Below are 54,900 nucleotides of genomic sequence, written 5' to 3'. Positions count from 1 at the left end.
AATCCGCGGCGAATTTTGACACGGTGAGGCGCACCGGCCCGTAATCGAACACGTGGCCGATGATGCCGAAAGGGAGGCTTCGTGTCCCTCGCCTTCTACGCAGCGCAGAGCGCCTTCTCCGACCCCGGCGAACTCGTCGCCCACTACGCCGACCTGCCGCGGGACCCGGCCCAACTCGCCCGCATCACCCGCGACTTGCTCATCCACCGCCTGGAAGGCGAGATCTTCGGCCACACCCACCCGGTCGACCGCCTGCACAACGACGCCGAGACCCGCTACGTCGACGACATCCTGCGCCTCCTCGTCGCCCGCGACGGCGCGTCGCTGACCCGGCGACGCGAACCGGCCGACCGGTTCGTCGGGACCTGCCGGGACTTCGCACTGCTGCACACCTCGTTCCTGCGCCACGCCGGCGTCCCCGCCCGCACCCGGTGCGGCTTCGCCGACTACTTCGGGGACGGCGGCTTCCACGTCGACCACGTCGTCACCGAGTACTGGGACGCGGAACGGGGCTGGCTGCTCGCCGACCCCGAGCTCGCCGACCCCTTCGTCACCGCCCACTGGAAGGTGGACTTCGACCCGATGGACGTCCCGCGCGACCGCTTCCTCGTCGCGGGCGAGGCATGGCGGGCGATCCGCGAGCAGGGCGCGGACCCGGAGACCTTCGGGCTGCACCCGCCGGAGCAGGGCCCGTTCTGGGGCGAGCGGTTCGTCTCCGGCAACATCCGCCTCGACCTGGCCGCGCTGAACAAGGTGGAACCGCTGCTCTGGGACGTCTGGGGCGAGGCCGAGGGCGAACCGGGCCGGCCCCTGCCCGAACCGTCCCGCCTCCTCTACGACCGCGTCGCTCCCGTCGTCAGTGGCGGCCCCTCCTTCGACGCCGTACGGACGCTGTTCACCGAGGACGACGTCCTGCGCACGCCGAAGACGGTGACGTGCTACGCGCCCTTCAACGGACCGAGCCGGGTGACCCTGCGCTGACCGTCCGCGCCTCGCACCGCCGGGCCGGGGTGCGGCGTTGCCCGGACGCCCCGCCCCCTGGACAGTGGGAGACATGGATCAGGCACAGGCACGCACCTGGCTCACCGCCGCCGTCGAGGAGGCCCGCGCCGGACGCGCGGAGGGCGGCATCCCGATCGGCGCCGCCCTCTACGGCGCCGACGGCACCCTCCTCGGCCGCGGCCGCAACCGGCGCGTCCAGGACGGCGATCCCTCCATGCACGCGGAGACGGCCGCGTTCCGCGCGGCGGGACGGCAGCGCTCGTATCGCGGGACGACCATGGTCACCACGCTCTCGCCGTGCTGGTACTGCTCCGGTCTGGTGCGCCAGTTCGGCATCTCGCGGGTCGTGGTCGGCGAGGCGGTGACCTTCCACGGCGGGCACGACTGGCTGGCAGGACACGGCGTGGAGATCGTGCTGCTCGACGACCCCGGGTGCGTCACGATGATGCGCGACTTCATCGCGAAGGAACCGGCCCTGTGGAATGAGGACATCGGTGAGTGACGCCCCTGCCCCGCGTATCCCGGTCGTCGACCTGCGGCCGTGGACCTCCGGCGGCCCCGAGGACCGCGCCCGGATCGCCCGCACCGTCGACACGGCCCTGCAGACCGCCGGATTCCTGCTGGTCACCGGCCACGGCGTGGACCCGGGGCTGCGCACCCGCATCCGGGAGTCGGCCCGCGCCTTCTTCCGGCTGCCGGCGGGCACGAAACGGGCCTACGAGGCGAAGGTCGGCGGCCGCGGCTGGCTCGGCCCCGGCGCCGAGGCCAACGGCTACGCGGAGGGCACCGAGACCCCGCCGGACCTGAAGGAGTCGCTGACCTTCGCCACCCACGAGCCCTTCGAGGACCCGGTCGTCAACGCGGAGTGGTACGCGCCCAACGTGTGGCCCGCGGAGGTGCCGGAACTGAGGGGGCTGTGCGAGGAGTACCTGGAGCGGATGGCCCTCCTGGAGAAGCAGCTGCTCTCCCTGCTCGGCGAGGCCCTCGGGGTCGGGCCGGACTTCTTCTCCCGGCACATGGACCACCCGACCTACGGCTTCAACATCAACTGGTACCCGGGCACGGAGGTCGTCGGCGAGCCGCAGCCGGGTCAGTTCCGCATCGGCCCGCACACCGACTTCGGCACCGTGACCATCCTCGACCGGCAGGCCGGCAAGGGCGGCCTGCAGGTCTACACGGACGAGGGCGGCTGGGAGGACGCGCCGTACGACCCCGCGGCGTTCACCATCAACATCGGTGACCTGCTGGCCCGTTGGACCGGCGACCGCTGGCGCTCGGGGCGGCACCGGGTGCTGCCGCCGCCCGCGGACGCACCCGCCGAGGAGCTCATGTCCCTGGTCTACTTCGGCGAGTGCACCCCGGGGACCCTGGTGGAGTCCCTGCCCGCGCCGGTGGGCCGGGTGGTGCACCCGCCCGTCGACTCGCACATGTACCTGCGCGCGAAGCTGGACTCGATCACCGTGGGCTGAGCCCGTCGAGCAGCCGCTCGAAGCGGGCCCGCCAGCGCGCCTCCGTCTCGCCCGGGCCGTGGAACTCGTGGGTGAAGCGGAGGGTCGTGCCGTCCTCGCCGTCGCGTTCCAGATGGAAGCGGATCCGGCCGCCGTCACCCACCGTGTACTCGGCGACCCGGTCCACGTCCCAGGCGGTGACCTGCCCGCTTCCCAGGTCACGCAGGGTGACCGCGCCGTCGAGGCGGGGTTCGAGGCGGTCGGCGGCGGTGAACCACGCGGCGAGCCCCTCCGGGGTCGCCACCGCCGTCCAGACCTCCTCCATGGGCCGGGGGACCCGCACCAGGAACTGCAGGATGTGCGTGCTTCCGTAGGTCAGGCTGGTGCCCTGTTCGATGGAACCGGTCATGACACCAGCGTGGCCCGGGGGACGGCGTTCCGCACGTGCCCCGGGCCCGCTCGGCCGTTCGGCCTGGCTACACGCCCGCGTAGGAGTGCTTGCCCGAGACGAAGATGTTGACGCCGTAGTAGTTGAACAGCCAGCAGCCGAAGGCGATCAGGGCCAGGTAGGCGGCCTTGCGGCCCTTCCAGCCGGCGGTGGCGCGGGCGTGCAGGTAGCAGGCGTAGGCGACCCAGGTGATGAACGCCCAGGTCTCCTTCGGGTCCCAGCCCCAGTAGCGGCCCCAGGCCGACTCGGCCCAGATCGCGCCCGCGATGATCGTGAACGTCCACAGCGGGAAGACCGCGGCGTTCAGCCGGTAGGCGAACTTGTCCAGGGACGAGGACGCGGGCAGGCGCTCCAGGAACGAGGTGGCGAAGCGGCCGGGCGTGCCGCCGTTCTCCAGCTTGGTCTCGTAGGAGTCCTTGAAGAGGTAGAGCAGCGTGCCGGCCGCGCCCACGTAGAAGACCGCGCCGCACAGGATGGCGGTGGAGACGTGGATGTAGAGCCAGTACGAGTGGAGGGCGGGAACCAGCTGGTCACTGGCGGTGTACAAGACGGTGACGGCGATGCCGAGATCGAGGAGGACCGTCGTGATGAGGAACAGGCCGAGCCAGCGCACGTTCTTCTTCAGCGCCAGCAGCGTGAGGTACACCCCGACGGCGACGGTGGAGAAGGTGATGTTGAACTCGTACATGTTGCCCCACGGCGCCCGCTGCACCGAGGCCGCCCGGGCGATCACGCCGACGAGGTGGACGACGAAGGCGAGCACCGTCAGCGAGATGGCGATACGCCCGTAGAGGTCGCCCTGCTCGTCCCCGCCGTGCGCCCCGGGGCCGTCGGGCACGTCACGGGAGCCGGCCGAGGACCGTACGACGACCTTGGGCCGCTCGAGCACGGCCGTGCCGCCCGCCGTCTTCACGGTGACGGCCGGGGCGGCCCCCTTGCCCTTCGCCGTCGTGGTCAGCGCCGCCGCGGTGCGCGCGACCTTGCTGCGGCTGCCGAAGAGCCATTCGGCGATGTAGGCGAAGAAGGCCAGGGTGTAGACGGCCATCGCGGAGTAGATCAGCGTGTTGCTGATGTTCGCGAGGTGTTCGTTGGCCGCGGTGGCCAGCTCGGTTCCGGCGGCGAGAGTCACTTCGTCTCAGCCCCTTCGGCGGGTACGACTCGGGAGTCGGGGGTGGTGTCGTCTTGGTCTGGTGAGTCGTCGGGCTCGGGTGCGCCCGGCGCCTGGTCGTACAGGATTGCGGCGAGGTCGCCGAGTTCCTCGGGCACCTTGGCGGACTCGCTGCGGCCGAGGCCGGCCATCTCCACGACCGTCACGCCGTCGGCGCCCTCGACCGCCCGCACCCACACGCGGCGGCGCTGGATGAACAGGGAGCCGGCGAGGCCGAAGATGGCGACGAGCGCGCCGCCGAGCGCCCAGACGGTGCCGGGCTGCTGGACGATCTGGAAGTTCGCCCACTCCTTGGTGCCCTCGTAGGTGATCGTGCCCGCACCGTTCGGGAGCTTCATGGTCTGGCCCGGCCTCAGGTTGTCCCTGAGCTGGGCGCCCTTGGCGTCCTTGAAGCCCTTCACGTGCGACTTGTCGAGCTGGTACACGCTCTGCGGGATACCGGAGTCGACGCCCAGGTCGCCGTAGTACGGCGTGAGGTTCAGGACCGGGTTGCGCAGCGCCGGGAAGGTGGAGGCCGTCTCGCTGCCCTGGGTGTAGGTCGGCAGCAGGAAGGCCGAGATGCCCAGCTGCTGGCTGACTCCCTTGGCGTTCTTGTAACCGTCGAGGACCTTGATCACGCCGGTGGAGGTGACGTTGGAGTCGAGCGGGAGGAGGGGGACGGCGTCGCGGTAGACGACCTTGCCCCTGCCGTCGCGGACGGTGATGAGCGGGGCGTAGCCGTGGGCGGTGAGATAGACGTTGGCGTCGCCGATCTGCAACGGCTCGTTGACCTTGACGAGGTCCTTGTGGTCCTTGCCGTAGGCGCCCTTGCTGTAGGTGAGGGCGGCCTGGTAGGTCCGCGGGGTGCCCTTGTTGGGGCCGCTGGCCTCGTAGGTGCCGGTGAACTTGTCCAGGGTGAAGCTGAACGGCACCAGGTCGTCGGCGGTGAAGAGGCTGCCGGACTTGAAGTCGTCGTACTGCGTGGTGGTGTTGGAGAAGCCGTCGCCCTCGACGATCAGCTTGTTGCCCTCGGACTTGAAGAGCTGGCCCCAGGCGAAGGCGGTCAGCAGCACGATCAGCGCGATGTGGAAGGCGAGGTTGCCGATCTCGCGCAGATAGCCCTTCTCGGCGGCGACGGCGTCACCGGCGCGGTGCGCGCGGAAGCGGCGCCTCTTCAGCAGGGCGAGCGCGGCCTCGCGGACCTGCTCGGGCTCGGCCTCGGTCCGCCAGGTGGTGTACGCGGGCAGCCGGTTCAGCCGCTTGGGCGCGCCCGGCGGGCGGCCGCGCAGCTGCCCGACGAACTGGTAGGTGCGCGGGACGATGCAGCCGATGAGGGAGACGAACAGCAGGATGTAGATCGCGGAGAACCACACCGAGCTGTAGACGTGGAAGAGGCCGAGCTTGTCGTAGACCGGCGCGAGGAAGGTGTGGGCCTTGCGGAAGTCGGCGACCTTGGTCTCGTCGGTGCCGGACTGCGGGATCAGCGAGCCGGGGATCGCGCCGAGGGAGAGCAGCAGGAGCAGCAGCAGCGCGACCCGCATGGAGGTGAGCTGCCGCCAGAACCAGCGCGCCCAGCCGATCACGCCCAGGGAGGGCAGGTTCGGCAGCTCCTCCTTGGGGGCGGTGGACAGCTGCGAGCCGGCCGCGCCGAGGTCGTCGTCGGGCCGCTCGGAGCTCGCGGCGGACGCGGTCGTTGGAGTGGTGCTCATCGAGTCAGATCCCCACAGTGAAGCCGGCGGACCAGGACTGCATGTCCTGCACGAGGCGGTCCCAGGCGCCGGTGAGCAGCAGCAGACCGGTCACGATCATCATCGTGCCGCCGATCCGCATCACCCAGACGTAGTGGCGCTTGACCCAGCCGAAGGCGCCGAGCGCCTTGCGGAAGGCGACCGCGGCGAGCACGAACGGCACACCGAGGCCGAGGCAGTAGGCGACGGTCAGTATGGCACCGCGCCCCGCGCTGGACTGCTGGGAGGACAGGGCGAGCACCGAGGCGAGGGTGGGTCCGATGCACGGCGTCCAGCCGATGCCGAACAGCGCGCCGAGCACGGGTGCGCCGGCGAGTCCGGCCACGGGCCGCTTGTGGAAGCGGAACTCACGCTGGCTCATCCAGGGCATCAGGCCCATGAAGAAGACGCCCATGACGATCATGAGCGCGCCCAGCACCTTCGACAGGACGCCCTTGTTGTCCTGGAGCGTGTCGCCGAAGAAGCCGAAGAGGGCGCCGCTGGAGACGAACACGGCGGTGAACCCGAGCACGAAGAGCGAGGCGCCGGCGACCATCCGCCCGCGCCGGGCCTCGGCCAGGTCGGTGCCGGTGACGCCGGTCACGTACGACAGATAGCCGGGCACCAGCGGCAGGACGCACGGCGAGAAGAAGGAGACGAGGCCGCCGAGGAGCGCGACGGGCAGGGCGACCAGCAGGGCGCCGTTGAGCACCGTGCCGTTGTAGCCGGTGGCGGCGAGTGTGGTGACTGAGGTCACGTCACTTCTCCGCCAGGACCGGGGCGATCATCTTGCGCAGCTTCTCCTCGCTGAGCGCGGCCAGCGAGCGGGCGGCGATCCTGCCCTCCCGGTCGAGGACGAGCGTGGAGGGGACCGCCTGCGGGTTGAGGGTGCCCTTCTTGAAGCGCAGCATCAGCTTGCCCGTCGGGTCGTACAGACTCGGGAAGGTGATGCCCTCGTCCGTCTCGAAGGAGCGGGCGTTCTGGACGCTGGTGTCGCGGGTGTTGATGCCGACGAACTGCACGCCCTTGGCCTTGAGGTCCTGGTAGACCTTCTCGAGGTTGGGCGCCTCGGCACGGCAGGGGGCGCACCAGGAGCCCCACACGTTCAGGACGACGATCTTGCCCTTGTACGAGGCGACGTCGGCCGTGCTCCCGTCGACGGTCTTGCCGGACAGGTCGGGTGCGTCGGCCCGCTCGCCCTTCTTGGCGGTGGAGATGCCGTCCTTGCCCATGACGAAGTTGGTGTCACCGCCCCCGCCGGAGGTCCCTCCGGACGAGCAGGCGGACATCAGCAGCGCGGCGACCGCGGCACCGGCGGTGGTCACGACGACACGGCGGTGTGCGCGGTTCGAGCGCTGGGGGGCGCGGCTGGCGGCACTCATGTGAAAAGTTTCGCATGTCCGTTCCGGGGATCTTGCGCACCCCCCTCGCGGGGGGATTTCCGCCTCTCAGGCGGCCTGCCCGGAGGGCGAGGAGGAGGACGAGGGGGCGTTCTGGAGGAAGGTCTTCCAGCCGCCGGCCGGTGCCTGTCCGACGTCGAGCGTGCGCAGCTTGGCGAGCACCTCGGGCTTCTGTACGTCCATCCAGTCGACGAACTGCCGGAAGGAGACGAGGCGTACGTCGGCGCCCTTCTCCTTCTCCCGCGCGATGTGCTTGAAGGCCTCCTCGACGGCGTCCATGTAGATGCCGCCGTTCCAGTGCTCGAAGTGGTTGCCGACGAAGAAGGGTGCCCGGTTGGTCTCGTACGCCCGCTTGAAGCCGGATATGTAGGCGTTCGCGGACTGGGTGCGCCAGGCCGGGTAGTTGTAGGCGGGCGCGTTGGTCGAGTTGACCGACTGGTTGGCGAGCATGTTGTAGTCCATCGACAGGACCTCGAAGCTGCGCCCGGGGAACGGTATCTGCTGCAGCGGCAGGTCCCAGACGCCCTGCTTCTTCTCGGGCCAGGTCTGGCGGCCGCCGGGCGAGGAGGCGTCGTAGCGCCAGCCCAGTTCCTTGGCCGTGGGCAGCAGGTTGTTCTGGCCGAGCAGACAGGGCGTACGGCCGCCGACGAGCTCCTTGTCGTAGTCGAACGGCAGGGAGGGCAGCCGGCTCCAGCCGGTGTTGGTGCGCCACTCCTTCACGAAGGACTTGGCCTGCTGGATCTCGCTGCGCCACTGGGCGGGCGTCCAGTTGCCGACCGTGCCGTAGCCGGAGCAGAAGTGGCCGTTGAAGTGGGTGCCTATCTCGTGGCCCTCGAGCCAGGCGCGGCGGACGTTGGTGAGCGTGGCCTTGATGTGCTCGTCGGTGAGGTAGCCGATGTCGGAGGCGCCGCGCGGGTTGTTCGGCGGGTTGTAGAGGCGCTTCTTCGACTCCGGCAGCAGATACAGCCCGGACAGGAAGAAGGTCATGGCCGCGCCGTGCTCCTTGGCCAGGTCGAGGAAGCGCGGGAAGAGGCCGTTGCCCACCTCGCCGGCCCCGTCCCAGGAGAAGATCACGAACTGGGGCGGGGTCTGGCCCGGCTCCAACGGCTCGGCCTTGGCGGGCTGGTGGGGCTGCCTGCCGGTGAACGACGTCGAGCCGTCCCCGATGGGGCGCGCCGGGTGCGACGTACGGCCGGAGCCGCCCACACCGGAACCCGATGCATGGCTGGAACCGTCTGACGGCTTGAGGGCGCCACAGGCCGAGAGTGAGGCGGCTGCCGCGGCGCCCGCGCCGAGACCGAGCATTCCCCTGCGAGAGAGCGTGCGCATTCCATCCCCGATTCGTCATGTGCTCTGGTGGTCACCCAGTCAGAGGACATGACGAACGGGGAGGTTCCTCGCGAATACGTTGACCTCGTAACAAAATGTCACGAGCGTGTCATGGAACCCAAAGGGGATGAAACGCCTCTTCCTCTCAGGCGCCGAAGGCCTTCCCCTGGCCCTTCACCGGCCTGGCGCCGGCCAGCAGATGGGCCGGGACGAGGTCGCGGGCCGGCTCGCTGTAGCCCACGGAGACGAGCTTGTCGCCCTGGTAGGTGAAGCTCGTCAGCGAGGCGAGGGTGCACTGCCGCTTGCGCGGGTCGTGCCACAGCCGCCGCTTCTCGACGTACGACCGCACGATCCAGATCGGCAACTGGTGGCTGACGAGCACCGCTTCGTGCCCGCGCGCCCGGTCCTTGGCGGAGTCCAGCGCCTGCATCATCCGTACGACGATGTCGACGTACGGCTCGCCCCAGGAGGGCTTGAACGGGTTGACCAGGTGCTTCCAGTTGCCGGGCTTGCGCAGCGCGCCGTCGCCGACGCCGAAGGTCTTGCCCTGGAAGACGTTGTCGGCCTCGATCAGCCGCTCGTCGGTGGCGAGGTCGAGCCCGTGCGCCTTGGCGATCGGGGTCGCCGTCTCCTGCGCCCGCTCCAGCGGCGAGGCGCAGACGTAGGTGATGTCGCGCGGGGCGAGGTGCTCGGCGACCCGGTCGGCCATCTGCCGCCCGAGCTCGGACAGGTGGTAACCGGCGAGCCGCCCGTAGAGGACCCCGCTCGGGTTGTCGACCTCGCCGTGCCGCATGACGTGGACGACGGTGATGTCGCCGCCCGCCGTGTCGTTGCTCTCGCTCATGCTGCCGTGGCCTCCGCCGCCGCTCGGGCCGCCGCCGGGAGGGCGTCGGCGATGCGCTGCACGGCCTGTTCGTCGTGGGCCGTGGACACGAACCAGGACTCGAAGGACGAGGGCGGCAGATAGACGCCCTGCGCCAGCATCGAGTGGAAGAACGCGGTGAAGCGGAACGACTCCTGCCGCTTGGCGTCCTCGTAGTCGCGGACCTCGCGGTCCGTGAAGAAGACCGAGAACATGTTGGAGGAGTTCTGCAGCCGGTGCGCCACGCCCTCCTTGGCCAGCGCCTCGGTGACGAGCCCCTGGATCTGCTCCGAGACGGCGTCGACCGTGCGGTAGGCCGCCTCGTCGAGCAGGCGCAGCTGGGCGAGGCCGGCCGCGGTGGCGACCGGGTTCCCGGAGAGGGTGCCGGCCTGGTAGACGGGCCCGGCGGGCGCGAGGTGCGCCATGACGTCGGCACGGCCGCCGAAGGCCGCCGCCGGGAAGCCGCCGCCCATGACCTTGCCGAAGGTCATCAGGTCGGGCGTGACCCCGTCGATGCCGAACCAGCCCGCGTGGCTGGTACGGAAACCGGTCATGACCTCGTCGGAGATGAACAGGGCGCCGTTCTTCGAGCAGGCGTCCTTGAGCCCCTGGTTGAAGCCGGGCCGGGGCGGCACGACGCCCATGTTGCCGGGCGAGGCCTCGGTGATCACGCAGGCGATCTCGCCCGGGTGCCGGTGGAAGGCCTCCTGGACGGCCTCGAGGTCGTTGTAGGGAAGGACGATCGTGTCGCCCGCCTGGGCGCCGGTGACCCCGGGGGTGTCGGGCAGGGCGAACGTGGCCACACCGCTGCCCGCCGAGGCCAGCAGCGAGTCGACGTGACCGTGGTAACACCCGGCGAACTTGATCACCTTCGTCCGGCGGGTGAACCCGCGGGCCAGCCGGATGGCGCTCATGGTCGCCTCGGTCCCGCTGGAGACCAGCCGCACCTGCTCCAGCGGCTCGATCCGCCCGACCATCTCCTCGGCCAGGGCGACCTCGCCCTCGCCGGGCGTGCCGAACGAGGTGCCGCGCGCGACGGCCGCCTGGACGGCGTCGATCACGGCCGGGTGGGAGTGCCCGAGGATCATCGGGCCCCACGAGCACACCAGGTCGACGTACTCCCGGCCGTCGGCGTCCGTCAGATAGGGGCCCTTCCCGGACACCATGAACCGGGGCGTGCCGCCCACGGCCCGGAAGGCGCGCACCGGGGAGTTCACGCCGCCGGGCGTGACGGCCGCGGCCCGGTCGAACAAAGCCTGCGAGACAGGCGCTTCGTATGCATATGGCAGTTCGCTCATGACCTGCGACTTCTCCGACCTTCTGCGAATCGTCGGGCTCCGGGTTGCCAGTGACCTCCTCAGGGTAGGCCAGGGTGTGACCACGGCAGCGGGGCACCGCTGCTGACCCGGGAGACAGCCGGCCGCCGGATCGATCTGCGAAACTGAGTCCTGATACACACAGCTCAAACGGCCCTCGCGTACGTATAGGAGTACGGAAGGGTGTACGGAGGCTTGTTCAGAGGCTGCGGAGATCCTGCGGGCAGGTGTTTCGACGCACGTTTCGGCGGGCGGCCGTGGGGGAGGTCACTGACACGATGATCGGGTTGCGCGGCGGGGGCCACGCGTCCTAGAAAAGCACTCGGGTGGAGATATGCATCGCGGTGGCGGACTGGGCGAGGGGACTGATGACCTGGGTCCTCGACGTGCCCGGCGGGGAAGGCACCGACGCGAGGCGGAGGAGGCCGAGTCCCGACAGGCTCAGGGTGTACCGAGTGAGTCCGAGCGGATCGACCGGCGGATCGACCGGCGGGGCGAGACGCTCCGGGCGGGGAGCAGGAATGGTGGTCGGGTGGGGGTGACCTACAAGTACTTCGGCGCGCCGGACGGTGCGACGGCGGCCCGTGTCCCGATCTCGATGCGCCCCGAGGAACTCGGCGGCGACGAGCTCGGGATGAACGGCATGTTCACCAAGATCAAGCCGGAGACGATGGCGGCCATGGTGCTCACGGGCATCGAAGGCGTCCCCCTGCACAAGGTCCCGCCGCTCGAACTGGTCGTGCTGCACCCCGACTACGCGGTCGTCAAGCTCCCCATGACGGTCGTCGACCCGCTGCGCGGCATAGGCGAGGAGGCGGTGGGCGCGGCGGCGTTCATCTGGTCGACGGTCCCGGACCGGGGCGGCCCGCGCGACGCGTTCAACGTCTACCAACTGCTGCACGAGTGGCAGGACTTCAGCCACCGGCTGCACGAGGCGGGGCACCAGCCCTACTGCCTGGTGTGGCCGTGATCTGAGCTTTCCGCAGGTGGGCGAGACTTCCGGGTCTCGCCCTTTTCGCGTGCGCCCTTTTCGCGTGCGCCCTTTTCGTGGGCGGCCCTGTCGTGGGCGGCCTCGTCGTGTGCGGCCTCGTCGTGTGCGGCCTCGTCGTGTGCGGCGCCGGTCAGGCCGGGCCCTGCGGCGTGTTGCCCGGCACCCCCACCACCGTGAACCCGATCACCGAGCCCCCGCCCTCCCGCTGGAAGGCGAACGGGGCGCCGCCGTGGGCCGTGGCGACCTCGCGGACGATCGAGAGGCCGAGGCCCGAGCCGGGCAGGGAGCGGGCGTCGGCCGCGCGGTAGAAGCGGTCGAAGATGCGGATCAGGTCGCAGTCGGCGATGCCGGGGCCGCGGTCGAGGACCTCGACGCGGACCGTGCCGGGCCGGGCGGGACCGGAGACCGAGATCTCGATGGGGCCGGTGCCGTCGCGGTCGAACTTGGCCGCGTTCTCCACGAGGTTGGAGATCGCGCGCTGGAGCATGCCGGGGCGGCCGTCGGCCGTCGTGTCGCCGCTCGCGCGGACCCGGACCTCGTGGCCGGTGCGGCGCCGGGCGAGCCCCGCGACGTCCTCGGCGATCTCGGCCAGGTCCACCCGCTGCGGGGGCTCGGTGTCGGACTGCCCGGCGGCGAGGTCCACCAGCTCGTTGACCAGGTCGGTCAGCTCACGGGCCTCCTGGCCGAGGTCGGCGACCAGCTCCTCGCGGGCGGCGGGCGGCAGTTCGTCGATACGGCGCAGCAGCGAGATGTTCGTCCGCAGCGAGGTGAGCGGCGTGCGCAGTTCGTGGCCCGCGTCCTGCACCAGCCGGCGCTGGTCCTCCTCCGACTGCGCGAGCCGGCCCAGCATGCGGTCGAAGGCGCGGCCGAGGCGGCCCACCTCGTCGTAGCCGGTGACGGGCACCTCGATGCCGAGCCTGCGGGTGCGGGCCACGTCCTCCGCGGCCGAGGTCAGGATGATCAGCCGGCGGGTGATACGCCGGGCCAGCCACCAGCCGAACAGGCCCGCGGCGATCACCACCGCGCCCATCAGGATCAGCGTGCGCTGCTGCAGCGCCCGCAGCAGGTCCTCGGTGTCGCTGAACTCCTGAGCGACCTGCACCGCACCCCGGCCGTCGCCCAGGGAGACGGTCGCGATGCGGTAGACGTCCGCGGCGACGTAGACGTCCTTGTGCTCGACCATCTTCCCGGCGGTCCGGCCGGCCGCGATCGCGCGGTCGTCCGCGTCGACCGGCAGCCCCGGCCTGCCCCGGTCGACGACGTCTCCGGCCGGCCCCAGCACCTGCACGTCCGTCCGCGCGGGCCGCACCACGTCATGGCCGGGCGCGGAGGAGGAGAAGTCCTCGGGGGTCATCCGGTGCTGCCGCACCTCGTCGCGCACGTCCTGCACGACCTGGTCGAACACCGACTCCTGGTCGACGCGGACCAGCCGGGCGGCCGCGCTGTACGACAGCACGCCCACCAGCACCGTCACGGCCGCGGTGACGGCCGCGAACGACACCGCGAACGTGGTGCGCAGCGAGACCAGCCCGGGCCGCCGTCTGTCCAGCAGCCGCCTGAGCCGGCCCACTAGGGCGTGCCTTTCGGATCAGGTCGGCCGTAGCCGGCTGAGCATCCCGGCCGGCCCGAGCGGGCACTGGTGCGTGCAGCTGCAAGGCGGAGGAAGGCGTCGACGCGATGGGGGTCCCCCCGCTCGAGCGAAGCCGAGAGTGGGGGAGTCGGCAACTGACGACAACGCCGCAGATGTGCGCACCAGTGCCCGCGACGCCGAGCTGATCCGAAAGGCACGCCCTAGTCCTCCCGCAGCACGTAACCCACACCGCGGACCGTGTGGATCAGTGCCGGCGCCCCCGGTTCGTCGAGCTTGCGGCGCAGATAGCCGACGTAGACGGCGAGGTTCTTGGAGCCGGGGCCGAAGTCGTAGCCCCAGATGCGGTCGTAGATCGTGGAGTGGTCGAGGACGATCCCGGCGTTGCGGACCAGCAGTTCCAGCAACTCGAACTCCGTGCGGGTCAGCTCCAGCTCGCGCTCCCCGCGCCAGGCGCGCCGCGCCTGCACGTCCATCCGCAGCCCCGCGGCCTCGATCTGCCGGTCGGAGACCTGGGGCTGCTCCTTCGGCGCGTCCACCGGGACGACGTGGTCCGGGCTGGTGCGGCGCAGCAGGGCGCGCAGGCGTGCGAAGACCTCGTCGACGTCGAACGGCTTGACCACGTAGTCGTCGGCGCCCGCGTCCAGGCCCGCGATGCGGTCCGCGGTCTCGACGAGCGCGGTGAGCATCAGGATCGGCGTGCGGTCGCCCTCGGCGCGCAGCACCCGGCAGACCTGGAGCCCGTCGATGCCGGGCATCATCACGTCCAGCAGCAGCACGTCCGGCGGCGACTTGTGGGCCTGCGCCAGTGCCTCGACGCCGTCGGCGACCGCGGTGACCTGGTAGCCCTCCAGGCTCAGGGCCCGCTCCAGGGCATGACGGATGGCGCGGTCGTCTTCGGCGAGCAGCACAGTCTGGGGCACACACCCAGTCTGCCAAGGCCTCCGGCGGTTCAGCCGGGTGAGCCGGTCTACGATCAGCCTTTTTACCGCGCTCTCACCGTCACAGAGGCAACCCCGGCGCGATGCCTACCGTCTTCTCACCGAAGGTGGCCGCCGGCCGGGGGCGCCAGCGCCGCCAGCTGGTCGGCGAAGGGGACCACCGTGAACTCGTCCTTCACCGGACGGCTCGCCGACAGGCCCGTCATCAGGGCCGCCAGCTCGCCCGCGGCCCGCTCGATCCGGTCGTCCAGGCCCTCGGCGCCCCAGTCCTCCGAGGCGGCGTAGACACCGGTGGGCACGACCACGGCGCGCAGGTAGGCGAAGAGCGGGCGCAGCGCGTGCTCCAGCACCAGCGAGTGCCGGGCCGTGCCGCCGGTCGCGGCGATCAGCACCGGCTTGCCCGCCAGCGCGTCCTTGTCGAGCACGTCGAAGAAGGACTTGAACAGGCCGCTGTACGACGCGGAGAACACCGGTGTGACGACGATCAGCCCGTCGGCACCGGCCACCGCGTCGAGCGCGGCGGACAGGCTCCGGCCCGGAAAGCCGCTGGTGAAGTTGTGCGCGATCTCCACGGCGAGGTCGCGCAGTTCGACGACCTGGAGCTCGGCCGGGGCCTGCCGGCCCACCGCGGCGGCGAGCCGGTCGCCGAGGAGCCGGGTGGACGACGGGACGCTCAGCCCCGCCGAGACGACGACGAGCTTCATACGGCGGCCTCCTCCTTGGAGTCCTGAGCGTCCTTCGAGTCCTGAGCGTCCTTCGAGCCCCGGGAGTCCTGGGCCGCGGCCAGCAGGGACGCGTGGGTCGGCGCCTCGGGCACGCCGGCCGGGCGTCCGGCGGCGAACTCCTTGCGCAGCACCGGCACGACCTCCTCGCCCAGCAGGTCGAGCTGCTCCAGCACGGTCTTCAGCGGCAGCCCGGCGTGGTCCATCAGGAACAGCTGGCGCTGGTAGTCACCGGCGTACTCCCGGAAGGCCAGCGTCTTCTCGATCACCTGCTGGGGGGAGCCGACCGTCAGCGGGGTCTGCTCGGTGAAGTCCTCCAGCGAGGGCCCGTGACCGTACACCGGCGCGTTGTCGAAGTACGGGCGGAACTCGCGCACCGCGTCCTGCGAGTTCTTCCGCATGAAGGCCTGACCGCCGAGGCCCACGATCGCCTGCTCGGGCGCGCCGTGCCCGTAGTGGGCGTAGCGGGACCGGTACAGCTCGATCATGCGCTTGGTGTGGTCGGCCGGCCAGAAGATGTTGTTGTGGAAGAAGCCGTCGCCGTAGTACGCGGCCTGCTCGGCGATCTCGGGCGAGCGGATGGAGCCGTGCCAGACGAACGGCGGGACCCCGTCCAGCGGCCGCGGCGTGGACGTGAAGCCCTGCAGCGGGGTGCGGAACTTGCCCTCCCAGTTCACCACGTCCTCGCGCCACAGCCGGTGCAGCAGGGCGTAGTTCTCGATCGCGAGGTTGATGCCCTGCCGGATGTCCTTGCCGAACCAGGGGTAGACCGGGCCGGTGTTGCCGCGCCCCATCATCAGGTCCATGCGCCCGTCGGCCAGGTGCTGGAGCATCGCGAAGTCCTCGGCGATCTTCACCGGATCGTTCGTGGTGATGAGGGTCGTGGACGTGGAGAGGATCAGCCGCTCGGTCTGCGCCGCGATGTAGCCGAGCATCGTGGTGGGCGACGAGGGCACGAACGGCGGGTTGTGGTGCTCACCGGTCGCGAAGACGTCGAGCCCGACCTCCTCGGCCTTCAGCGCGATCGCGACCATGGCCTTGATGCGCTCACGCTCGGTCGGCGTACGGCCGGTCGTGGGATCCGGGGTGACGTCCCCGACGCTGAAGATCCCGAACTGCATGGTCGCTCAACCTCCACTTTGTTGACGCTTCAACTATACCCGCCAACGATGGCCCTCCCCCGCGTATTCCGCGGACTGTCAGTGCCCCGTCCTAGGCTCGGTGCATGGCCGCCCCACGCCGTGACACCCGAGGCATCGTCGACGCCGCGGAGCTCTTCGCACGCGTCCGCTTCCGCCGCCGCGAACCGGCACCGCCGCTGCGGCCGTATCTGGAGCACTACTGGCTGATCGACTGGGACCTCACCCAGCCGTACGCGTCCCATGTGGTCCCGCACCCCAGCGTGAACATCGTCTTCCAGCGGTACGACGGTCAGGGTCAGGAGCAGTTCGCCGAGGTGGCCGGGATCGGGCTCGAGCTGTTCACGCAGAAGCTGGAGGGGCGGGGCCGGGTCTGCGGGATCCAGTTCCGCCCGGGCGGCTTCCGGCCCTTCTTCCCCGACCGGCCGGTGTCGGAGTGGACCGGCCGCCGCGTCCGCCTCCCGGACGCCGGCACCGAGGACGTCCTCGCCCCCGACGCCGAGGACGCGCGCGTGGCCGCGCTGGACCGCTTCCTGCTCTCCCTCGGGCCCGCCCCCGACCCGCAGGCCGAGCTCGCCATGGCCCTGGCCGACCGCATCCGCACCGACCGCACGATCCGCCGCGTCGCCGACTTCGCCCGCGCCGAGGGGATGTCCGTACGCCTGCTCCAGCGCCTGTTCGCCGGGCATGTGGGGGTCGGCCCCAAGTGGGTCATCCTGCGCTACCGCATCCACGAGGCCCTGGAGCGCGCGGAGGGCGACCGGGACGTGGACTGGGCCGCCCTCGCGGCCGACCTCGGCTATGCCGACCAGGCCCATCTGGTACGGGACTTCACGGCGACGGTCGGGGTGCCGCCGACGGCGTACGCGACGCAGGGCGTGGGCTGAGCCCAGTTGCGGACGGGGGGCCGACCCCGCGTATGGGCGGGGGCCGGGCACGCGTATATCGGTTGACCGTGCGCGGTCCGCCGCGGATATTTATCTGCGTGACGCAGATTCTTCGTAACGCAAGAGATACTCCACCGCTCCCCGCCCGCACCCGCTGGGCCGTCCTCGCCGTCGTCCTCGCCGCCGACGTCCTCGACCTCCTCGACGCCACGATCACCAACATCGCGGCGCCCACCATCACCCGCGACCTGGGCGGCGGGGCGAGCCTCGTGCAGTGGCTCGGCGCCGCCTACGCCCTGGCGCTCGGCGTGCTGCTGGTGCCCGGCGCGCGACTCGGCGACAAGTACGGGCGCCGGCGGATGTTCCTGACCGGGCTCGCCGGGTTCGTCGCGGCCTCGCTGGCCTGCGGGCTCGCCCCGGCGCCCGCCTTCCTGGTCGCCGCCCGGCTGGCCCAGGGCGCCTTCGGGGCGCTGCTCATCCCGCAGGGCTTCGGCATCCTCGGCGCGACCTGGCCGCGGGAGGAGATCGGAAAGGCGTTCAGTCTCTTCGGGCCGGTGATGGGGCTGTCGGCCGTCGGCGGCCCGATCCTCGCCGGCTTCCTCGTCGACGCGGACCTCGCGGGCCTGGGCTGGCGCCCCATGTTCCTGATCAACCTGCTCCTCGGCGGCGCCGCCCTGCTGGCCGCCGCCCGGCTGCTGCCGCGCGACCCGGGCGACCGGTCCGTCCGCGTCGACGGGCCCGGCGCCGCGCTCCTCGGCGGCGCGACGCTCGGTCTGCTCGGCGGCCTCATCGACGGCTCGGGCGGCTGGACGGCCCGGCCGTTCGCCCTGCTCGCGCTGGGCCTCGCCCTGTTCGCCGCGTTCTCTTGGCGCCAGCACACCGCCGCCGAGCCGCTGATCCGCCCCACACTGCTGCGCAACCGCGGCTTCACCTCGGGCCTGATCCTCGGCGTCCTCGTCTTCGCCGCGGTCGCCGGCCTCCTCTACGTCCTCTCGCTCCACCTCCAGCGGGGCCTCGGCCGCTCCCCCGCGGGCACGGCACTCGGCCTGATCCCGCTCTCCGCGGGCATCGTCGTCGCGTCCGTCGCCTGCTACCGGCTGATCCACACCTACGGCCGCCGGCTGGTCGTCGCCGGGCTGCTGCTGATCCTCGCGGGCTGCGGGGCGCTGGCGCTGCTCGCCGGCCACGACGGCCCGGTCCTGCTCCCGCCGCTGCTCCTGGTCGGCCTCGGCATGGGCACCTGCTTCGGCACCGTCTACGACGTCACCATCGGCGACATCGCCGCGGAGGAGGCGGGCAGTGCGAGCGGGTCGCTCAACGCGGTGCAGCAACTCGCCAACGCGGGGGGCTCCGCCGGGGTGACGAGTGTGTACTTCCGGGCGGTCGGCGGCGGCGAGGTCCACGGACTGCTCGTGAGCCTTGCCGCCGTCGCGGGGGCGGTGCTGGTGTGCTTGCCGCTGGTGCATTTGCTGCCTGAGCGTTCGGCGGGGGTGGGGTAGGTCGCGGGCGGGTGCGGGTGCGTGGTGGCCGGTCGCGCAGTTTCCCGCGCCCCTGGGGGAGCTGCCCCGTACGAGGCTTTGCTGGTCAGGGGACCAGGACCAGGCGGCCCCTTACACCGCCCTCCTCCAGGCGGGCGTGCGCCTTGGCGGCGTCGGTCAGGGGGTAGGTGTCGGCGACCCGCAGGGTCAGGACGCCCTCGTCGACCAGGGACGCCAGCTTCGCGAGACGGGCTCCGTCGGGGGTGACGGCCACCGCGGTGGTGCGGATGCCGCGTACGGAGTCCGGGTGGCCGCCGGGGCGCACGCCCACGTAGGCGCCGCCGTCGCGCACCCACCTCAGGGCCGCCTCGCCGAGGTTCGCGGCGTCCAGCACGCCGTCGAAGGCAGCCGCCTCGGCGGTCCCGGACGCGAAGTGGGCGGCCCCCAGGGAGCGTACGAGCTCCTCGTCGTCCTCCCTGGCGAGCGCGGTCACCGACAGGCCCCTGGCGACGGCGAGTTGGATCGCGAAGCCGCCGACCGCGCCCGCCGCGCCGGTCACCAGCAGCGACTGCCCTTTCGCCAACTCCAGCAGTTCCAGCGCCTGTTCGGCGGTCAGGGCGTTCAGCGGCAGGGTCGAGGCGTGCACGGCGTCCACCGTGGCCGGCGCCGTCGCCACCGCGTCCGTTTCGACGACGACGTACTCGGCGTGCGTGCCCAGCGGCCGCACCATGCCGGGGTCGAGGGCCACCACCTCGTCGCCCACGCTCCAGGCCGTCGCCACACCCGTGGCGTCCACGGTCCCGGCGACGTCCCAGCCGAACCCGATCTGCTTGCCCGCACCCCCGAAGAACCCGCCGCGCACCCCCGCGTCCACCGGATTCAGCGCCGCCGCCGCGACCTTGATCCGCACCTGGCGCGCACCCGGCTCGGGCACCTCGGTCTCGACGATCTCCACGGTCTCGGGTCCGCCGAAGGTCTTCACCACTGCAGCACGCATGGCCGTCTCTCCTGGAATTGAGATGATTCGTAACGTTTCCTCTGTGCTGCAACAACCCTAGGAAGAGTTACTATCCAGGAGGAAGTAGTTACCTGAAGGTGCCTACCTCACCCGGAGGAGAGCCATGGCGACCATGACCGCGTCCCAGAAGCGCGAGCAGGCCCGCGTCGCGTACGACGCCTTTCTGCGCGCCTGTCCGACCAACCAGCTCCTCGACCGCCTGAGCGACAAGTGGGTCAGCCTGGTCGTCGCCGCGCTCTCCACCGGGCCCATGCGCTACAGCGACCTCAGCCGCAAGATCGCGGGAGTGAGCCCCAAGATGCTGACGCAGACGCTGCGTTCACTGGAGCGCGACGGCATCCTCACCCGCACGGTCACCCCGTCCGTACCGGTCCGCGTGGACTACGAGCTCACCGAACTCGGCGGCAGCCTCGCCCAGTTGATGACCGCGGTGAAGACCTGGGCGGAGACCCACTTCGACGAGGTGCACGCGGCCCGCGAACGCTACGACGCCGAAGCCGACGCCGCGCCGGCCAAGAACTAGACCTCGCCCGCCCGCAGCCGCGCGATCTGCTCCGCGCCGAACTCCACCGTGCGGCCCATGTGCCGGATCACCACGGCCAGTTCGGCGTCGTCCAGCTCGTCGAAGAGCGCGGACCAGCCGCCGCTCAGCCGCTCCCACATCCGCCCGAACTCCGCGATCCGCTCCGGCACGGTCGCCACCAGCACCCGCCGCCGGTCCCTCGCGTCCCGCTGCCGTACGACGTAGCCCGCCTTCTCCAGCCGGTCCACCAGCCGGGTCGCCGACCCGGTCGTCAGCCCCGTCATCGCGGCGATCCGGCCCGTCGTCACCGGCCCGCCCTCCAGCGTCAGCAGGTTCAGGCACTGCAGATCGGTGGGGTGCAGCCCGATGCGGTCGGCGACGGCCTGGTTGAACAGGGCGTACGAGGCCATGTAGCGGCGCGAGACCTCGGACAGCTCCTCGAGCAGCCGCTCCCGCGCGTTCCCGGCCATGCCTCGCTCCTCCTCGTCCGCACCGTGCGGAGATCGTACGGCGCACCCGTGGTGGTACGGCTCCCCGCCATCCCCGGAAGCAGTCGGTACTCGTCAGACGTAGTACTCGTCAGAAGTAGTACTCGTCGCCGGTGTCGAGGACGAGTACCCGCTGCCGGTCGTTCTGCCGGTTGCGGTCCACGGCGCCCCCGCTCCACACCGTGTCCGTCTCCAGCACCACCTCGGACGGCGTGCCCCGCAGCCGCACCCGCAGTTCGATCGGCCGCCCCATGTCGTCCGCGGCCAGCGCCCCCACCCGGCACAGCACCACCCGCGCCTCCGACCGGGCGCACCCCTCCGGCAGCGCCTGCCGGTCCACGAGCGGCGCCGACCAGCGCAGCCGCACCGTCGCGTCCGGCACGGCGGAGGGCCCGTGGTTGCGCGGCACGAGCCGCAGGTCCACGCGGCCGCCGGTCATCGAGACGACGCCGTGGTAGGCCAGATCGGCCTCGGGAGCGCCGCCGGCGGCAGCGGGCACCGCCCCCGCTGCCACCGCCGCGAACGCCGCCACCGACACCGGGAGAACCCTGTGCATGCCACCACTCCTCACTCCAGCGCGGACGTAGCGATGTATCCCCCGTGGAGCGCGCCGCAGGCGCCGTCCATCAGGTGACAGCACGCGTGGCAGTCTGCCGTCATGCTCATCGCCCGCTCCGCCGCCCTGTTCGTCGTCGCCGCGCTCTTCGAGATCGGCGGCGCCTGGCTGATCTGGCAGGGCGTGCGCGAACACCGCGGCTGGCTGTGGATGGCGGGGGGCGTCCTGGCCCTCGGCGCCTACGGCTTCGTCGCCACCTTCCAGCCCGACGCCCACTTCGGCCGCATCCTCGCCGCGTACGGCGGGATCTTCGTGGCCGGGTCGATCCTGTGGGGCGTGGTCGCGGACGGCTACCGCCCGGACCGCTGGGACATCGCAGGCGCGCTCGTCTGCCTGGCCGGCATGGCCGTGATCATGTGGGCGCCGCGGAGCGGCGGCTGAACCTCACTTACGCTGAACGAGGCCGACCGCACCCCGCAGACCAGGAGCACCGCATGGCAACCGCACCGTCCGCCGCCTCCCGCATCGCGATCGTCACCGGTGCGAGCAGCGGCATCGGCGCCGCCACGGCCCGGCAGCTCGCCGCGGCCGGCTACCGCGTCGTCCTCACCGCCCGCCGCAAGGACCGCATCGAGGCGGTCGCGGAGGAGATCAACGCGGCGGGCCACTCGGCCGCGGCGTACCAGCTCGACGTCACCGACCGCGCGGCGGTCGACGAGTTCGCGAGCGCGTTCAAGACGGTCGGCGTCCTGGTCAACAACGCGGGCGGCGCGCTCGGCGCCGACCCGGTGGCGACCGGCGACCCGGCCCACTGGCGCTCGATGTACGAGACGAACGTCATCGGCACCCTGAACCTCACCCAGGCGCTGCTGCCCAAGCTCGTGGCGAGCGGCGACGGCACGGTGGTCGTCGTCTCCTCCACCGCCGGGCACGGCACGTACGAGGGCGGCGGTGGCTACGTCGCCGCCAAGCACGGCGAGCACGTCCTCGCCGAGACCCTCCGCCTGGAGATCGTCGGCCGCCCGGTGCGCGTCATCGAGATCGCGCCCGGCATGGTCAAGACCGACGAGTTCGCCCTGACCCGCTTCGGCGGCGACGAGCAGAAGGCCTCGAAGGTCTACGAGGGCGTGGCCGACCCCCTGACGGCCGACGACGTGGCGGAGACGATCACCTGGACGGTCACCCGCCCCAGCCACGTCAACGTCGACCTCCTCGTCCTGCGCCCCCGCGCCCAGGCGTCCAACACCAAGGTCCACCGCGAGCCGTGACCGCCGACGACCCGGAACGCCGCCGCCTCGCCCTGGAGAAGAAGCGCGAACGGTACGTCTGGTACTACCTCGCGTACTTCCTCTTCGGCATCCACATCGTGGCCTTCGTCATGATCTACGCGGTGCTGCACGCCAAGTAGCACCGCGTCAGGTCAGCCCTTCACGCAAACAACCTGCTTCAGCTTGGCCACGACCTCGACCAGGTCCCGCTGCTGGTCGATGACCTGCTCGATGGGCTTGTACGCGCCCGGGATCTCGTCGACGACGCCGGAGTCCTTGCGGCACTCCACGCCCCGCGTCTGCTCCTCCAGGTCCTTCGTCGAGAACCGCCGCTTCGCCGCGTTGCGGCTCATGCGCCGACCCGCGCCGTGCGAGGCCGAGTTGAAGGCCTTCGCGTTGCCGAGGCCCTTCACGATGTACGAACCCGTGCCCATGGAGCCCGGGATGATGCCGTACTCGCCGGAGCCGGCCCGGATCGCGCCCTTGCGGGTCACGAGCAGGTCCATGCCCTCGTAGCGCTCCTCGGCCACGTAGTTGTGGTGCGCGCTGATCTCCGGCTCGAAGGTCGGCTTCGCCTTCTTGAACTCCTTGCGGATCACGTCCTTCAGGAGCGCCATCATCAGCGTGCGGTTGTACTTCGCGTACTCCTGCGCCCAGAACAGGTCGTTGCGGTACGCCGCCATCTGCGGGGTGTCCGCGACGAACACCGCGAGGTCACGGTCGATCAGCCCCTGGTTGTGCGGGAGCTTCTGGGCCACACCGATGTGGTGCTCGGCCAGTTCCTTGCCGATGTTGCGCGAACCGGAGTGCAGCATCAGCCAGACGGCACCCGTCGTGTCCGTGCAGACCTCCACGAAGTGATTCCCGGACCCGAGCGTCCCCATCTGCTTCGCGGCCCGCTCCGCGCGGAACTTCACCGCCTCCGCGACCCCGTCGAACCGTCCCCAGAAGTCGTCCCAGCCGGCCGTCGGGAGCGCGTGGAAGCGGCCCGGGTCGACCGGGTCGTCGTGCATGCCCCGTCCCACCGGAATCGCCTGCTCCACCTTCGACCGCAGGCGGGACAGATCGCCCGGCAGGTCGTTCGCCGTCAGTGACGTGCGGACCGCCGACATGCCGCAGCCGATGTCGACGCCCACCGCCGCGGGGCACACCGCGCCCTGCATGGCGATGACGGAGCCGACCGTCGCGCCCTTGCCGTAGTGGACGTCCGGCATGACGGCGAGGCCCCTGATCCAGGGGAGCGTCGCGACGTTGCGGAGCTGCTGGAGGGCCGACTCCTCGACCGACGCCGGGTCGGTCCACAGACGGATCGGAACCTTCGCGCCCGGCATTTCCACGTACGACATTTCGCCCTCATTCCCCCGGAAGAACAACAGAAGTAAGAAATCGCAAAACCGGCGCCAAGGTCGTTGAAACAGGTCGACGGACCGGCGTCCACGGCAGTGCGTGCGATACACATTGTCTCCAGGGGACACCCCCGCCCGGCAAGCGAATAACCAGCGGGGACACTGGAGCCACAGCCCCAGCCCCACCGTCGAGAGGAGCCAGCCCGTGCAGCGGAAGGCCTACGTATCCGGCGTCGCCGCCCTCCTCGCGGCGTTGCTGGCCGGCTGCACCGGCGGCTCGGGCGGCGGTGGTTCGACCGACGACTCCAACCCCGGCGACACCGGCACCGCGACCGCCGCGGCCCAGCCGGGCAAGTACCGCACGCTCCCGGAGCCGTGCAGCGCCCCCGGCCACAGCACCCTCGACACACTGCTGCCCGGCATCAAGGAGATCACCGACGAGCAGCAGCGCGAGAGGGCGTACGAGGGCGAGGCCACGCTCACGTACGACACCGACCGCAAGGTGGGCTGTCGCTGGAAGGTGCAGTCGTCGGACGCGACGGACCATCTCCTCGTCGACTTCGAGCGCGTCGTCTCCTACGACAACTCCGTGAGCGACGACGCCCAGGCGCAGGAGCTGTTCGCGCAGAAGCAGACGGCGGCCGACCTGCCCGCGCCGGAGGCCTCCGGCAGCGCGGCCGGCGGCTCCGGCGCGGACCCCTCCCCCGGCGCCACCGGTGCGGACGGCTCGTCCTCCTCCGGCTCGCCCTCCGACACGGCGTCCGGATCCGCCTCCCCGTCCGTCGCGCCGTCCGATCTCCAGCCCCGCGTCCTGACCGACCTCGGCGACGAGGCGTACCTGGACGACGCGCTCAGCGGCTCCGCGTCGACGGCTCAGCAGCGCACGGTGATTGTGGCGTTCCGCACGTCCAACGTCATTGTGACCATCCAGTACGAGGAGCAGCCGGCCGTCGCCGGCACGACTCCTGACAGCAAGGAAATGCAGGACAGGGCCCGGAAACTGGCGGCTCAGCTGGCCGACACCCTGGGTGGCTGACGCCCTGTCGGGCATACCGGAGGCCCGACCGCAATGCCTGTGAAGCAGAAGCACACAGTTTCCTCACCGCGTACCGTGGCCCCTCGGACCCGAACCGCCGACCGCAGGAACCACAGCGTCATGAGTGAAGGAACCATGCAGCGAGCAGCGAAGCGAGACCAGCGGAACCAGCGAGACCGTCAGCCGAGGCGCGCGGGGCGTGTCGCCGTCTGCGCCCTCGCACTGCCCGTGATGGTGTTCGCGGCCGCCTGCTCGTCGGACTCCGGCTCCGGTGACGGGGGGAGCAAGAACGCGGGCGGCGACTCGTCCGCGTCCGCGTCGGGCGCGAGCGCGTCGCCGACGGTGCAGGCGGCGGCGTACCGGAAGTTGCCGGGCTCGTGCGCGGTGCTGTCGAAGAAGACGCTGACCTCCCTGGTGCCGAAGGGTGCCAAGTCCGGCAAGGAGGGCACGTCGGACGACACCGCGACCAGGGCGAGCTGCTCCTGGAGCAGCCTGGACAACAACGGCGTGAAGGGCTCGCAGTTCCGCTGGCTCAACGTCTCGCTGCTGCGCTTCGATTCGGACAGCCAGCGCGGCGCGGGCAACCAGCTGGCGCACGCGTACTACGAGAAGCAGGTCAAGGACGCCCAGGGCGTCGAGGGCGCCAAGAAGATTACGTCGCAGCCGGTCGCCGGGACGGGCGACGAGGCGACGCTGGTGCGCTACGACCTGAAGAAGAAGGAAGGCGCCTTCAAGCAGCAGACGATCGTGACGCGCGTCGAGAACGTCGTCGTCACGCTCGACTACAACGGCGCGGGTCTGGCCGGTGAGAAGACCCCGGACGCCGGCGCCCTGACGAAGGCCGCGGAGCAGGCGGCCAAGGAGGCCGTCGCCTCGGTCGCGTCGGCGAACGGTGCCGGCGGCTCGGGTTCCGGTTCGGGGGCAGGCTCGGGTGGGGGCTCGTCGAAGCCGTCGCCGTCCGCGTCGGCCTCGAAGAAGGCGTCCGCGTCCCCGTCGAAGGCCGCGAAGTCCGCTTCGCCCTCCCCGTCCTCTTCAGCGTCGAAGAAGAGCTGACCGTCACATCTGGACGCCAACACGCAGCTCAGCACCGCTTTTTGACGGAGCCCGGCCCCCGGTGGGGACCGGGCTTCGGCCGTCCCGGCACCGCGTTCGCCGGACACTTGTGCCACTCTGTTGCGCGCAACAGCACGCAAGGGGAGGGGAGTACGAGTGGCCGCGCCACTGCAGCTGACTCGGATGCACCGGATTCTCATCGGCGTGGTCGTGACCGGCGCCGTGATCATCGCCGGCATCGGCTTCGCCGGTTCGTACGCGGCGGTCCGCGAGTTGGCCCTCAAGAAGGGCTTCGGGAACTTCTCCTACGTCTTCCCGATCGGCATCGACGCGGGCATCTGCGTCCTGCTGGCCCTGGATCTCCTGCTCACCTGGATCCGGATCCCGTTCCCGCTGCTGCGCCAGACGGCATGGCTGCTGACGGCGGCGACGATCGCCTTCAACGGTGCCGCCGCCTGGCCCGACCCGCTGGGCGTGGGCATGCACGCGGTGATCCCGATCCTGTTCGTGGTCTCCGTGGAGGCGGCCCGGCACGCGATCGGCCGGATCGCCGACATCACGGCGGACAAGCACATGGAGGGCGTGCGCCTCACCCGCTGGATACTCTCGCCCCTCCCGACGTTCCTGCTGTGGCGGCGTATGAAGCTGTGGGAGCTGCGCTCCTACGAGCAGGTGATCAAGCTGGAGCAGGAGCGGCTGGTCTACCAGGCCCGGCTGCGCTCCCGCTTCGGCCGCGCCTGGCGCCGCAAGGCCCCGGTGGAGTCCCTGATGCCGCTGCGCCTGGCCCGCTACGGCGTCCCGCTCGCGGAGACGGCCCCTTCGGGCCTGGCGGCGGCCGGGATCGAGCCCGCGGTGCTGCCGCCTGCGCCCCGCGTCACGGCCCCCGCGGTGGAGAACCGCGCCGCCGTGGCGCCGCCGGCCGCGCAGCGTCCGGAGCAGGCCGGCCCGCCGGAGGAGAGCCCCTGGCTGCACGCGCGGCACCCGCAGCAGATCCAGTACCACGGCGACTACGACCCGATGTACGAGCCGGAGCAGTTCCCCGAGCAGTACTACGAGCCCGAGCAGTACCCGGACCAGTTCCAGGAGCAGTTCCCGGAGCAGTTCCCGGAGCGCTTCGAGGCGGAGGAGGAGCCGCTGTACGAGGAGCTGCCCGGGGAGGAGACGGGGAGCTTTCCGATCCCGGTGAGCCCGGGCCGCACCCGTGAACTGGGCGAGGGCGGTGGCACCCCGGAGCCGGACGAGGAGTCGTACTACCAGGTCTTCAAGCAGTCGATCAACGGCAGCTACCCGACTCCGCGGGAGTTCAGCGACAACGCCGAGGCCACCTTCGGCGCCGCCGTCCCGGACGCCGAGGCCAAGCGCATGGTGATGCGCTTCCAGAACCGCCACACGGCGGAACTGGAAGACGATCACATCGCGTAGCCCCCGGTCCTACTCGCCGAGCAGGCGCCGCACCCGCTCCTGTCCCACCGCCAGCAGCAGGGTGGGCAGGCGCGGCCCCGTGTCCCGCCCGACCAGCAGGTGGTACAGCAGGGCGAAGAACGTCCGCTGGGCGGTCTTGATCTCCGGCGGGAGTTCCTTGGGCGTGGCGTCCGCGGCGAATCCGGCCTGGACCTTGGGCACGCCGTAGACGAGGTGGGTCAGCCCGTCGAGGGACCAGTGCTCGGCGAGCCCGTCGAGCAGCAGCCGCAGGGACTGCTGGGACGGCTCGTCGAGGGACTTCAGCAGCTCGGCGTCGGGTTCGTCGCGCACGATGGTCCGCTGGTCGGCGGGCACCTGCGTGTTGATCCAGGCCTCGGCCTTGTCGTAGCGCGGCCGGACCTCGTCGAGCGTGCCGAGCGGGTTGGCGGGGTCCAGCTCGCTGAGGATGCGCAGCGCCTGGTCCTCGTGCCCGGCGGTGATGTCCGCGACCGAGGCCAGCGTCCGGTACGGCATCGGGCGCGGGGTCTTCGGCAGCTCGCCGGCGGCCGTGCCGACCGCCCGCGCGTGCGCGGCCACGTCGGCGGGGAGCGCGGAGCCGTCGGCGACCTTGGCGTCGAGCTTGTCCCACTCGTCGTAGAGGCGCTGGATCTCCTGGTCGAAGGCGATCTTGAAGGACTGGTTGGGCCGGCGGCGGGCGTAGAGCCAGCGCAGGAGCTGGGGCTCCATGATCTTCAGCGCGTCGGCGGGCGTGGGCACGCCGCCGCGCGAGGACGACATCTTCGCCATGCCGGAGATGCCGACGAAGGCGTACATCGGGCCGATCGGCTGCTTGCCGCCGAAGATGCCGACGATCTGGCCGCCCACCTGGAAGGAGGATCCCGGGGAGGAGTGGTCGACGCCGCTGGGCTCGAAGACGACGCCCTCGTAGGCCCACCGCATCGGCCAGTCGACCTTCCAGACCAGCTTGCCGCGGTTGAACTCGTTGAGCCGGACGGTCTCGGAGAAGCCGCAGGCCGTGCAGGCGTAGGTCAGCTCGGTCGTCGCGTCGTCGTAGGAGGTGACGGTGGTCAGGTCCTTCTCGCAGTTGCCGCAGTAGGGCTTGTACGGGAAGTACCCGGCCGAGCCGGAGCCGTCGTCCTCGGCAGCGGCGCCGGAGCCCTCCGCGGCCTCCAGCTCCGCCTCGTCGACGGGCTTCTGCTGCTTCTTGGCGGGGGCCTTCTTCGTGCGGTACTGGGCGAGCACGGCGTCGATGTCCTGCCGGTGCTTCATGGCGTGCAGGACCTGCTCGCGGTAGACGCCCGAGGTGTACTGCTCGGTCTGGCTGATCCCGTCGAACTCCACGCCGAGCTCGGCCAGCGAGGCGACCATCGCGGCCTTGAAGTGCTCGGCCCAGTTCGGGTACGCCGAGCCCTTCGGAGCGGGGACGGAGGTCAGCGGCTTGCCGATGTGCTCGGCCCACGTCTCGTCGACCCCGGCGACACCGGCCGGCACCTTGCGGTAGCGGTCGTAGTCGTCCCAGGAGATGAGGTGGCGCACCTGCCGCCCGCGGCGCCGGATCTCGTCGGCGACGAGGTGCGGGGTCATGACCTCGCGCAGGTTCCCGAGGTGGATCGGTCCCGAGGGGGACAGTCCGGACGCGACGACGACCGGTTTGCCCGGGGCCCGGCGCTCCGACTCCTCGATGACCTCATCCGCGAAACGGGAGACCCAGTCGGTGGTCTCGGTGCTCTGAGCCACGATCGGCACGTCCTTCTTTCTGAACGGGGTGACGCTCCATTCTCACAGACGGGCATGCGACGGAGAAAACCGCTTTACCCCCCGTGGGATACTTGCTGGGTCTATCCATCCCCACGAGGAGAACGGCACCCCTTCCTATGGCCTCGGTCACGTCCCTCAGCGACTCCGTCCAGCAGCAGCTCGCGTCCGCCCTCTCGGCTACCCTGCCGGAGGCCGCCGGTGCGGACCCGCTGCTGCGACGCAGCGACCGGGCCGACTTCCAGGCGAACGGCATCCTCGCCCTCGCCAAGAAGGCCAAGGCCAACCCGCGGGAGCTGGCGACGCAGGTCGTCGGCAACCTCGTCACGGGTGACGTGATCGAGGACGTCGAGGTCTCCGGCCCCGGCTTCCTGAACGTCACGCTCTCGGACAAGGCGATCACCGAGAACCTCGCGGCGCGTTACGCCGACGACACCGGCCGCCTCGGCGTCCCCCTGCGGGAGAACGCGGGCGTCACGGTCGTCGACTACGCCCAGCCGAACGTGGCGAAGGAGATGCACGTCGGCCATCTGCGCTCGGCGGTCATCGGCGACGCCCTGCGCGGCATGCTCGACTTCACCGGCGAGAAGACGATCGGCCGGCACCACATCGGCGACTGGGGCACCCAGTTCGGCATGCTCATCCAGTACCTGTTCGAGAACCCCGGCGAGCTGGCCCCGGCGGCCGACGTCGACGGCGAGCAGGCGATGAGCAATCTGAACCGGGTCTACAAGGCCTCGCGTGCTGTCTTCGACGCGGACGAGGAGTTCAAGGAGCGGGCCCGCAAGCGGGTCGTCGCCCTGCAGTCCGGCGACAAGGAGACGCTCGAGCTGTGGCAGCAGTTCGTGGACGAGTCGAAGGTCTACTTCTACTCGGTCTTCGAGAAGCTCGACATGGAGATCCGCGACGAGGAGATCGTCGGCGAGTCCGCGTACAACGACATGATGGCGGAGACGGCGCGGCTGCTGGAGGAGTCGGGCGTCGCCGTCCGCTCCGAGGGCGCGCTGGTCGTCTTCTTCGACGAGATCCGCGGCAAGGACGACCAGCCGGTGCCGCTGATCGTGCAGAAGGCGGACGGCGGCTTCGGCTACGCGGCGTCCGACCTGTCCGCGATCCGCAACCGTGTCTTCGAACTGCACGCGACGACGCTGCTGTACGTCGTGGACGTGCGTCAGTCCCTGCACTTCAAGATGGTCTTCGAGACGGCCCGGCGGGCCGGCTGGCTCAACGAGGGCGTCACCGCGCACAACATGGGCTACGGCACGGTGCTGGGCGCGGACGGCAAGCCGTTCAAGACGCGTGAGGGCGAGACGGTCCGGCTGGAGGACCTGCTGGACGAGGCGGTCGAGCGGGCCACGGCGGTCGTGCGGGAGAAGGCCGAGAAGGTGGGCCTGACCGAGGAGGAGATCGTCGAGAACGGCCGGTACGTCGGCATCGGCGCCGTGAAGTACGCGGACCTGTCGACCTCGCCGAACCGTGACTACAAGTTCGACCTGGACCAGATGGTGTCGCTGAACGGCGACACGAGCGTGTACCTGCAGTACGCCTACGCCCGTATCCGATCCATCTTCGGCAAGGCCGGCGACCGCACCCCGCTGGCCCACCCGGAGCTCGAACTCGCCCCGGCGGAGCGGGCGCTGGCCCTGCACCTGGACGCGTTCGGGGAGACGGTCTTCGAGTCGGCGGCGGAGTACGCCCCGCACAAGGTGGCCTCGTACCTGTACCAACTGGCGTCGCTGTTCACGACGTTCTACGACCAGTGCCCGGTGGTGAAGCCCGCCCCCGCCCAGGACGTCGCGGAGAACCGCCTCTTCCTGTGCGACGTGGCGGCGCGGACGCTGCACCGGGGCATGGCCCTGCTGGGCATCCGGACGCCCGAGCGCCTCTGAGCGCCCGGACGCAGTGCCACGGCCCGGGTATTGAGGTCGTGGCCGCCGTCGATGTTGCCGGTGCAAGGGGCCGGCGAGGAGTGCTTCAGCTCCGTCGCGCGATGACGGCGAGCGTCGCGTACGGCATGGTGATGCTGCCGCCGCGCGCGTCGATGGCGGCCCCGGCGGCGTCCAGGATCTCGCCCAGCCCGTCGGCCGGGAGGCGGGTGAAGGCGCCCTGGGTGGGCATGACGTCCAGCCAGGCGTCGCGGGTGTAGGTGAACTCCCAGTCGTGGCGCCACTGTTCGGGTTCGGCGAAGCCGCCGGCCGCCCGGATCACGTCGGCCGCCTTGACCAGGAAGGTCTGGTAGCCGTCCACCATCGACCTGGTCAGGGCCGCGCGGAAGTCGAACGGCGAGTCGGGCATGACGCGTTCGCAGGCGTCCGCGACGGCCTCGGCGAGGTCGGCCGGGACGTCGGCCACGTTCCAGAAGGGGGCCAGCAGGCCGCCGGGCCGCAGGACCCGCACCGCCTTGGCCACGCCCGCGACGGGGTCGACCCAGTGCCAGGCCGTCCCGGCGACGACCGCGTCGAACCGCCGCTCCCCCGGCTCCCATCGCTCGAACGTCGCCACGTCCACGTCGAGGTCCGGGTCCGAGCGCCGGGCCGAGTCGGCCATACGGGCGTCGGGTTCGACCCCGAGCACCCTGCACCCGGCGGCCCGGAACTGCCGGGCGGCGATGCCGGTGCCGCAGCCGACGTCGAGGACGTCCGGACCGGGCAGGGCGTCGGCGATCCGCCGCACGAGGGCCTCGGGGTAGCGGGGCCGGGCACGGTCGTAGCGCTCGGCGTCACCGCCGAAGGACTCGGCGATGTCCCGGTACTCATGAGGCCGGTCCGGAGCGGACCGGTCCGGAGCGGACCGGTCCGGAGTGGACCGGTCCGGGGTGGACCGGTCCGGGGTGGACCGGTCCGGGGTGGACGAAGGAGTGGGCATGCGCCCACTATGAGTGGGCGGTCGCCCACCGGTCAATGGGCGCGCGCCCACTCGCCGACAGGAGAGAATGACCCGCATGCCGACCGGTACGGCCCTCCGCGACCCCCGCCAGCAGCTCTTCGAAGCCGCCGAGCGCATCCTGCTGCGCGCCGGCCCCAACGCGCTGACCAGCAGGGCGGTGACGGCGGAGGCGGGCGTCGCGAAGGGGGTGCTGCACCGGTACTTCCCGGACTTCGACGCGTTCCTGGCGGAGCTGGTGCGCGGCCGCATCCGCGCACTCGACGCCCTGGGCGCGGCCCTGAACGAATCCGCCGGCACCGGCACGGTCGCGGGCAACCTCACCGGCGCCCTGGTCGTCCTCTTCGACCCGGTCGCCACCTCGGTCGTCGGCCTCGTGATCGCCCGCGACGAGCTGCGCGCCCGCCTGCGCGCGGCCGGCTCGACGGGCATCCCCCTGATGACGGAGGCGGCGGCGGTCCTCGCGGCCTACCTCGGTGCGGAGCGCGACCTCGGCCGCATCGCCCCCGACGCGGACGTGGACGTCCTCGCCCCGACCCTGCTCGGCGCGGCACACCTGCTGTTCGCGGACCGGGAGGCGGGGCCGCCGGACACGGAGACGGTGCGCAGGACGGTGGCGGCGGTGACGGCGGGCGCTGCGTCGGCGTGACGCCGGCACGGCGAGCACGTCGCCCGCGGGCGACGTACGAGGTGCCCGTCGCCGCCGCGCCCAAGTGTGCGATGCTGCGCACGCGTTACCTCACCACCGAGGACTCCAGAAGCCCGCTGGAGCGTCTGCCAGGAGAGCCATGAGCACCACACTTCGGACGAGCCCCGGCGCCCGGCCCGCCTTCCTCGACGGCGGGCGGTGACATGGCCACGCTTCCCAACCCGCTGCCGCGCCTCGCGGAGCTCGGGCTGCACCTCCCGCCCGGCGCACTGGTGGACGGCCTGCTGTGGCTGGCGGACGGCCAGGCCGCCCCCGGCGAATGGACCGCGCTGCGGCGGAAGGCGCCCCGGGTCGGACTGCTCCCCGTCGTCGTCGAGGCAGGTTCACGTCCCGGTGGCCCGGGACTCTGGGAGCTGGAGCCCGCGAGGATGTCGTATCCCGGGGACCACGACGCGGAGGAGGTCCTGGAGGAGTTCTGGGACGCGCACACCGACGAGGAGTGGCCCGGCCTGGCGGAGGCGCCGCAGGGCGCCGGCGCGGAGCCCGAGGCCGTCGCCGCCGACGTCGTGGAGTCCCTTCTCGACGGCGCCGCCGCCGGCGGTCCGCTCAAGGACCCGCGTCTCGCCCTCGTCCCGGCCCGCCGCAGCGCCGACATCCCCGCCGCGATCGGCTGGATGGGCCCGGCGAACCACGAGAACGACACCGCGCGCCTGTCCGCGGTCCTGCGCTCCTGGGAGGACCGCTTCGGCATACGCGTGGTGGCGTTCGGCTTCGACACCCTCCTGGTGTCGGTCGCCGCGCCGCCCACCACCCTGGCCGAGGCGCAGGCCCTGGCCGCCGAGCACTACGCGTTCTGCCCGGACACCGTCGGCCAGGGCGCCGACCCGACGCTCGCCGCGTACGCCGAACGCCGGCTCCTCGGCCGGACCGCCTGGCACTTCTGGTGGGACTGAGCGGACGGCCCCCTCAGCTCAGCAGGGCGATCCCGTCCGGCGCGACGATCCCGAACTCCTCGATCAGGACCCGCCGTACCTCGGTCTCTTGCGTCAACTCCCGCTCGTGTACGGCCCCGTCGGCCGCCGTCTCGGTCAACAGGCCGCCGTGCAGCGCGAGATGCCGCTCGGCGCCGACGCGCTGGACGTACAGCCGCTGGGTGAAGGGCGAGCGCGGGTTCGTGGCGATGTGCCAGTTGATGACGTCGTAGTCGGGCTTCTCGAAGGGTTCGAGGGTGAAGGCGTACTGGTCGGCCCAGTCGCCCTTGCCCCGGTCGTAGGCCTGGAGCAGCCACAGGTCCAGCGGTCCGCGGTGCGGGACGTGGACGAGGCGGTGGCGCCGCCCCGCGTCCTGGAACTCGGCGCCGGTCCGCAGCGGCACCGGCTCAAGGAGCGCGCCGATCGCCCCGAACCCGACGTCGGCGAGATACGGCTGCGGGTCGCCCGGCGCCTCGGCCAGCAGGGCCATGTGGGTGCGCGGGCGGCTCTCGATGCGGTCGGCGCCGACGGCGACCCGCGCGGTCAGCCGGGTCACACCGAAGCCCAGGGCCTCCAGGGCCTCGGCGAACAGGGTGTTGTGCTCGTAGCAGTAGCCTCCGCGCCGGCTGTGCACGAGCTTGGCCATGAGGTCGGCGGGGTCGAGGGAGGGGGCGGTGCGGCGCAGGGCGTCCAGGTTCTCGAACGGGATGCCCCGCATGTGCGCCAGATGGACGCCCCGCAGCGTGGCCGCGCCGGGCCGCCGCTCCCCCTCCCAGCCGATCCGCCGGAGGTACGCGTCAAGGTCGAACTCCACTGTGTCGGACATGCCGCCACCGTAGGACGCGCGACGCCCCGTTCAGAGAATGCCGAGCACCCCGTGCAGCAGCGCGGCAACGGCGGCGAGAAGACCAGGGACGAGCGTGGCGAGCATGGAAGACCTCCGTGAGCGGAATGCGTGTTTTCTACCGCTCTCGATAACGCTCCATGATCGCCCGCGTTACGGTTCTGATCGCGGCCTTTCCCGATCGCTCCGCTCAGGCCTTGTTGCCGACTCCCGCATAGACGTTGATGTCGGCGTCCGTGACGTCGTTGATGTCGGCGTACCGCACCTTCTCGATGTCGTCGAGCCCCGCCAGGTACGACGCCTCGGGCTGGTCCGGGACGGGCGCGGCGTTGTCCGCGCGCCAGCGGTGGACGGGGACGACACCCGGATCCACCATCTCCAGGGAGCTCTCGGAGAAGAAGCGCTCGACCTCCGCCCGGGTGCGCAGCACGAAGGTGAACCCCCGCTCGGTGTACGTCCGCTGGACCGCGCGGATGTTCTCGGGGTTGAGGTCCTCGGTGAGGTGGCTGAGCACCAGCCGGCTGCCGGCCGGCAGCGCGTCGACGAGCTCGCGCACGATCGGGTACGCCTCCTCGTCCTCCACGAAGTGCAGGATCGCCACCAGGCAGAGCGCGATCGGCTGGTCGAAGTCGAGTGTCTTCGCGGCCTGTTCGAGGATCTGCGCCGGGCTCTTGAAGTCGGCGTCGATGTAGTCGGTGCGCCCCTCGGGGCCGCTGGTGAGCAGCGCCCGCGCGTGGGCCAGCACGACGGGGTCGTTGTCGACGTACACGACGCGTGCGTCGGGGATGGTCCGCTGGGCGATCTGGTGGACGTTCTCCGCGGTGGGCAGGCCGGTGCCGACATCGAGGAACTGCCGTATGCCGTCCTCCTGGACGAGCGTGTTCACCGCCCGGCGCAGGAAGTCGCGGTTGTGCCGTACGTCGAGGTAGCCGCGCGGGTTGGCGGCGAGTGCGGCGGCGGCCGCCGCCCGGTCGACCGGGTAGTTGTCCTTGCCGCCGAGGAAGACGTCGTAGACGCGGGCCGGGTGTGCCTTGGTGGTGTCGATCCTCCTTCTCAGCTCGGCGGGATCCTGGCTGAGGGCGTCACCGGACATGGGCGTCTCCCTGGAGAGTCGGCGGGTCATTCAACAGGCAACGAGCAGTCGCCAACAACCTAACTCCCGGCGGAACTTGATGGTGCCCGTCCCGTGATCCCGCCGCGCGGCGTCCCGGACCGGTGTCCCGGGACACGCCGTCCCCGCAGGTCAGCGGCGATCTCGGGACCTCGGCGTCCCGAATCCTCCGGGGAGGCTGGCGGGCCGGGCGGATCACCGAGCAGGCTGGTGTCCCGACCCCGAGTTCACCATCGAGAGGGCCGAGCCATGTCCGCACCCCCCACCCGCACCAGGGCCCGCGTGCTCCTCGCCGCGACGGCCGCACTCGCCGCGCTCGCGCTGACGGCGTGCCGGGACGGCGAGGGTCTGCGCGACGAGGGACCGTCGTCCCTCACCACTCCGGCCGCGCGGTCGGCCCCCGCCGCGGCCCCTTCGCCCTCGACTCCCTGAGCGGATCCGCCGCGCGCTCAGCGCAGCTTCTGGGCGGCCTCGACGGCCCAGTACGTGAGGATGTTCTGCGCGCCGGCCCGCCTGATACCGGTCAGCGTCTCCATGATCGCCCGGTCCCGGTCGATCCAGCCCTTCTCGGCGGCGGCCTCGACCATCGAGTACTCGCCGGAGATCTGGTAGGCCGCGACCGGCACGTCCACGGAGTCGGCGACCCGCGCCAGGATGTCGAGGTAGGGCCCGGCCGGCTTGACCATCACCATGTCGGCGCCCTCCTCCAGGTCGAGCGCCAGCTCCCGCAGCGACTCGCGCGCGTTCGCGGGGTCCTGCTGGTACGTCTTGCGGTCGCCCTGCAGCGACGAGGCGACGGCCTCGCGGAAGGGACCGTAGAAGGCGGAGGCGTACTTCGCGGTGTAGGCGAGGATCGCGACGTCGTCCTTCCCGATCTGGTCGAGCGCGTCCCGCACGACGCCGATCTGCCCGTCCATCATCCCGCTGGGGCCCACGACATGGGCGCCCGCGTCGGCCTGCACCTGGGCCATTTCGGCGTACCGCTCCAGGGTGGCGTCGTTGTCGACCCGCCCCTCGGCGTCGAGCACACCGCAGTGCCCGTGGTCGGTGGTCTCGTCGAGACACAGGTCGGACATGACCAGCAGGTCGTCGCCGACCTCGGCACGCACATCGCGGATGGCGACCTGGAGGATGCCGTCCGGGTCGGTGCCGGGCGTCCCGACGGCGTCCTTCTTCCCGTCCTCGGGCACCCCGAACAGCATGATCCCGGAGATCCCCGCCGCCACCGCCTCGGCGGCCGCCTTCTTCAGGCTGTCGCGGGTGTGCTGCACGACCCCGGGCATCGCCGAGATCGGCACGGGCTCGCTGACGCCCTCACGGATGAAGGCCGGCAGGATGAAATCGGCGGGGTGCAGTCGCGTCTCGGCGACCATCCGCCGCATGACGGGCGAGGTCCGCAGCCGCCGGGGACGCGTACCGGGAAAGGATCCGTACTTCGTCATACCGTCTACGCTACGCCCGCCCCAGGGGCACCTTTGCCGACGCCTCGTCGGCGCCCGGCCCGTCGGCGGACGCCGCCCGAGCACGGCGACGGGACGCGCCCTCGGGGCACGTCCCGTCACCTCACCGCTCGTTCGCTCAGGTCGTGGAGCGACGCCTCCGGGCGCCCGGACGGCGCTCGCTCGGGCGGGTCACCGGGTCGCCGGACTCCAGGGCGGCGGCGCGCCGCTTGAGGCCGAAGTCGGCCAGCGCCTCGGCCAGCTTGTGCACCGACGGCTCGGGGGCCATCACGTCGACCCGCAGCCCGTGCTCCTCGGCGGTCTTCGCCGTCGCCGGGCCGATGCACGCGATCACCGTCACGTTGTGCGGCTTGCCCGCGATACCCACCAGGTTCCGCACGGTGGACGACGAGGTGAACAGCACGGCGTCGAACCCGCCGCCCTTGATCGCCTCGCGCGTCTCCGCCGGCGGCGGCGAGGCCCGCACGGTCCGGTAGGCCGTGACGTCGTCGACCTCCCAGCCCAGCTCGATGAGCCCGGCCACCAGCGTCTCGGTGGCGATGTCGGCACGCGGCAGGAAGACCCGGTCGATCGGGTCGAAGACGGGGTCGTACGGCGGCCAGTCCTCCAGCAGGCCCGCGGCCGACTGCTCCCCGCTCGGCACCAGGTCGGGCTTCACGCCGAACGCGACGAGCGCCTTGGCGGTCTGCTCCCCGACCGCAGCAACCTTTATGCCGGCGAAGGCACGGGCGTCGAGCCCGTACTCCTCGAACTTCTCGCGCACCGCCTTGACGGCGTTGACCGAGGTGAAGGCGATCCACTCGTACCGCCCGGTGACGAGCCCCTTCACGGCCCGCTCCATCTGCTGGGGCGTGCGCGGCGGCTCGACGGCGATGGTCGGCACCTCGTGCGGCACGGCCCCGTACGACCGCAGCTGGTCGGAGAGCGACGCCGCCTGCTCCTTCGTCCGCGGCACGAGCACCTTCCAGCCGAACAGCGGCTTGGACTCGAACCAGGACAACTGGTCGCGCTGGGCGGCGGCGGAACGCTCACCGACCACGGCTATCACCGGCCGGCCGCCCTCCGGGGAGGGCAGCACCTTGGCCTGCTTCAGGGTCTGCGCGATCGTCCCGAGAGTGGCCGTCCAGGTCCGCTGGCGCGTGGTCGTACCGGCCACAGTCACCGTCATCGGCGTATCGGGCTTGCGGCCCGCCGACACCAGTTCTCCGGCGGCCGCGCCGACCGAGTCGAGCGTCGTCGACACGACCACGGTCCCGTCGGAGGCGCCCACCTCCGTCCAGCACCGGTCCGAGGCGGTACGGGCGTCCACGAACCGCACGTCCGCACCCTCGGCGTCGCGCAGCGGGACACCGGCGTACGCGGGTACGCCGACCGCGGCCGCGACACCGGGGACGACCTCGAAGGGCACGCCCGCGGCGGCGCAGGCGAGCATCTCCTCGGCGGCGTAAGTGTCCAGGCCAGGGTCCCCGGACACCGCTCGGACGACCCGCTTGCCGCCCCGCGCGGCCTCCATGACAAGATGTGCCGCATCCCGTACCGCGGGGACCCCAGCGGTTGTTGACGAGCCGTCAACAACCGCCAGCTGAGGTGTGCCCGTGCCCGGGTGGGAGTCCGAGGAAGGACCCCCGTCCGTGTGCACCTCGGCGGCGCCTTGCCTGGCGTGCTTGCGCACCACGTCGAGCACGTCGTGCTCGGCGACGAGAACGTCCGCGTTCGCCAGCGCCTCCACGGCGCGCAGAGTCAGCAGTCCCGGATCCCCGGGTCCGGCACCCAGGAAGGTGACGTGCCCGTGTTCGAGGCCGGTGGGAAGGGTGGTGGGGCTCAATGTGCTCGCTCCCCCATCAGACCGGCCGCGCCCTGGGCAAGCATCTCGGCCGCGAGTTCACGGCCGAGCGCCATTGCTTGGTCGTACGTCTCGGGCACGGGACCGGTGGTGGACAGCTGCACCGTGCGCGAGCCGTCGGTCGTGCCGACTATCCCGCGCAGGCGCATTTCCTTGACAATCTGCCCGTCGCCCACGATGTCGGCCAGCGCGCCCACGGGGGCGCTGCAACCGGCCTCCAGGGCGGCGAGCAGTGACCTCTCGGCGGTCACGGCGACCCGGGTGAGCGGGTCGTCGAGCTCTCCGAGCGCGGCGATCAGGTCCGCGTGGTCCGCGGCACACTCGATCGCCAGTGCCCCCTGGCCGGGGGCGGGCAGAACCGTGTCGACCGACAGGAAGTCGGTCACCTCGTCGCTCCGGCCGATCCGGTTGAGGCCGGCGGCGGCCAGGACGACCGCGTCCAGCCCGCCTTCCCGCACGTACCGGATCCGGGTGTCGACGTTGCCCCGTATCGGGACCGTCTCCATGTCCAGCCCATGGCTGCGCGCGTACGCGTTCAGCTGCGCCATGCGGCGCGGCGAGCCCGTGCCGATGCGCGCACCGCGCGGCAGGTCGGTGAACTTCAGCGCGTCCCGGGCGACGATCACGTCGCGCGGGTCCTCACGCAGCGGGACGGCGGCCAGCGCCAGGTCCTCGGGCTGCGCGGTGGGCAGGTCCTTGAGCGAATGAACCGCGAAGTCGACCTCGCCCCGCAGCAGCGCGTCACGCAGCGCCGTGACGAACACGCCCGTGCCGCCGATCTGTGCGAGCTGCTCGCGGGAGGTGTCGCCGTAGGTGGTGATCTCGACGAGCTCGACGGGCCGTCCTGTCACCCGGCCCACGGCGTCCGCCACCTGCCGGGACTGGGACATGGCGAGTTTGCTCCGCCTCGTTCCCAGTCTCAATGCCTTGCTGTTCATGCCGGCCCTCGGTTCTTGCTGTTCTCTGAGTCGTCGTCGGCGCGGGAGACCGCGGCCACCGCCTCCTGGTCGAGGCCGAAAAGGGTCCGCAGGGCATCCGCGTACCCTGCTCCGCCCGGTTCGGCCGCGAGCTGCTTGACCCGCACCGTCGGCGCGTGGAGCAGCTTGTCCACGACGCGCTTGACGGTCTGCGTGATCTCGCTGCGGTGCTTGTCGTCGAGCCCGGGCAGCCGCCCCTCCAGGCGCGCGATCTCGCCCGCGACCACATCGGCGGCCATCGTCCGCAGCGCGACGACGGTGGGCGTGATGTGCGCGGCCCTGAGCGCGGCCCCGAAGGCGGCGACCTCGTCGGAGACGATCCGGCGGACCTGGTCGACGTCGGCGGCCATCGGCGCGTCCGCCGAGGCCTCGGCCAGCGACTCGATGTCGACGAGCCGGACGCCGGCCAGCCGGTGCACGGCCGCGTCGATGTCGCGCGGCATCGCGAGGTCGAGCAGGAAGAGCACGGGCGCGGGCCGCGGGGCCTCGGCGGTCGGCTCGGGCCTGCGGCGCTCGGGGATGCGGCCGACGGTCGCGGCGGTGGCGGCGAGCGCGGTGATCAGCTCGGCGTCGGCCTCGGGCGTGCGGCGCGCGGCCTCGCGGCGGTCGACGGTGCCGTTGTCCACCCAGGCCGCGTGCTGCTCGAGCGTCGCCGCGTCCATCCCGGCGACGGCGGCCTCCCCCATCACGGAGAAGCCGGACTGCGCGGCGGACAGGTCGAGCGGGCAGTTCTCGTCGGCGCCGACGGAGGTGGGCGGCAGCGGACGTACGCCGCCGTCCGCGGCCGGGACCGTGCTCTGCGGGACGGCTGCGGGAGTGCCCGTACGGCCCTCGACCGCCGCCGCGACCGCGTCGGCCGGCAGGACGAGGCTCGTCGCGCCGGTGCAGGAGACGACCACGTCGGCACGTGTCAGCTCGACCGGCACCGATTCCATCGGTACCGCGCGGGCGGTCACGTCCGTTCCGTCGGCCTCGGCCAGTATCTGCGCCAGGCGCTCGGCGCGCTCCGCGGTGCGGTTGGCGACGACGATCTCGGCGACGCCGGCCCGCGCGAGGGTGGCGGCGGCCAGCGAGGACATCGAGCCGGCGCCGACGACCACCGCCTTCTTGCCGCGGGCCCAGTCCTCGACCTCGCCCCCGGCGGCCAGCTGCTCCAGGCCGAAGGTGACCAGGGACTGCCCGGCGCGGTCGATGCCGGTCTCGGAGTGGGCGCGCTTGCCGACCCGCAGCGCCTGCTGGAACAGGTCGTTCAGCAGCCGGCCCGCGGTGTGCAGGTCCTGCGCCTTGGCCAGCGAGTCCTTGATCTGCCCGAGGATCTGCCCCTCGCCCACGACCATGGAGTCGAGGCCGCAGGCCACCGAGAACAGGTGGTGGACGGCGCGGTCCTCGTAGTGGACGTAGAGGTAGGGCGTGAGCTCCTCGAGGCCGACCCCGCTGTGCTGGGCGAGCAGCGTGGACAGCTCGGCGACACCGGCGTGGAACTTGTCCACGTCGGCGTAGAGCTCGATGCGGTTGCAGGTCGCGAGGACCGCGGCCTCGGCGGCGGGCTCCGCGGCGACCGTGTCCTGCAGCAGCTTGATCTGGGCGTCCGGATTCAGCGCGGCGCGCTCCAGGACACTGACCGGGGCGCTGCGGTGACTCAGACCGACGACGAGGAGACTCATGCCGGCATCACGGCGGGTACGTCCCCGTCCGGGCCCTTGTCCGCCGGGTTCTTGCGCGCGGCGGCGACCGGTGCGGCGCCGTCGGTCCCGGCGGCCTCCTCCCCGGCCTTGCGCTGCTCGTGGAAGGCGAGGATCTGCAGCTCGATGGAGAGGTCGACCTTGCGCACGTCCACCCCGTCCGGGACGGTCAGCACGGTCGGCGCGAAGTTCAGGATGGAGGTGACCCCGGCGGCCACGAGCCGGTCGCAGACCTGCTGGGCGGCGCCGGCGGGGGTGGCGATGACGCCGATGCTCACCCCGTTGTCCTCGATGATCTTTTCCAGGTCGTCCGTGTGCTGCACGGGGATGCCCGCGACGGGCTTGCCGGCCATCGCCGGGTCCGCGTCTATCAGGGCGGCCACCCGGAACCCACGGGAGGCGAACCCGCCGTAGTTGGCGAGGGCGGCGCCGAGGTTACCGATACCGACGATCACAACCGGCCAGTCCTGGGTGAGCCCGAGCTCGCGCGAGATCTGGTAGACGAGATACTCGACGTCGTAGCCCACACCGCGGGTGCCGTAGGAGCCCAGGTAGGAGAAGTCCTTGCGCAGCTTCGCGGAGTTGACCCCCGCCGCGGCCGCGAGCTCCTCGGAGGAGACCGTGGGGACCGAGCGCTCCGACAGTGCGGTCAGAGCGCGGAGGTACAGCGGAAGCCTGGCGACGGTGGCCTCGGGAATCCCTCGGCTGCGGGTCGCCGGTCGGTGAGTTCGGCCAGTTGCCACGGTGCTCCTGCGGGTAGAGCGGGGCTGTGGGCGGTCACATGTACCCAGACCGCCCCGTCGACAGCAGGCTATGTCTTTGTGAACGCGTGCACAAAGATGGTGTCCGATTTGCCCGGCCAACGTGACCGGGGTCACGCGCCCCCGGCGCACTGATGAGGAACTGGCGCACACGCACCACCGTTCCTTTTCTTCTGGGGGCAAAACCGCACACTCTCCTCAACGATCCCCGCCCCCGAGACCAGACGCCATCGATCCTAAGCGACCTGCCGGCGGGTTTGGACTAGTCGGTCAGTGCCTTGCGCAGCCGCTGCTCGTCCACGCGCCAGAAGGTGTGCTGCCTGCCGTCGACCAGGACCACGGGGATCTGCTCCCAGTACTGGTCATGGAGGTGCGGGTCGTGCGAGATGTCCTTGCTCTCCCACGACGCCCCCACCTCGCCGCACACCTTCTCCACCACGGACTGTGCGTCATCACACAGATGACACCCGGGCTTGCGGATGAGGGTGACGACGCGGTCCTGCGGAGCCTTGCGGCGGAAGAGGGGACTCATGTCAGCCATTCTCGCGCGCGGGGCCGTCGCCGGGACACCCGGGAAAACGCCAAGGAACCCCGGGACGGCATGAGTTCTTTAACGACACGGTCGCGGAGAGTTCACAGGCTACAAACCTCGCGCGTATGGAGGCACCGAACAAACTGGCTATGCTCACGGGCATGGCCGCTCTCGGATGGCTCACTCCCCGTAGGCGTTCCGCCACGGCGCGGAGCGTGTTGGCAGGCGAGGCTTCTGCGGAGGCAGCCCGCAAGTCCTCGCAGGACGTCCCCCCGGAGGAACAGGAGTTCCCCGTACTCGGAGACGACAAGGCTGCCGCGTTCTTCGACCTCGACAACACCGTGATGCAGGGCGCCGCCCTCTTCCACTTCGGCCGGGGCCTGTACAAGCGGAAGTTCTTCGAGACCCGCGACCTCGCCAAGTTCGCCTGGCAGCAGGCCTGGTTCAGGCTCGCCGGCGTCGAGGACCCCGAGCACATGCAGGAGGCCCGCGACTCGGCGCTGTCGATCGTCAAGGGCCACCGCGTCGCCGAACTCCAGTCGATCGGCGAGGAGATCTACGACGAGTACATGGCCGAGCGGATCTGGCCGGGCACCCGCGCCCTGGCCCAGGCCCACCTGGACGCGGGCCAGCGGGTATGGCTGGTCACCGCCGCGCCGGTGGAGATCGCGACCGTGATCGCCCGCCGCCTGGGCCTGACCGGCGCCCTGGGCACGGTCGCCGAGTCCGTGGACGGCGTCTACACCGGCAAGCTGGTCGGCGAGCCGCTGCACGGCCCGGCCAAGGCCGAGGCCGTACGCGCCCTGGCCGCCGCGGAGGCCCTGGACCTGTCCCGCTGCGCCGCCTACAGCGACTCCCACAACGACATCCCGATGCTCTCGCTGGTCGGCCACCCCTACGCCATCAACCCCGACACCAAGCTCCGCAAGCACGCCCGCACCCTCGACTGGCGGCTGCGCGACTACCGCACGGGCCGCAAGGCGGCCAAGGTCGGCATCCCGGCGGCAGCTGGCGTGGGCGCGGTCGCCGGAGGCACCGCGGCGGCGATCGCCCTCCACAAGCGGCGGCGCTGACGCCGTTGACGCCACGCGACACGACGGGCCGGGACATGTTTCCCGGCCCGTTCCGCGTTTGTGCAGTCCAGTTGGCTGCACACCGCCACAACACGCCCTGTTCCGACTCGTAATCCGAACCGATTCGATCAACAACCGGTCACGCAGAGGTACTTGAACGGGCGCCAATCGGTTACGGAAGCGACGGAATCGGTGATTTGAGCAACTGGGTGTAGCAGCGCCTGTACGAAGCGTTATTCTCCTCAGACGCAAACCGGTACCACTCCGTCGCTACGACGGGTGAACGGTCCCGCACTGCACGTGATGGAAGCTCTGCCTCTGGGAGTCCCGTGTACCCACACGTCGGGGTTGACGCCTCGGGCCTGGCTACGCTGCGCGCAACGGTCCTCGACCTGTTGCGCGGCTTCGTCCCCACCGCGTACGCCGTCCCCGCCCTCGCCGTTGCCTCCACCCCCGTCGGCCCGTGCTACGCGCTCGCCGACGGCAGCGCCGCCGTCGGCAGACGCGGCCGGGTGGCCGGCGGCACCACCACCCGCCGACCGGCCGCGGACAGCGACAGCGCCCGGATGATGGACCTGGTCGAACGCGCCCAGGCCGGCGAGGCCGACGCCTTCGGCCGGCTCTACGACCAGTACAGCGACACCGTCTACCGGTACATCTATTACCGGGTGGGCGGGAAGGCCACCGCCGAGGACCTCACCAGCGAGACGTTCCTGCGCGCCCTGCGCCGCATCGGCACCTTCACCTGGCAGGGCCGCGACTTCGGCGCCTGGCTGGTGACCATCGCCCGCAACCTCGTCGCGGACCACTTCAAGTCGAGCCGCTTCCGGCTCGAGGTGACGACCGGCGAGATGCTCGACGCCAACGAGGTGGAGCGCTCCCCCGAGGACTCCGTCCTGGAGTCCCTCTCCAACGCCGCCCTGCTCGAGGCCGTGCGCCGCCTCAATCCCCAGCAGCAGGAGTGCGTGACACTCCGCTTCCTCCAGGGCCTGTCCGTCGCCGAGACCGCCCGGGTGATGGGCAAGAACGAGGGCGCCATCAAGACGCTCCAGTACCGCGCGGTGCGCACGCTGGCCCGGCTCCTCCCGGACGACGCCCGCTGACACTCGGTGACACTCAACTAGCAGTCAGTGATAGTGGGTTGACTTCTCGCTCCGATCATCCGTCGTCCGTAACCCAAGTGCCGCGACGCTCGTTGTGCGGGATGCAGGCTCCCTGTGGTCACTCCCTGGCCGCCTCCGATCACTCGATCGTGTGGATCTGGTCAGTGGGTGCAACCCTCAGGACCCCCTGGGGAGTCGACCGTCATGATGAGAGGAGGTGCCGCCAGTGATCGCGAACGTATCGGCACACCGGCGGGCGAACGCCTTCGCCCAGGCCCTGGAGGAGCAGCCGGACCGGGGCGCGGCGGCCGAGCCGTCCGAGGCACCGCCTTCGGGCCCGGCTGCCGCGGAACAGACCGAGCAGGGCCGCCTGTTGGCCCTCGCGGAGTGTCTCGGCGAGGTGCCAGGGCCGAAGCTGGATCCCGAGGTCAAGGTCGTCCAGCGGGCCCAGCTGGTGGCCGCGTTCGAGGCCATGATGCAGGAGGACGCCGGCGGCGAGGCGGCCGGACCGGCCGTTCCCGTGCAGCGCTCCCGCGGCGCCCACCGCGCGAGCCCACTCGGCAAGCTGCGGCCGCGGTCACGGCTGACCAAGGGCCTGGCCGCGGGCGGACTGAGCGTCGGCGTCGCGGCGGGTGCCTTCGGCGGAGTCGCCGCGGCCAGCCAGGACGCCCTGCCCGGCGACTCGCTCTACGGGCTCAAGCGCGGCATCGAGGACTTCAAGCTCAACTACATGTCCGAGGGCGACGACCAGCGCGGTGTGGCCTATCTCGACCAGGCCTCCACCCGGCTGAGCGAGGCGCGTCGGCTGATGGAGCGCGGCCGCGGCAACACCCCGATCGACCACGAGTCCCTCGGCGAGATCCGCCGCACCCTGGCCGGCGTCACGCACGACGCGTCGGAGGGCCACCGGCTGCTGCACGAGGCGTACGAGCGCGACCCCAACTCGCTCGGCCCCATCCAGGCCCTGTCCACCTTCTCGCGCTCGCACCGCGACGTCTGGGGCGCCCTGCGCGAGCGGCTCCCGCTGCAGCTCGGGGACGTCAGTGAGCAGGTGTCGTCGGTGTTCAACGCCATAGACGAAGAGGTCGCCCCGCTGCAGTCCCTGCTGCCCCCGTCCCCGGCCCAGGGCGGCGGCTCCGGCAAGCACCACGGCTCGGGCAAGGCGTCCGCTGGCACCTCCGGCTCCGGCCGGAAGTCGGCGTCGCCCAGCGCCGGCCGGAGTTCCTCCGAGCACAGCCGTCCCGGCAGCCCCAGCCAGTCGGCCGGCTCTTCCGGCGACGGACTGCTCGGCGGCAACACCGGCGGCCTGCTCGACCCGCCGAAGGACAGCGGCAGCGCCTCCCCGTCCGCGAGCAAGTCCCCGAGCAGCGAGCCGGACGTGACGATCCCGCCGCTCCTCCCGGGCCTGCTCCCCGGCCTCGGCATCGACGGCGAGAACACCGGCCAGTAGGAGACCTGCGTGTGTGGGGGCGCCCTTCCTGAGAAGGGCGCCCCCACACACGTACCGGAATCAGAAGAACACCGACCGCCGCTGCACCAGCAGCTTGTAGAGGGTGTGCTGGATCTGCTCCCTGACCTGGTCGGTCAGGTTGAACATCAGCATCGGGTCCTCGGCGGCCTCCGGCGGATAGCCGTCCGTCAGGATCGGCTCGCCGAACTGGATGGTCCACTTCGTCGGCAGCGGCACCGCACCGAGCGGACCGAGCCACGGGAAGGTCGGCGTCAGCGGGAAGTACGGGAAGCCCAGCAGCCGCGCCAGGGTCTTCGCGTTGCCGATCATCGGGAAGATCTCCTCCGCGCCCACGATCGAGCACGGGATGATCGGGGTGCCGTGGCGCAGAGCCGTGGAGACGAAGCCGCCCCGGCCGAACCGCTGCAGCTTGTAGCGCTCACTGAAGGGCTTGCCGATGCCCTTGAAGCCCTCGGGCATCACCCCCACCAGCTCGCCCTGGCCCAGCAGCCGCTCGGCGTCCTCCGCGCAGGCCAGGGTGTGGCCCAGCTTGCGGGCCAGCTCGTTGACCACCGGCAGCACGAAGACCAGATCGGCGGCGAGCAGCCGCAGATGGCGGCCCGCCGGATGATGGTCGTGCACGGCGACCTGCATCATCAGGCCGTCCAGCGGGAGGGTCCCGGAGTGGTTGGCGACGATCAGCGCGCCGCCGTCGGCCGGGATGTTCTCGACACCCTTCACCTCGACCCGGAAGTACTTCTCGTACACCGGCCGCAGCAGGGACATCAGGACCTGGTCGGTCAACTCCTCGTCGTAGCCGAAGTCGTCGACCTCGTAGTCGCCGGTGAGGCGGCGGCGCAGGAAGGACAGACCGCTCGCGACGCGCCGCTCCCAGCCGCCGTCCTGCTGCGGCTTCTCGAGCGGCTCCTCCTCGTGCGTCACGGGAACATCATCCTGCGCAGACGCCCTGCTGGGCAGTGGCTGGACCTCACCGACCAGCGCGGGTTCCGTGGTCTTGCGTCGGCTCCCCACGCCCCGGCGCCGCGACGGCCGCTGAACGGCACTCCCGCGGGACCGGTCGTCGTCGAACGGAATGACCTTGGCATCCGCCATCGTTGATGCGCTCCTCAGTTGGCGCTCTGCGTCGGGGGGTGGCCGCCGCCCAGGACGGGCAGCGCGGCGATCCGGTCGACGGCCCCGGCAAGGGCCTCCGGCGGCAGGAGCCCGGGTCCATGACTGTGCGCGAAGTCGGCGAAGGTCTCCGCCGTCGTGTACTTCGGCCTGAATCCGAGCGTCTCCCGCATCTGGTCCGTCGCCACGACCCGGCCGTGGGTCAGCAGTCGGATCTGCTCGGGCGAGAAGTCCGTCATCCCCAGCGTACGCACCAGCGAACCGGCCCAGGTGACCGCGGGCAGCAGCAGCGGCACCGTGGGGCGGCCGAGCCGCCTGGAGCACTGGGAGAGCAGCAGAACCCCGTCGCCGGCGATGTTGAAGGTGCCGCTGTTCAGGGTGCCCCGCGCCGGCTCCTGCGAGGCGATCCGCAGCACCTCCATCACGTCGTCCTCGTGCACGAACTGCAGCCGCGGGTCGTAGCCGAACACGGTCGGCAGGACCGGCAGCGAGAAGTAGGAGGCGAGCGGCGTGTCCGCGGTGGGGCCGAGGATGTTGGCGAAGCGCAGCACGCACACGGCCACGTCGGGCCGGCGTCGCGCGAAGCCGCGTACGTACCCCTCGACCTCGACGGTGTCCTTCGCGAAGCCGCCGCTGGGCAGCGACTTGGCCGGGGTGGTCTCGGTGAACACCGCGGGGTCGCGGGACGCGGAGCCGTAGACGTTCGTACTGGACTTCACCACGAGCCGTTTGACCGTCGGCGACTTCTGGCACGCACCGAGCAGCTGCATCGTGCCGATGACGTTGGTCTCCTTGATCGCCGCCCGGCTGCCGCTGCCCAGTCCGGTGGCGCTCACGTCCATGTGCACGACGGTGTCGGCGCCCGTCTCGGCGAGCACCCGCCCTATGGTGGGCTGCCGGATGTCGGCCTGGATGAAGTCCGCGCCGCCCAGATGATGCTCCGGCTGCACGGCGTCCACGGCGATGACCCGGTCGACCCCCGGGTCACGCTGGACGCGCCGTACGAACCGGCCCCCCAGCCGGCGGGCCACTCCGGTCACAAGCACGACCTTGCCCAAGATCTGCGCCTTCCTTCCAGCCCATCCGGTACCCGTAGCCTGTCGCGTTCCCCGCTTGCGGCCAACTTAGCGGGTCGATGTTGCGCTGTGATGACCACCCAATGCACGAAGTGACGACATCCACAGACGTACGAACAGACCAGGCCATGTGAAACCCGTGCGTAGGCACGGGACGAGCGCATGATCCCGTGTGTTTCCGGTGGCTTCTGTGAAGCCCAAACGCGTGTGGCCCCCCACCGGTTGCGGTGGGGGGCCACAGAACACGCTCCTAGCGCATCGCTTACTTCTTGTTGCGACGCTGAACGCGCGTGCGCTTGAGCAGCTTGCGGTGCTTCTTCTTCGCCATCCGCTTGCGCCGCTTCTTGATAACAGAGCCCACGACTACCCTCGCTCACTTCTCATCACTCGGTGTTGGGCGCCATGGGCCCATACGACCTACGAGGGGCCAGCCTACCCGCCCGAGCGCTGAGGTCGTAATCGAGGCTTCCGGGGGAGATCCCTGTAGTGCCCTGAGGATCTCCCCGGGACGTCCGTCAGGCGGTTTCCACCCCCACGTAGCTCTCGCGAAGGTACTCGTGAACCGCGTTCTCGGGGACGCGGAAGGACCGCCCCACCCTGATCGCGGGCAGATGACCGCTGTGCACCAGCCGGTACACAGTCATCTTCGACACTCGCATCACCGAGGCGACCTCCGCCACGGTAAGGAACTGAACCTCACTCAGAGGCCTCTGCTCAGCAGCCATGACACACCTGAACCTTCCGCACTCGACGGCCACCGGCTTCCCCTTCCGGTGACTCTTCGTCGCTGCGTGCTCACTCCCCAATGTAGGGGCGGGTGATGCGAGTGGGGAAGAGGTGCACCCATCGGCGGCCTACTGTGACAGACACGCTCGATTGAGTACGTAGCGGGTAAGCGGCCGGTAGTAATCAGACCGCACAGCGTCATCAAGTGGAACGACGACGGACACGGACCCCTCGGCCTCCCCCACGAAGAGCGCGGGGTCGTCCGTATCGGCGAGCCCAATCGCCTCGAACCCCAGCTGACCTGCCCCGCAGACCCAGCCGTGGTCCCCGACGACCAGTTCGGGAAGGGTCCCGCCGACCTCGGCGGCCGCGGCCAGGGCGGTACGAACCGGGAGCGGAGAGTGCGTGTGCACGCCGGTCGCACAACCGGGGCGGGGCGTCCCGGGTTCCCGCACCAACGCGACTCCTTGTACGTAGTCAAGGTTGTACGTGCGTAGGCCGAACCGGGTCGTTATGTCGACACGGCGACCATACGCAGGGGTGAGGACGGTACATCCCGCCGCCGACAGCGCGTCCGCCAAGGCGGCGTAGAAGCCGAGCAGGCGGTGCGGATGACCGGTACCGAGGAGTACAGGGGCGCTGCGCTGGGCCGCAGCGGCGAGGCGGGCCGCGAAGGCGTCCAGCGCGGCCAGGGTGCATTCCGGATCGATCACATCTTGGCCGGAGACATGCTGAGGATCGGCCGAAACCCCGCACTTGTCCGACATCAACTCGATCAGATCCCGCTGTCTCCACGTCCATTCGGGATCAAGTCCGATCAGCACGCGGGGATCGCGGGCCGCGAAGAGCCGATAGCTGCGCAGGCTCTCCTCCCGCGAGGTGGCCACGGGCCCGGCGAGACGGGCCGCCAGGAGATGGGCGCGCAGGGCTCCGGTGCTCAACACGTCTGCGATGGTGACCGACCGCGGGCGGGCCCAGGGCGGAAACCGGTGAATTACCGCACGGGTGGCGTAATAAGCCGCACAATGCCGCGCCCGGCGCCGGTGACAGAACGGTGACAGAAGGTGGCACAACTAACGTACGGGCTCCCCGGTCTCACTCTGCGTGGACGGCAACGACCAACCGTTCACGGCACGTTGACCACACGGACAACGTGGACCACACCGCAGCAGGGGGAACACCATGAAGAAGCTGTCCCGTCGCGCCACGACCGCCTCCGCACTCGCCGTCCTGGCGCTCGGCGGCACGCTGGCCGCGACCATCCCGGCCTCGGCGGCCACCCAGGCGTCGACGGCCACCAAGCCGGCCGCGGTCACCAGGTCGGCAGCGGCCGCCGCCACGTACAACGGCGCCTGCGGCACCGGCTACAAGGTCATCGACTCCACGCCGGTCGGCAACTCCGGCAAGATCTTCCTGACCTGGAACGAGTCCACGGGCAAGAACTGCGCCGTGACCATCCGCAACACCACGGGCGCGAAGATCCACATGGAGGTCACGCTGAAGGCCATCGACAGCAGCCAGCCGGCCGCCAAGGACTCCGGCCAGTACACGAGCTACGCCGGCCCGGTCTACGTCAACGGCCGCGGCTACTGCGTCACCTGGGGCGGCACCATCGGCACCGCCTCGGCCGGCGACTCCGGCCACTGCAGCTGACCCGGCACCGGGGGCGGGCCGCCAGGTCCGCCCCCGGGCACCACCTCTAGGCCAGCAGCCCCCGCAGCGGGAACGCCGCCCGCCGCGTGGCCAGCACCGCCTGGTCGAGCCGGTCCGCGGGGTCGTACCCCTCGTCCCATCCGGCGTACGACACCGGCCACCGCCCGTCCGTCATCCGCGCCGGCGCCAACTGCCGCGTACGGGCGAACACTTCCTGCCGCCAGCCCTCGGGAATCACCGTCTCGGGCGCGACCTCCCGCCCCGCCGCGATCGCCACGAGATGCGTCCACGACCGCGGCACCACCTCGACCACCGCGTATCCCCCGCCACCGAGCGCGACCCAGCGCCCCTCGGCGTACTCGTGCGCGAGCTCGTGACAGGCGACCTGCACGGCCCGCTGCGCGTCGAGCGAGACGGCCAGGTGCGCGAGCGGGTCCTCGAAGTGCGTGTCGGCCCCGTGCTGCGACACCAGCACCTGCGGCCGGAAATCGGCGATCAGTTCCGGTACGACGGCGTGGAAGGCCCGCAGCCAGCCCGCGTCCCCGGTCCCGGCGGGCAGCGCGACGTTCACGGCCGACCCCTCGGCGGAGTCGGCCCCCGTCTCCTCCGGCCACCCGGTCTGCGGGAACAGCGTCCGCGGATGCTCGTGCAGGGAGATCGTCAGCACCCGGGGGTCGTCCCAGAACGCCGCCTGCACCCCGTCCCCGTGATGCACGTCGACGTCGACGTACGCGACCCGCTCCGCCCCCAGCTCCAGCAGCCGCGCGATCGCCAGCGCGGCGTCGTTGTAGATGCAGAACCCCGAGGCGGCGCCCGGCATCGCATGGTGCAGCCCGCCCGCGAAGTTCACCGCGTGCAGCGCCTCCCCACGCCATACCGCCTCCGCCGCCCCGACCGACTGCCCGGCGATCAGCGACGACACCTCGTGCATGCCGGCGAAGGCGGGATCGTCCAGCGTGCCCAGCCCGTACGCCCCGTCCGCCGCGTCCGGATCGGCCGAGGCCGCCTTCACGGCGTCGATGTAGTCCTCCCGGTGGACGAGCCGCAGCGTCGACTCCCCGGCGGACTTCGCCGCCACCACCTGGACCTCCTTGTCGAGCCCGAAGGCGTCGACGAGATGCCTGGTCAGGGCGAGCCGGACCGGGTCCATCGGATGGTCCCGGCCGAAGTCATAGCCCGTTACTGCCTCGTCCCACATCAGCTGTGCGCGGCCGCTCATGCCCGCCACCGTATCGGTCCGATCGGGGAGCGAACGAGCGGGCGTAGAACAGGGTCACCAGCACCAACAGCATCGGCACGACCATCGCCCAGCGATAGCTCCACGCGTCGCCCAGCGCACCCACCAGCGGCGAGCCGATCAGGAAGCCCACGTAGTTGAAGACGTTCAGCCGCGCCACGGCGGCGTCGGAGGCGTCCGGGAACAGCCGCCCGGCCGCCGCGAAGGTCTGCGGCACCAGCACGCACAGCCCCAGCCCGACCAGCGTGAACCCGAGCATCCCGACCCACGGCCCCGGCGCCAGGGCCACCACCGCGAACCCCAGCGCCCCCACGACCGCGCCCAGGCGCACCACGGGCACCGCCCCGAACCGCCGCACCCCGGTGTCCCCCAGCGACCGCCCGAGCAGCGTGGTCACCATGTAGACGTTGTACGGCACCGTCGACAGCTGCTCCGAGCTCCCGAGCACGTCCTTCAGGTACTTGGCGCTCCAGTTGGAGACGGTCGAGTCCCCGATGTACGCGAAGGTCATCACCAGGCACAGCGGCAGCAGCAGCTTGAAGACGATGCCCTGCCCCTGCACCCGCTCCCGCTCCTGCTCCTCCACCGCCGTGGCGGAGCCCCCGTCGACGTACCAGCGGCTGCCCACGAGCGTGGCGGGCAGCAGCACCGCGACGACCGGCAGATACGACACCCACAGCGCCAGATGCCAGTGCGCGCCCACCCAGGCCAGCGAGGCGCCGACGATCCCGCCGAGGCTGAACGCGGCGTGGAAGCTGAGCATGATGCTGCGCCCGTACGCCCGCTGCAGACTCACCCCGAGCATGTTCATCGAGGCGTCGAGGCCACCGACGGCGAGCCCGAACGCGGCCAGCGCGATGCCCAGTTCGACCAGGTGCTCCCCCGCGCCGACCCCGAGCAGCGCCAGCAGCACCACGGGCTGCAGACACCGCAGCAGCAGGCTCGGGCGTATCCGCTTCACCAGCTGCTCGGTCGTCACGCTGCCGACGCCGGCCAGGATGGGCACGGCGGCCAGGAAGACGGGCAGCAGCGCGTCGGACACTCCGTACCGGTCCTGAATGGCCGGGATACGGGTCACCAGCAGGGCGAAGGTGGCGCCCTGAGCGAGGAAGCTGAACGCCAAAGAGGCCCTGCCGCGCCGCAGCACATCTGTCATGGCGGCGAGCGTAGGGCCCCTGGCTACCTGTGGGTAGATCAAGCCAAAGATGAATTTCCCTCAGCTTTACCTTCTCGATCAGGCGGCGACGGCGACCTCGGCCCGGGCGCCCGTCTCCTCAGCCTCCGCCTCGGCCCGCACCATCGCCTCCATCGGCCCGGCGGCCAGCCCGCCGCTGACGACGAAGGTCAGCGCCATGACACCCACCATCAGGACCCCACCGAGCCACACCATCGTGTCCACGGGGATGGTGTACGCCCCCACGACCCGCGCCACGCACTCGGCGAGCAGCGCCACACCCCACACCACGGAGAACAGCCGCTCCCTGCGCAGGAAGTCCGCGGAGGCGGCCGACCGGCCCGACACCAGCCGCTCCCAGGCGGCCTCCTTCGCCTGGTCGCCCTTCACCAGGAAGGGCTTCATGCCGGCGGTCATCATGGGCCGGCCCAGAGCCACCGACACCAGGATGCCGATGCCGACGGTGCTGCTGACCGCGCCGTCCTTGGCGAGCATCAGCCGCGGGTCGCCGGAGACGAAGCTCAGCAGCAGGGAGACCACGTTGACGACGAGGATCAGCCCCGCCAGCCCGTTCGCCCTGCGCTCCTTCACCACGCTCCAGACGGTCCGCACCGCCGGCACGACGCTGCTCCAGGCGAGCGCCGCGAAGGTGCTCATCCCGAAGGCGTCCTTGAACAGGTAGTACGAACCGAGGGGAACCGCGACGTCCACGATCAGCGGACGGAAGTTGTCGAGCGCGCTGGGAGTCTGGGTGTTGCTCCGGCCCTGGGACACCTTGTTCGTCGTCATGCCCTCAGCTTCCCGCCCGGCACCCGGTCGCCAGTAGAAACGATCGTCCGCACCTCGGCGTGACAAATGTCAGCCCCGCCCCGGTGCCGACGTCATACCGGCGTCATGCCAGCAGGTCAGCCAACTCGCCCAGGTCTCCGAAGAGTTGCGTGGCCCCGGTGAGCCGCTCGGCCGGCGTCATGGCGGTGAACCCGTACACGTCCATCCCGGCCGCGTTGGCCGCCTGCACCCCGAGCGGACTGTCCTCGACGACCACACACCGCTCCGGCGCGACACCCATCCGCGCGGCCGCGTACAGGAACAGATCGGGCTCCGGCTTTCCCCGCCCCACGTCCTGCGAACTGAAGACGCGCTCCTCGTCGAACCACCGGTCCAGCCCGGTCTTCCGATGCCCCACCCGGATCCGCTCATGACTCCCGGAGGACGCGACACAGTACGGCACCCCGTCGGCAGCCAGCTTCTCCAGCAGCTCGACGGCCCCCGCGACCGGCTCCAGATCCCGCTCGAACGCCGCGAACACCCGCGCGTGGAAGACGTCGTCGAAGTCCGCCGGCAGCTTCCGACCGGTCCGCTCCTCGACGAGGTCATGGACCCGGTGCATGGCTGAGCCCATGTAGTCCCGCAGGGACTCCTCGTACGAGGTCGGATGCCCGAGCTCGGTCAGATAGGCGGCGAGGAGCCGGTTGGAGATGGGCTCACTGTCGACGAGGACGCCATCGTTGTCGAAGATCACAAGGTCGTAGCGCATAGGACCGAGCCTAAACGCAGAAAACCCCCGCACCGAATGGTGCGGGGGTTTTCTCAAAGTTTGTTCGGCGGCGTCCTACTCTCCCACAGGGTCCCCCCTGCAGTACCATCGGCGCTGTAAGGCTTAGCTTCCGGGTT

The 54,900-nt window shown here is 71.1% G+C and carries 56 protein-coding genes and 1 rRNA gene; 21 read left to right on the top strand and 36 right to left on the bottom strand.

Annotation, left to right across the window (positions count from 1 at the left end; translation table 11 throughout):
- Positions 1–81: 81 nt before the first annotated feature.
- From ACFU97_RS39115 to ACFU97_RS39105, 3 genes are all read left to right on the top strand, one after another.
- Positions 82–981, top strand: coding sequence for a transglutaminase-like domain-containing protein (locus tag ACFU97_RS39115; protein WP_384266164.1), 900 nt, complete (start codon positions 82–84; stop codon positions 979–981).
- A 73-nt stretch (positions 982–1,054) separates the two neighbouring features.
- The gene (locus ACFU97_RS39110; protein WP_384266162.1) at positions 1,055–1,504 is read left to right on the top strand and encodes a nucleoside deaminase; all 450 of its coding nucleotides are present in this window, start codon (positions 1,055–1,057) and stop codon (positions 1,502–1,504) included.
- Positions 1,497–2,471 carry an isopenicillin N synthase family dioxygenase gene (locus ACFU97_RS39105; protein ID WP_384266159.1) on the top strand — a complete coding sequence of 325 codons (975 nt, stop codon included), beginning with the start codon at positions 1,497–1,499 and terminating at the stop codon, positions 2,469–2,471. Before ACFU97_RS39110 ends, ACFU97_RS39105 begins: the two co-directional genes overlap by 8 nt.
- Here the strand turns inward: ACFU97_RS39105 and ACFU97_RS39100 are convergent.
- From ACFU97_RS39100 to hemL, 8 genes are all read right to left on the bottom strand, one after another.
- A complete protein-coding gene (locus ACFU97_RS39100; RefSeq protein WP_384266157.1) occupies positions 2,458–2,859 on the bottom strand; it encodes an SRPBCC family protein in 402 nt (133 codons plus the stop codon). The genes ACFU97_RS39105 and ACFU97_RS39100 overlap by 14 nt on opposite strands.
- Before the next feature lie 67 nt (positions 2,860–2,926).
- Positions 2,927–4,027: a c-type cytochrome biogenesis protein CcsB gene (gene ccsB, locus ACFU97_RS39095; protein ID WP_384266154.1), complete on the bottom strand. Its 1,101-nt coding sequence runs from the start codon at positions 4,025–4,027 to the stop codon at positions 2,927–2,929.
- Positions 4,024–5,754, bottom strand: coding sequence for a cytochrome c biogenesis protein ResB (locus ACFU97_RS39090; protein ID WP_384266152.1), 1,731 nt, complete (start codon positions 5,752–5,754; stop codon positions 4,024–4,026). The genes ccsB and ACFU97_RS39090 overlap by 4 nt, the downstream gene beginning before the upstream one ends.
- Positions 5,755–5,758: 4 nt before the next feature.
- The gene (locus ACFU97_RS39085) at positions 5,759–6,529 is read right to left on the bottom strand and encodes a cytochrome c biogenesis CcdA family protein (protein WP_384266149.1); all 771 of its coding nucleotides are present in this window, start codon (positions 6,527–6,529) and stop codon (positions 5,759–5,761) included.
- 1 nt (position 6,530) lies between these two features.
- Complete coding sequence (locus ACFU97_RS39080) at positions 6,531–7,154, bottom strand: TlpA family protein disulfide reductase (protein WP_384266146.1); 624 nt, start codon at positions 7,152–7,154, stop codon at positions 6,531–6,533.
- A gap of 66 nt (positions 7,155–7,220) precedes the next feature.
- The gene (locus ACFU97_RS39075; protein WP_384266145.1) at positions 7,221–8,501 is read right to left on the bottom strand and encodes a hypothetical protein; all 1,281 of its coding nucleotides are present in this window, start codon (positions 8,499–8,501) and stop codon (positions 7,221–7,223) included.
- Between the two features lie 145 nt (positions 8,502–8,646).
- Positions 8,647–9,345 carry a histidine phosphatase family protein gene (locus ACFU97_RS39070; protein WP_384266143.1) on the bottom strand — a complete coding sequence of 233 codons (699 nt, stop codon included), beginning with the start codon at positions 9,343–9,345 and terminating at the stop codon, positions 8,647–8,649.
- Complete coding sequence (gene hemL / locus ACFU97_RS39065) at positions 9,342–10,661, bottom strand: glutamate-1-semialdehyde 2,1-aminomutase (protein WP_384266141.1); 1,320 nt, start codon at positions 10,659–10,661, stop codon at positions 9,342–9,344. Before hemL ends, ACFU97_RS39070 begins: the two co-directional genes overlap by 4 nt.
- 352 nt (positions 10,662–11,013) lie before the next feature.
- Here hemL and ACFU97_RS39060 point away from each other — a divergent pair, with 352 nt between their 5' ends.
- Positions 11,014–11,649: a hypothetical protein gene (locus ACFU97_RS39060; protein WP_384266138.1), complete on the top strand. Its 636-nt coding sequence runs from the start codon at positions 11,014–11,016 to the stop codon at positions 11,647–11,649.
- A gap of 151 nt (positions 11,650–11,800) precedes the next feature.
- Here ACFU97_RS39060 and ACFU97_RS39055 read toward each other — a convergent pair whose 3' ends face one another.
- The 4 genes from ACFU97_RS39055 to ACFU97_RS39040 form a co-directional block, all read right to left on the bottom strand.
- Positions 11,801–13,240, bottom strand: coding sequence for an ATP-binding protein (locus tag ACFU97_RS39055; protein WP_384266137.1), 1,440 nt, complete (start codon positions 13,238–13,240; stop codon positions 11,801–11,803).
- A gap of 221 nt (positions 13,241–13,461) precedes the next feature.
- Entirely contained in the window at positions 13,462–14,169 is a 708-nt protein-coding gene (locus tag ACFU97_RS39050) for a response regulator transcription factor (protein WP_384266217.1), read from the bottom strand.
- A 128-nt stretch (positions 14,170–14,297) separates the two neighbouring features.
- A complete protein-coding gene (locus tag ACFU97_RS39045) occupies positions 14,298–14,903 on the bottom strand; it encodes an FMN reductase (RefSeq protein WP_384266133.1) in 606 nt (201 codons plus the stop codon).
- Positions 14,900–16,042 carry an LLM class flavin-dependent oxidoreductase gene (locus ACFU97_RS39040; RefSeq protein ID WP_384266130.1) on the bottom strand — a complete coding sequence of 381 codons (1,143 nt, stop codon included), beginning with the start codon at positions 16,040–16,042 and terminating at the stop codon, positions 14,900–14,902. The genes ACFU97_RS39045 and ACFU97_RS39040 overlap by 4 nt, the downstream gene beginning before the upstream one ends.
- Before the next feature lie 104 nt (positions 16,043–16,146).
- Between ACFU97_RS39040 and ACFU97_RS39035 the strand changes: the two genes are divergently transcribed.
- Both ACFU97_RS39035 and ACFU97_RS39030 read left to right on the top strand, forming a co-directional pair.
- Positions 16,147–16,947: a DUF6597 domain-containing transcriptional factor gene (locus ACFU97_RS39035; protein ID WP_384266127.1), complete on the top strand. Its 801-nt coding sequence runs from the start codon at positions 16,147–16,149 to the stop codon at positions 16,945–16,947.
- Between the two features lie 98 nt (positions 16,948–17,045).
- Entirely contained in the window at positions 17,046–18,446 is a 1,401-nt protein-coding gene (locus ACFU97_RS39030) for an MFS transporter (RefSeq protein WP_384266125.1), read from the top strand.
- Positions 18,447–18,531: 85 nt separating this feature from the next.
- Here the strand turns inward: ACFU97_RS39030 and ACFU97_RS39025 are convergent, their stop codons facing one another.
- Positions 18,532–19,422: an NADP-dependent oxidoreductase gene (locus tag ACFU97_RS39025; protein WP_384266122.1), complete on the bottom strand. Its 891-nt coding sequence runs from the start codon at positions 19,420–19,422 to the stop codon at positions 18,532–18,534.
- A 124-nt stretch (positions 19,423–19,546) separates the two neighbouring features.
- Between ACFU97_RS39025 and ACFU97_RS39020 the strand changes: the two genes are divergently transcribed.
- Positions 19,547–19,966, top strand: coding sequence for a winged helix-turn-helix transcriptional regulator (locus tag ACFU97_RS39020; RefSeq protein ID WP_384266120.1), 420 nt, complete (start codon positions 19,547–19,549; stop codon positions 19,964–19,966).
- On the opposite strand, the gene ACFU97_RS39015 is transcribed toward ACFU97_RS39020, so the two are convergent.
- Positions 19,963–20,436, bottom strand: a complete 474-nt coding sequence (locus tag ACFU97_RS39015; protein WP_384266117.1) for a MarR family winged helix-turn-helix transcriptional regulator — start codon at positions 20,434–20,436, stop codon at positions 19,963–19,965. The genes ACFU97_RS39020 and ACFU97_RS39015 overlap by 4 nt on opposite strands.
- Before the next feature lie 109 nt (positions 20,437–20,545).
- The gene (locus tag ACFU97_RS39010) at positions 20,546–21,010 is read right to left on the bottom strand and encodes a hypothetical protein (protein ID WP_384266115.1); all 465 of its coding nucleotides are present in this window, start codon (positions 21,008–21,010) and stop codon (positions 20,546–20,548) included.
- Positions 21,011–21,112: 102 nt separating this feature from the next.
- Between ACFU97_RS39010 and ACFU97_RS39005 the strand changes: the two genes are divergently transcribed.
- From ACFU97_RS39005 to ACFU97_RS38995, 3 genes are read left to right on the top strand one after another with little or no spacing between them, the layout of a single operon-like run.
- Positions 21,113–21,451 (top strand): YnfA family protein, encoded by a 339-nt coding sequence (locus ACFU97_RS39005; RefSeq protein ID WP_384266112.1) that lies wholly within the window; start codon positions 21,113–21,115, stop codon positions 21,449–21,451.
- 53 nt (positions 21,452–21,504) lie between these two features.
- Positions 21,505–22,278: an SDR family NAD(P)-dependent oxidoreductase gene (locus ACFU97_RS39000; protein WP_384266110.1), complete on the top strand. Its 774-nt coding sequence runs from the start codon at positions 21,505–21,507 to the stop codon at positions 22,276–22,278.
- Positions 22,275–22,418 carry a hypothetical protein gene (locus ACFU97_RS38995; protein ID WP_384266107.1) on the top strand — a complete coding sequence of 48 codons (144 nt, stop codon included), beginning with the start codon at positions 22,275–22,277 and terminating at the stop codon, positions 22,416–22,418. Before ACFU97_RS39000 ends, ACFU97_RS38995 begins: the two co-directional genes overlap by 4 nt.
- A gap of 12 nt (positions 22,419–22,430) precedes the next feature.
- Here ACFU97_RS38995 and ACFU97_RS38990 read toward each other — a convergent pair whose 3' ends face one another.
- Entirely contained in the window at positions 22,431–23,624 is a 1,194-nt protein-coding gene (locus tag ACFU97_RS38990) for an RtcB family protein (RefSeq protein WP_384266105.1), read from the bottom strand.
- A 205-nt stretch (positions 23,625–23,829) separates the two neighbouring features.
- Between ACFU97_RS38990 and ACFU97_RS38985 the strand changes: the two genes are divergently transcribed.
- The 3 genes from ACFU97_RS38985 to ACFU97_RS38975 all read left to right on the top strand — a co-directional run bounded on the left by ACFU97_RS38985 (position 23,830) and on the right by ACFU97_RS38975 (position 27,135).
- Positions 23,830–24,660 (top strand): DUF3558 domain-containing protein, encoded by an 831-nt coding sequence (locus ACFU97_RS38985; RefSeq protein ID WP_384266103.1) that lies wholly within the window; start codon positions 23,830–23,832, stop codon positions 24,658–24,660.
- Positions 24,661–24,795: 135 nt separating this feature from the next.
- A complete protein-coding gene (locus ACFU97_RS38980; protein ID WP_384266101.1) occupies positions 24,796–25,713 on the top strand; it encodes a DUF3558 domain-containing protein in 918 nt (305 codons plus the stop codon).
- A gap of 183 nt (positions 25,714–25,896) precedes the next feature.
- Entirely contained in the window at positions 25,897–27,135 is a 1,239-nt protein-coding gene (locus ACFU97_RS38975) for a DUF2637 domain-containing protein (protein WP_384266215.1), read from the top strand.
- A 9-nt stretch (positions 27,136–27,144) separates the two neighbouring features.
- Here the strand turns inward: ACFU97_RS38975 and lysS are convergent, their stop codons facing one another.
- On the bottom strand, positions 27,145–28,881 hold the full coding sequence (gene lysS / locus ACFU97_RS38970; protein ID WP_384266099.1) for a lysine--tRNA ligase: 1,737 nt from the start codon (positions 28,879–28,881) through the stop codon (positions 27,145–27,147).
- Between the two features lie 128 nt (positions 28,882–29,009).
- Here lysS and argS point away from each other — a divergent pair, with 128 nt between their 5' ends.
- On the top strand, positions 29,010–30,779 hold the full coding sequence (argS, locus tag ACFU97_RS38965; protein WP_384266096.1) for an arginine--tRNA ligase: 1,770 nt from the start codon (positions 29,010–29,012) through the stop codon (positions 30,777–30,779).
- An 85-nt stretch (positions 30,780–30,864) separates the two neighbouring features.
- Here the strand turns inward: argS and ACFU97_RS38960 are convergent, their stop codons facing one another.
- Complete coding sequence (locus ACFU97_RS38960; RefSeq protein WP_384266213.1) at positions 30,865–31,632, bottom strand: class I SAM-dependent methyltransferase; 768 nt, start codon at positions 31,630–31,632, stop codon at positions 30,865–30,867.
- Between the two features lie 199 nt (positions 31,633–31,831).
- Between ACFU97_RS38960 and ACFU97_RS38955 the strand changes: the two genes are divergently transcribed.
- Both ACFU97_RS38955 and ACFU97_RS38950 read left to right on the top strand, forming a co-directional pair.
- Entirely contained in the window at positions 31,832–32,422 is a 591-nt protein-coding gene (locus tag ACFU97_RS38955) for a TetR/AcrR family transcriptional regulator (RefSeq protein WP_384266094.1), read from the top strand.
- A 203-nt stretch (positions 32,423–32,625) separates the two neighbouring features.
- Positions 32,626–33,375: a DUF4253 domain-containing protein gene (locus ACFU97_RS38950; protein ID WP_384266091.1), complete on the top strand. Its 750-nt coding sequence runs from the start codon at positions 32,626–32,628 to the stop codon at positions 33,373–33,375.
- 13 nt (positions 33,376–33,388) lie between these two features.
- Here ACFU97_RS38950 and ACFU97_RS38945 read toward each other — a convergent pair whose 3' ends face one another.
- Both ACFU97_RS38945 and ACFU97_RS38940 read right to left on the bottom strand, forming a co-directional pair.
- Positions 33,389–34,219: an arylamine N-acetyltransferase gene (locus ACFU97_RS38945; RefSeq protein ID WP_384266090.1), complete on the bottom strand. Its 831-nt coding sequence runs from the start codon at positions 34,217–34,219 to the stop codon at positions 33,389–33,391.
- Positions 34,220–34,427: 208 nt separating this feature from the next.
- Positions 34,428–35,330, bottom strand: coding sequence for an SAM-dependent methyltransferase (locus ACFU97_RS38940; protein WP_384266088.1), 903 nt, complete (start codon positions 35,328–35,330; stop codon positions 34,428–34,430).
- Positions 35,331–35,597: 267 nt separating this feature from the next.
- Here ACFU97_RS38940 and ACFU97_RS38935 point away from each other — a divergent pair, with 267 nt between their 5' ends.
- Positions 35,598–35,780 carry a hypothetical protein gene (locus ACFU97_RS38935; protein WP_384266085.1) on the top strand — a complete coding sequence of 61 codons (183 nt, stop codon included), beginning with the start codon at positions 35,598–35,600 and terminating at the stop codon, positions 35,778–35,780.
- A 17-nt stretch (positions 35,781–35,797) separates the two neighbouring features.
- Here the strand turns inward: ACFU97_RS38935 and hemB are convergent, their stop codons facing one another.
- The 6 genes from hemB to ACFU97_RS38905 form a co-directional block, all read right to left on the bottom strand.
- A complete protein-coding gene (hemB, locus tag ACFU97_RS38930) occupies positions 35,798–36,790 on the bottom strand; it encodes a porphobilinogen synthase (protein ID WP_384266082.1) in 993 nt (330 codons plus the stop codon).
- Between the two features lie 136 nt (positions 36,791–36,926).
- Entirely contained in the window at positions 36,927–38,633 is a 1,707-nt protein-coding gene (locus ACFU97_RS38925) for a uroporphyrinogen-III synthase (protein WP_384266080.1), read from the bottom strand.
- Positions 38,630–39,589, bottom strand: a complete 960-nt coding sequence (hemC, locus tag ACFU97_RS38920; protein ID WP_384266078.1) for a hydroxymethylbilane synthase — start codon at positions 39,587–39,589, stop codon at positions 38,630–38,632. The genes ACFU97_RS38925 and hemC overlap by 4 nt, the downstream gene beginning before the upstream one ends.
- On the bottom strand, positions 39,586–41,292 hold the full coding sequence (locus ACFU97_RS38915; protein WP_384266075.1) for a glutamyl-tRNA reductase: 1,707 nt from the start codon (positions 41,290–41,292) through the stop codon (positions 39,586–39,588). Before ACFU97_RS38915 ends, hemC begins: the two co-directional genes overlap by 4 nt.
- The gene (locus ACFU97_RS38910; protein ID WP_384266073.1) at positions 41,289–42,053 is read right to left on the bottom strand and encodes a redox-sensing transcriptional repressor Rex; all 765 of its coding nucleotides are present in this window, start codon (positions 42,051–42,053) and stop codon (positions 41,289–41,291) included. The genes ACFU97_RS38915 and ACFU97_RS38910 overlap by 4 nt, the downstream gene beginning before the upstream one ends.
- A 280-nt stretch (positions 42,054–42,333) precedes the next feature.
- A complete protein-coding gene (locus tag ACFU97_RS38905; RefSeq protein WP_384266071.1) occupies positions 42,334–42,612 on the bottom strand; it encodes a glutaredoxin family protein in 279 nt (92 codons plus the stop codon).
- A gap of 152 nt (positions 42,613–42,764) precedes the next feature.
- Between ACFU97_RS38905 and ACFU97_RS38900 the strand changes: the two genes are divergently transcribed.
- The 3 genes from ACFU97_RS38900 (at position 42,765) to ACFU97_RS38890 (ending at position 46,229) form a co-directional block, all read left to right on the top strand.
- Complete coding sequence (locus ACFU97_RS38900; RefSeq protein WP_384266068.1) at positions 42,765–43,676, top strand: HAD family hydrolase; 912 nt, start codon at positions 42,765–42,767, stop codon at positions 43,674–43,676.
- A 329-nt stretch (positions 43,677–44,005) separates the two neighbouring features.
- On the top strand, positions 44,006–44,779 hold the full coding sequence (locus ACFU97_RS38895; RefSeq protein ID WP_384266066.1) for an ECF subfamily RNA polymerase sigma factor, BldN family: 774 nt from the start codon (positions 44,006–44,008) through the stop codon (positions 44,777–44,779).
- Positions 44,780–45,005: 226 nt separating this feature from the next.
- Positions 45,006–46,229 carry a DUF5667 domain-containing protein gene (locus tag ACFU97_RS38890; RefSeq protein ID WP_384266063.1) on the top strand — a complete coding sequence of 408 codons (1,224 nt, stop codon included), beginning with the start codon at positions 45,006–45,008 and terminating at the stop codon, positions 46,227–46,229.
- 60 nt (positions 46,230–46,289) lie between these two features.
- Here ACFU97_RS38890 and ACFU97_RS38885 read toward each other — a convergent pair whose 3' ends face one another.
- The 5 genes from ACFU97_RS38885 to ACFU97_RS38865 all read right to left on the bottom strand — a co-directional run bounded on the left by ACFU97_RS38885 (position 46,290) and on the right by ACFU97_RS38865 (position 50,106).
- Positions 46,290–47,342: a lysophospholipid acyltransferase family protein gene (locus tag ACFU97_RS38885; RefSeq protein WP_384266061.1), complete on the bottom strand. Its 1,053-nt coding sequence runs from the start codon at positions 47,340–47,342 to the stop codon at positions 46,290–46,292.
- Between the two features lie 14 nt (positions 47,343–47,356).
- The gene (locus ACFU97_RS38880; RefSeq protein WP_384266059.1) at positions 47,357–48,418 is read right to left on the bottom strand and encodes an NAD-dependent epimerase/dehydratase family protein; all 1,062 of its coding nucleotides are present in this window, start codon (positions 48,416–48,418) and stop codon (positions 47,357–47,359) included.
- A 280-nt stretch (positions 48,419–48,698) separates the two neighbouring features.
- Positions 48,699–48,797 (bottom strand): 30S ribosomal protein bS22, encoded by a 99-nt coding sequence (locus tag ACFU97_RS38875; RefSeq protein WP_003948845.1) that lies wholly within the window; start codon positions 48,795–48,797, stop codon positions 48,699–48,701.
- Positions 48,798–48,951: 154 nt separating this feature from the next.
- Entirely contained in the window at positions 48,952–49,161 is a 210-nt protein-coding gene (locus ACFU97_RS38870) for a helix-turn-helix domain-containing protein (protein ID WP_016437488.1), read from the bottom strand.
- A 129-nt stretch (positions 49,162–49,290) separates the two neighbouring features.
- Positions 49,291–50,106, bottom strand: coding sequence for a phosphatase (locus ACFU97_RS38865; protein ID WP_384266057.1), 816 nt, complete (start codon positions 50,104–50,106; stop codon positions 49,291–49,293).
- 238 nt (positions 50,107–50,344) lie between these two features.
- Here ACFU97_RS38865 and ACFU97_RS38860 point away from each other — a divergent pair, with 238 nt between their 5' ends.
- Positions 50,345–50,815, top strand: coding sequence for a spore-associated protein A (locus ACFU97_RS38860; RefSeq protein ID WP_384266054.1), 471 nt, complete (start codon positions 50,345–50,347; stop codon positions 50,813–50,815).
- 46 nt (positions 50,816–50,861) lie between these two features.
- Here ACFU97_RS38860 and ACFU97_RS38855 read toward each other — a convergent pair whose 3' ends face one another.
- The 5 genes from ACFU97_RS38855 to rrf form a co-directional block, all read right to left on the bottom strand.
- A complete protein-coding gene (locus ACFU97_RS38855) occupies positions 50,862–52,034 on the bottom strand; it encodes an acetoin utilization protein AcuC (RefSeq protein ID WP_384266052.1) in 1,173 nt (390 codons plus the stop codon).
- Entirely contained in the window at positions 51,985–53,208 is a 1,224-nt protein-coding gene (locus ACFU97_RS38850) for an MFS transporter (protein WP_384266049.1), read from the bottom strand. The genes ACFU97_RS38855 and ACFU97_RS38850 overlap by 50 nt, the downstream gene beginning before the upstream one ends.
- Before the next feature lie 78 nt (positions 53,209–53,286).
- The gene (locus ACFU97_RS38845) at positions 53,287–54,015 is read right to left on the bottom strand and encodes a VC0807 family protein (protein ID WP_384266046.1); all 729 of its coding nucleotides are present in this window, start codon (positions 54,013–54,015) and stop codon (positions 53,287–53,289) included.
- A 103-nt stretch (positions 54,016–54,118) separates the two neighbouring features.
- The gene (locus ACFU97_RS38840; RefSeq protein WP_384266043.1) at positions 54,119–54,763 is read right to left on the bottom strand and encodes an HAD family hydrolase; all 645 of its coding nucleotides are present in this window, start codon (positions 54,761–54,763) and stop codon (positions 54,119–54,121) included.
- A 62-nt stretch (positions 54,764–54,825) separates the two neighbouring features.
- Positions 54,826–54,900, bottom strand: a 5S ribosomal RNA gene (gene rrf / locus ACFU97_RS38835); the annotation flags it as partial.

It is taken from the genome of Streptomyces sp. NPDC057616 (genome assembly GCF_042800575.1).
In the GTDB taxonomy this organism is placed as follows: domain Bacteria; phylum Actinomycetota; class Actinomycetes; order Streptomycetales; family Streptomycetaceae; genus Streptomyces.
Note: the sequence above shows the minus strand (reverse complement) of the source record. Positions and strands in the feature narration are given on the sequence as shown.

Coding starts and splice junctions, on each gene's coding strand:
- ACFU97_RS39110 (WP_384266162.1), top strand. CDS start 1,055: ATGGATCAGGCACAGGCACGCACCTGGCTCACCGCCGCCGTCGAGGAG.
- ACFU97_RS39100 (WP_384266157.1), bottom strand. CDS start 2,859: ATGACCGGTTCCATCGAACAGGGCACCAGCCTGACCTACGGAAGCACG.
- ACFU97_RS39090 (WP_384266152.1), bottom strand. CDS start 5,754: ATGAGCACCACTCCAACGACCGCGTCCGCCGCGAGCTCCGAGCGGCCC.
- ACFU97_RS39080 (WP_384266146.1), bottom strand. CDS start 7,154: ATGAGTGCCGCCAGCCGCGCCCCCCAGCGCTCGAACCGCGCACACCGC.
- ACFU97_RS39075 (WP_384266145.1), bottom strand. CDS start 8,501: ATGCGCACGCTCTCTCGCAGGGGAATGCTCGGTCTCGGCGCGGGCGCC.
- ACFU97_RS39070 (WP_384266143.1), bottom strand. CDS start 9,345: ATGAGCGAGAGCAACGACACGGCGGGCGGCGACATCACCGTCGTCCAC.
- hemL (WP_384266141.1), bottom strand. CDS start 10,661: ATGAGCGAACTGCCATATGCATACGAAGCGCCTGTCTCGCAGGCTTTG.
- ACFU97_RS39060 (WP_384266138.1), top strand. CDS start 11,014: ATGCATCGCGGTGGCGGACTGGGCGAGGGGACTGATGACCTGGGTCCT.
- ACFU97_RS39045 (WP_384266133.1), bottom strand. CDS start 14,903: ATGAAGCTCGTCGTCGTCTCGGCGGGGCTGAGCGTCCCGTCGTCCACC.
- ACFU97_RS39040 (WP_384266130.1), bottom strand. CDS start 16,042: ATGCAGTTCGGGATCTTCAGCGTCGGGGACGTCACCCCGGATCCCACG.
- ACFU97_RS39035 (WP_384266127.1), top strand. CDS start 16,147: ATGGCCGCCCCACGCCGTGACACCCGAGGCATCGTCGACGCCGCGGAG.
- ACFU97_RS39025 (WP_384266122.1), bottom strand. CDS start 19,422: ATGCGTGCTGCAGTGGTGAAGACCTTCGGCGGACCCGAGACCGTGGAG.
- ACFU97_RS39020 (WP_384266120.1), top strand. CDS start 19,547: ATGGCGACCATGACCGCGTCCCAGAAGCGCGAGCAGGCCCGCGTCGCG.
- ACFU97_RS39015 (WP_384266117.1), bottom strand. CDS start 20,436: ATGGCCGGGAACGCGCGGGAGCGGCTGCTCGAGGAGCTGTCCGAGGTC.
- ACFU97_RS39010 (WP_384266115.1), bottom strand. CDS start 21,010: ATGCACAGGGTTCTCCCGGTGTCGGTGGCGGCGTTCGCGGCGGTGGCA.
- ACFU97_RS39005 (WP_384266112.1), top strand. CDS start 21,113: ATGCTCATCGCCCGCTCCGCCGCCCTGTTCGTCGTCGCCGCGCTCTTC.
- ACFU97_RS39000 (WP_384266110.1), top strand. CDS start 21,505: ATGGCAACCGCACCGTCCGCCGCCTCCCGCATCGCGATCGTCACCGGT.
- ACFU97_RS38990 (WP_384266105.1), bottom strand. CDS start 23,624: ATGTCGTACGTGGAAATGCCGGGCGCGAAGGTTCCGATCCGTCTGTGG.
- ACFU97_RS38980 (WP_384266101.1), top strand. CDS start 24,796: ATGCAGCGAGCAGCGAAGCGAGACCAGCGGAACCAGCGAGACCGTCAG.
- ACFU97_RS38975 (WP_384266215.1), top strand. CDS start 25,897: ATGCACCGGATTCTCATCGGCGTGGTCGTGACCGGCGCCGTGATCATC.
- argS (WP_384266096.1), top strand. CDS start 29,010: ATGGCCTCGGTCACGTCCCTCAGCGACTCCGTCCAGCAGCAGCTCGCG.
- ACFU97_RS38955 (WP_384266094.1), top strand. CDS start 31,832: ATGCCGACCGGTACGGCCCTCCGCGACCCCCGCCAGCAGCTCTTCGAA.
- ACFU97_RS38950 (WP_384266091.1), top strand. CDS start 32,626: ATGGCCACGCTTCCCAACCCGCTGCCGCGCCTCGCGGAGCTCGGGCTG.
- ACFU97_RS38945 (WP_384266090.1), bottom strand. CDS start 34,219: ATGTCCGACACAGTGGAGTTCGACCTTGACGCGTACCTCCGGCGGATC.
- ACFU97_RS38940 (WP_384266088.1), bottom strand. CDS start 35,330: ATGTCCGGTGACGCCCTCAGCCAGGATCCCGCCGAGCTGAGAAGGAGG.
- ACFU97_RS38935 (WP_384266085.1), top strand. CDS start 35,598: ATGTCCGCACCCCCCACCCGCACCAGGGCCCGCGTGCTCCTCGCCGCG.
- hemB (WP_384266082.1), bottom strand. CDS start 36,790: ATGACGAAGTACGGATCCTTTCCCGGTACGCGTCCCCGGCGGCTGCGG.
- hemC (WP_384266078.1), bottom strand. CDS start 39,589: ATGAACAGCAAGGCATTGAGACTGGGAACGAGGCGGAGCAAACTCGCC.
- ACFU97_RS38915 (WP_384266075.1), bottom strand. CDS start 41,292: ATGAGTCTCCTCGTCGTCGGTCTGAGTCACCGCAGCGCCCCGGTCAGT.
- ACFU97_RS38905 (WP_384266071.1), bottom strand. CDS start 42,612: ATGGCTGACATGAGTCCCCTCTTCCGCCGCAAGGCTCCGCAGGACCGC.
- ACFU97_RS38900 (WP_384266068.1), top strand. CDS start 42,765: ATGGCCGCTCTCGGATGGCTCACTCCCCGTAGGCGTTCCGCCACGGCG.
- ACFU97_RS38885 (WP_384266061.1), bottom strand. CDS start 47,342: ATGGCGGATGCCAAGGTCATTCCGTTCGACGACGACCGGTCCCGCGGG.
- ACFU97_RS38870 (WP_016437488.1), bottom strand. CDS start 49,161: ATGGCTGCTGAGCAGAGGCCTCTGAGTGAGGTTCAGTTCCTTACCGTG.
- ACFU97_RS38860 (WP_384266054.1), top strand. CDS start 50,345: ATGAAGAAGCTGTCCCGTCGCGCCACGACCGCCTCCGCACTCGCCGTC.
- ACFU97_RS38855 (WP_384266052.1), bottom strand. CDS start 52,034: ATGAGCGGCCGCGCACAGCTGATGTGGGACGAGGCAGTAACGGGCTAT.
- ACFU97_RS38850 (WP_384266049.1), bottom strand. CDS start 53,208: ATGACAGATGTGCTGCGGCGCGGCAGGGCCTCTTTGGCGTTCAGCTTC.
- ACFU97_RS38845 (WP_384266046.1), bottom strand. CDS start 54,015: ATGACGACGAACAAGGTGTCCCAGGGCCGGAGCAACACCCAGACTCCC.
- ACFU97_RS38840 (WP_384266043.1), bottom strand. CDS start 54,763: ATGCGCTACGACCTTGTGATCTTCGACAACGATGGCGTCCTCGTCGAC.